At 65.2% G+C, this 57671-nt stretch carries 49 protein-coding genes (1 of these 49 running past the window's edge); 32 read left to right on the top strand and 17 right to left on the bottom strand.

Annotation, left to right across the window (positions count from 1 at the left end):
• From ACBJ59_RS58050 to ACBJ59_RS58040, 3 genes are all read right to left on the bottom strand, one after another.
• On the bottom strand, positions 1–68 hold the 5' end (the start) of the coding sequence (locus ACBJ59_RS58050) for a DNA phosphorothioation-associated putative methyltransferase (RefSeq protein WP_375118551.1). Its footprint begins 1369 nt before the window's first position; only the first 68 of its 1437 coding nucleotides appear in the window; it begins with the start codon at positions 66–68; its stop codon lies beyond the left edge, outside the window.
• Between the two features lie 625 nt (positions 69–693).
• Positions 694–1167: an NUDIX hydrolase gene (locus ACBJ59_RS58045; RefSeq protein ID WP_375118550.1), complete on the bottom strand. Its 474-nt coding sequence runs from the start codon at positions 1165–1167 to the stop codon at positions 694–696.
• A 33-nt stretch (positions 1168–1200) separates the two neighbouring features.
• On the bottom strand, positions 1201–1452 hold the full coding sequence (locus ACBJ59_RS58040; protein ID WP_375118549.1) for a GntR family transcriptional regulator: 252 nt from the start codon (positions 1450–1452) through the stop codon (positions 1201–1203).
• A gap of 343 nt (positions 1453–1795) precedes the next feature.
• Here ACBJ59_RS58040 and ACBJ59_RS58035 point away from each other — a divergent pair, with 343 nt between their 5' ends.
• Positions 1796–2089 (top strand): hypothetical protein, encoded by a 294-nt coding sequence (locus ACBJ59_RS58035; protein ID WP_375118548.1) that lies wholly within the window; start codon positions 1796–1798, stop codon positions 2087–2089.
• On the opposite strand, the gene ACBJ59_RS58030 is transcribed toward ACBJ59_RS58035, so the two are convergent.
• The 3 genes from ACBJ59_RS58030 to ACBJ59_RS58020 all read right to left on the bottom strand — a co-directional run bounded on the left by ACBJ59_RS58030 (position 2077) and on the right by ACBJ59_RS58020 (position 4280).
• Positions 2077–2643 carry a guanylate kinase gene (locus ACBJ59_RS58030; RefSeq protein WP_375118547.1) on the bottom strand — a complete coding sequence of 189 codons (567 nt, stop codon included), beginning with the start codon at positions 2641–2643 and terminating at the stop codon, positions 2077–2079. The genes ACBJ59_RS58035 and ACBJ59_RS58030 overlap by 13 nt on opposite strands.
• A complete protein-coding gene (locus ACBJ59_RS58025) occupies positions 2640–3668 on the bottom strand; it encodes an AAA family ATPase (protein WP_375118546.1) in 1029 nt (342 codons plus the stop codon). Before ACBJ59_RS58025 ends, ACBJ59_RS58030 begins: the two co-directional genes overlap by 4 nt.
• A 246-nt stretch (positions 3669–3914) precedes the next feature.
• A complete protein-coding gene (locus tag ACBJ59_RS58020; protein WP_375118545.1) occupies positions 3915–4280 on the bottom strand; it encodes a winged helix-turn-helix domain-containing protein in 366 nt (121 codons plus the stop codon).
• Between the two features lie 148 nt (positions 4281–4428).
• Between ACBJ59_RS58020 and ACBJ59_RS58015 the strand changes: the two genes are divergently transcribed.
• From ACBJ59_RS58015 to ACBJ59_RS57965, 11 genes are all read left to right on the top strand, one after another.
• Positions 4429–4758, top strand: coding sequence for a hypothetical protein (locus tag ACBJ59_RS58015; protein ID WP_375118544.1), 330 nt, complete (start codon positions 4429–4431; stop codon positions 4756–4758).
• Positions 4751–6085, top strand: a complete 1335-nt coding sequence (locus tag ACBJ59_RS58010; RefSeq protein WP_375118543.1) for an FtsK/SpoIIIE domain-containing protein — start codon at positions 4751–4753, stop codon at positions 6083–6085. Before ACBJ59_RS58015 ends, ACBJ59_RS58010 begins: the two co-directional genes overlap by 8 nt.
• A 21-nt stretch (positions 6086–6106) precedes the next feature.
• Positions 6107–6811: a DUF2637 domain-containing protein gene (locus tag ACBJ59_RS58005; protein ID WP_375118542.1), complete on the top strand. Its 705-nt coding sequence runs from the start codon at positions 6107–6109 to the stop codon at positions 6809–6811.
• Positions 6812–6820: 9 nt separating this feature from the next.
• Entirely contained in the window at positions 6821–7150 is a 330-nt protein-coding gene (locus ACBJ59_RS58000; protein WP_375118541.1) for a hypothetical protein, read from the top strand.
• Between the two features lie 10 nt (positions 7151–7160).
• On the top strand, positions 7161–7322 hold the full coding sequence (locus ACBJ59_RS57995) for a hypothetical protein (RefSeq protein ID WP_375118540.1): 162 nt from the start codon (positions 7161–7163) through the stop codon (positions 7320–7322).
• A 249-nt stretch (positions 7323–7571) separates the two neighbouring features.
• A complete protein-coding gene (locus ACBJ59_RS57990; RefSeq protein ID WP_375118539.1) occupies positions 7572–8903 on the top strand; it encodes a replication initiator in 1332 nt (443 codons plus the stop codon).
• Complete coding sequence (locus tag ACBJ59_RS57985; RefSeq protein WP_375118538.1) at positions 8900–9091, top strand: helix-turn-helix transcriptional regulator; 192 nt, start codon at positions 8900–8902, stop codon at positions 9089–9091. The genes ACBJ59_RS57990 and ACBJ59_RS57985 overlap by 4 nt, the downstream gene beginning before the upstream one ends.
• The gene (locus tag ACBJ59_RS57980; protein WP_375118537.1) at positions 9088–10452 is read left to right on the top strand and encodes a tyrosine-type recombinase/integrase; all 1365 of its coding nucleotides are present in this window, start codon (positions 9088–9090) and stop codon (positions 10450–10452) included. Before ACBJ59_RS57985 ends, ACBJ59_RS57980 begins: the two co-directional genes overlap by 4 nt.
• Positions 10453–10806: 354 nt before the next feature.
• On the top strand, positions 10807–11001 hold the full coding sequence (locus tag ACBJ59_RS57975) for a hypothetical protein (RefSeq protein WP_375118536.1): 195 nt from the start codon (positions 10807–10809) through the stop codon (positions 10999–11001).
• A gap of 434 nt (positions 11002–11435) precedes the next feature.
• Positions 11436–13193: a hypothetical protein gene (locus tag ACBJ59_RS57970; RefSeq protein WP_375118535.1), complete on the top strand. Its 1758-nt coding sequence runs from the start codon at positions 11436–11438 to the stop codon at positions 13191–13193.
• Positions 13194–13195: 2 nt separating this feature from the next.
• Entirely contained in the window at positions 13196–13489 is a 294-nt protein-coding gene (locus ACBJ59_RS57965) for a hypothetical protein (RefSeq protein WP_375118534.1), read from the top strand.
• A gap of 8 nt (positions 13490–13497) precedes the next feature.
• On the opposite strand, the gene ACBJ59_RS57960 is transcribed toward ACBJ59_RS57965, so the two are convergent.
• From ACBJ59_RS57960 to ACBJ59_RS57940, 5 genes are all read right to left on the bottom strand, one after another.
• Complete coding sequence (locus ACBJ59_RS57960; protein WP_375118533.1) at positions 13498–13902, bottom strand: hypothetical protein; 405 nt, start codon at positions 13900–13902, stop codon at positions 13498–13500.
• A 198-nt stretch (positions 13903–14100) separates the two neighbouring features.
• Positions 14101–14751, bottom strand: a complete 651-nt coding sequence (locus tag ACBJ59_RS57955) for an HAD family hydrolase (RefSeq protein ID WP_375118532.1) — start codon at positions 14749–14751, stop codon at positions 14101–14103.
• A 720-nt stretch (positions 14752–15471) separates the two neighbouring features.
• The gene (locus ACBJ59_RS57950; protein WP_375118531.1) at positions 15472–17040 is read right to left on the bottom strand and encodes an SMI1/KNR4 family protein; all 1569 of its coding nucleotides are present in this window, start codon (positions 17038–17040) and stop codon (positions 15472–15474) included.
• A gap of 79 nt (positions 17041–17119) precedes the next feature.
• The gene (locus ACBJ59_RS57945; RefSeq protein WP_375118530.1) at positions 17120–18049 is read right to left on the bottom strand and encodes a hypothetical protein; all 930 of its coding nucleotides are present in this window, start codon (positions 18047–18049) and stop codon (positions 17120–17122) included.
• A 565-nt stretch (positions 18050–18614) separates the two neighbouring features.
• Positions 18615–18884, bottom strand: a complete 270-nt coding sequence (locus ACBJ59_RS57940; protein ID WP_375118529.1) for a hypothetical protein — start codon at positions 18882–18884, stop codon at positions 18615–18617.
• 466 nt (positions 18885–19350) lie between these two features.
• Here ACBJ59_RS57940 and ACBJ59_RS57935 point away from each other — a divergent pair, with 466 nt between their 5' ends.
• Entirely contained in the window at positions 19351–20139 is a 789-nt protein-coding gene (locus tag ACBJ59_RS57935; protein WP_375118528.1) for a hypothetical protein, read from the top strand.
• Between the two features lie 230 nt (positions 20140–20369).
• Here the strand turns inward: ACBJ59_RS57935 and ACBJ59_RS57930 are convergent, their stop codons facing one another.
• Entirely contained in the window at positions 20370–20612 is a 243-nt protein-coding gene (locus ACBJ59_RS57930) for an endonuclease VII domain-containing protein (protein WP_375118583.1), read from the bottom strand.
• Between the two features lie 275 nt (positions 20613–20887).
• Between ACBJ59_RS57930 and ACBJ59_RS57925 the strand changes: the two genes are divergently transcribed.
• Positions 20888–21844: a transposase gene (locus ACBJ59_RS57925; protein WP_375118582.1), complete on the top strand. Its 957-nt coding sequence runs from the start codon at positions 20888–20890 to the stop codon at positions 21842–21844.
• A gap of 52 nt (positions 21845–21896) precedes the next feature.
• Here ACBJ59_RS57925 and ACBJ59_RS57920 read toward each other — a convergent pair whose 3' ends face one another.
• Entirely contained in the window at positions 21897–22238 is a 342-nt protein-coding gene (locus ACBJ59_RS57920) for a hypothetical protein (RefSeq protein WP_375118527.1), read from the bottom strand.
• A gap of 172 nt (positions 22239–22410) precedes the next feature.
• Here ACBJ59_RS57920 and ACBJ59_RS57915 point away from each other — a divergent pair, with 172 nt between their 5' ends.
• Positions 22411–23157 carry a DUF2690 domain-containing protein gene (locus tag ACBJ59_RS57915; RefSeq protein ID WP_375118526.1) on the top strand — a complete coding sequence of 249 codons (747 nt, stop codon included), beginning with the start codon at positions 22411–22413 and terminating at the stop codon, positions 23155–23157.
• 326 nt (positions 23158–23483) lie between these two features.
• Here the strand turns inward: ACBJ59_RS57915 and ACBJ59_RS57910 are convergent, their stop codons facing one another.
• Positions 23484–24218 (bottom strand): NUDIX domain-containing protein, encoded by a 735-nt coding sequence (locus tag ACBJ59_RS57910; protein WP_375118525.1) that lies wholly within the window; start codon positions 24216–24218, stop codon positions 23484–23486.
• Between the two features lie 85 nt (positions 24219–24303).
• Here ACBJ59_RS57910 and ACBJ59_RS57905 point away from each other — a divergent pair, with 85 nt between their 5' ends.
• From ACBJ59_RS57905 to ACBJ59_RS57870, 8 genes are all read left to right on the top strand, one after another.
• A complete protein-coding gene (locus tag ACBJ59_RS57905) occupies positions 24304–26058 on the top strand; it encodes a hypothetical protein (protein WP_375118524.1) in 1755 nt (584 codons plus the stop codon).
• Positions 26055–26942 (top strand): hypothetical protein, encoded by an 888-nt coding sequence (locus tag ACBJ59_RS57900; RefSeq protein WP_375118523.1) that lies wholly within the window; start codon positions 26055–26057, stop codon positions 26940–26942. Before ACBJ59_RS57905 ends, ACBJ59_RS57900 begins: the two co-directional genes overlap by 4 nt.
• On the top strand, positions 26939–27682 hold the full coding sequence (locus tag ACBJ59_RS57895) for a hypothetical protein (RefSeq protein WP_375118522.1): 744 nt from the start codon (positions 26939–26941) through the stop codon (positions 27680–27682). Before ACBJ59_RS57900 ends, ACBJ59_RS57895 begins: the two co-directional genes overlap by 4 nt.
• A gap of 691 nt (positions 27683–28373) precedes the next feature.
• Positions 28374–28610, top strand: coding sequence for a hypothetical protein (locus tag ACBJ59_RS57890; protein ID WP_375118521.1), 237 nt, complete (start codon positions 28374–28376; stop codon positions 28608–28610).
• A 529-nt stretch (positions 28611–29139) separates the two neighbouring features.
• Positions 29140–30618 (top strand): branched-chain amino acid ABC transporter substrate-binding protein, encoded by a 1479-nt coding sequence (locus ACBJ59_RS57885; protein ID WP_375118520.1) that lies wholly within the window; start codon positions 29140–29142, stop codon positions 30616–30618.
• A gap of 515 nt (positions 30619–31133) precedes the next feature.
• The gene (locus ACBJ59_RS57880) at positions 31134–31547 is read left to right on the top strand and encodes a hypothetical protein (protein ID WP_375118519.1); all 414 of its coding nucleotides are present in this window, start codon (positions 31134–31136) and stop codon (positions 31545–31547) included.
• Positions 31547–32011 (top strand): hypothetical protein, encoded by a 465-nt coding sequence (locus tag ACBJ59_RS57875; RefSeq protein WP_375118518.1) that lies wholly within the window; start codon positions 31547–31549, stop codon positions 32009–32011. The genes ACBJ59_RS57880 and ACBJ59_RS57875 overlap by 1 nt, the downstream gene beginning before the upstream one ends.
• Before the next feature lie 411 nt (positions 32012–32422).
• The gene (locus ACBJ59_RS57870) at positions 32423–34597 is read left to right on the top strand and encodes a DUF262 domain-containing protein (protein WP_375118517.1); all 2175 of its coding nucleotides are present in this window, start codon (positions 32423–32425) and stop codon (positions 34595–34597) included.
• 68 nt (positions 34598–34665) lie between these two features.
• Here ACBJ59_RS57870 and ACBJ59_RS57865 read toward each other — a convergent pair whose 3' ends face one another.
• Positions 34666–35088, bottom strand: a complete 423-nt coding sequence (locus tag ACBJ59_RS57865) for a hypothetical protein (RefSeq protein WP_375118581.1) — start codon at positions 35086–35088, stop codon at positions 34666–34668.
• A gap of 121 nt (positions 35089–35209) precedes the next feature.
• On the opposite strand from ACBJ59_RS57865, the gene ACBJ59_RS57860 reads away from it, so the two are divergent.
• From ACBJ59_RS57860 to ACBJ59_RS57850, 3 genes are all read left to right on the top strand, one after another.
• Complete coding sequence (locus tag ACBJ59_RS57860) at positions 35210–37354, top strand: hypothetical protein (RefSeq protein ID WP_375118516.1); 2145 nt, start codon at positions 35210–35212, stop codon at positions 37352–37354.
• Between the two features lie 145 nt (positions 37355–37499).
• Complete coding sequence (locus ACBJ59_RS57855; RefSeq protein WP_375118515.1) at positions 37500–37781, top strand: hypothetical protein; 282 nt, start codon at positions 37500–37502, stop codon at positions 37779–37781.
• Complete coding sequence (locus ACBJ59_RS57850) at positions 37768–38424, top strand: hypothetical protein (protein WP_375118514.1); 657 nt, start codon at positions 37768–37770, stop codon at positions 38422–38424. Before ACBJ59_RS57855 ends, ACBJ59_RS57850 begins: the two co-directional genes overlap by 14 nt.
• 142 nt (positions 38425–38566) lie before the next feature.
• Here the strand turns inward: ACBJ59_RS57850 and ACBJ59_RS57845 are convergent, their stop codons facing one another.
• Both ACBJ59_RS57845 and ACBJ59_RS57840 read right to left on the bottom strand, forming a co-directional pair.
• A complete protein-coding gene (locus ACBJ59_RS57845; RefSeq protein WP_375118513.1) occupies positions 38567–38947 on the bottom strand; it encodes a hypothetical protein in 381 nt (126 codons plus the stop codon).
• An 878-nt stretch (positions 38948–39825) separates the two neighbouring features.
• A complete protein-coding gene (locus tag ACBJ59_RS57840) occupies positions 39826–41178 on the bottom strand; it encodes an esterase/lipase family protein (protein ID WP_375118512.1) in 1353 nt (450 codons plus the stop codon).
• 74 nt (positions 41179–41252) lie between these two features.
• Between ACBJ59_RS57840 and ACBJ59_RS57835 the strand changes: the two genes are divergently transcribed.
• The 6 genes from ACBJ59_RS57835 to ACBJ59_RS57810 all read left to right on the top strand — a co-directional run bounded on the left by ACBJ59_RS57835 (position 41253) and on the right by ACBJ59_RS57810 (position 56505).
• Positions 41253–45209 carry a hypothetical protein gene (locus ACBJ59_RS57835; RefSeq protein WP_375118511.1) on the top strand — a complete coding sequence of 1319 codons (3957 nt, stop codon included), beginning with the start codon at positions 41253–41255 and terminating at the stop codon, positions 45207–45209.
• Between the two features lie 849 nt (positions 45210–46058).
• Positions 46059–46379, top strand: coding sequence for a hypothetical protein (locus tag ACBJ59_RS57830; RefSeq protein WP_375118510.1), 321 nt, complete (start codon positions 46059–46061; stop codon positions 46377–46379).
• Positions 46380–46919: 540 nt separating this feature from the next.
• A complete protein-coding gene (locus ACBJ59_RS57825) occupies positions 46920–48191 on the top strand; it encodes a DNRLRE domain-containing protein (RefSeq protein WP_375118509.1) in 1272 nt (423 codons plus the stop codon).
• A 30-nt stretch (positions 48192–48221) separates the two neighbouring features.
• Positions 48222–54734, top strand: a complete 6513-nt coding sequence (locus tag ACBJ59_RS57820) for a DNRLRE domain-containing protein (protein ID WP_375118508.1) — start codon at positions 48222–48224, stop codon at positions 54732–54734.
• A complete protein-coding gene (locus ACBJ59_RS57815) occupies positions 54731–55810 on the top strand; it encodes a polymorphic toxin-type HINT domain-containing protein (protein WP_375118507.1) in 1080 nt (359 codons plus the stop codon). The genes ACBJ59_RS57820 and ACBJ59_RS57815 overlap by 4 nt, the downstream gene beginning before the upstream one ends.
• Positions 55811–56022: 212 nt before the next feature.
• A complete protein-coding gene (locus tag ACBJ59_RS57810) occupies positions 56023–56505 on the top strand; it encodes an SMI1/KNR4 family protein (protein ID WP_375118506.1) in 483 nt (160 codons plus the stop codon).
• The last annotated feature ends 1166 nt before the right edge of the window (positions 56506–57671 follow it).

The following is a 57671-nucleotide window of genomic DNA, read 5'->3' as shown; positions in this document are numbered from 1 at the left end:
GGAACGGACAACGCATCTCGGGTGATAGCGGTCAGTCTACGTTTAATGCTCCGTGTTTCCGGAATCACATAATCACGCCCTCGTGCAATCCCCTCACGGCTGAAGGTGACAGCGATCTCGGCAGGGAAGTGCTCCGAACAGCCTCTATGTCGTGACGCATGTTTGTATGGCCTCGTGAGGCTGTGTTGTTGTATTTCCGTGCCGTAGGACCTCGATCTCAACGGTCATGAGTAGGACCCTATCTACGGGAGATCTGCTTCGAGCTGCTCTTCAGACAAAGCGGTGGCGGGCGCTGCTGAGGGGGCAACCACGTTGTTCGATGGCAAGCGGACCCGGAGCGCAGGGCCGTCAGGCCCGAGCACCGGAAGCCGCGCGGCAGCCGATCGCCCGACCATATCTGGCGAGAACCGAAGTGAGCGATCGTCACGGCGTAAATTGACGACTACTGTCGACTATGCGCGTGCGGGCGGTGGCGGCCGGGACCGGCCGGAGAGCCGCAGCCCGGCCTGCCAACCGCCCGAGCGCGGTGGGCCGCCGCAGGCGGACCACCCTTGAAACCGTAGAGAAAGTTCTCATCCATCGGTCCCGACACGGTCCTGGACGTGGATCTTCGTGTCAGCGTATGTCCCTGATCTACGGCCATACCGCGCTGCTCGCTGCTGTCATGCGCTTGCTGCCTGCCGGGAAACGAGTTCAGCCGATGTGCGGGCGGTTGTCCTGGAGGAAGTGGCTGATCCTCATACGCATGGAGCGGTGCATCTGGCAGTTGTCGAGCTCGTCCTGCGGCACCCAGCGCACTTCCCGAGATTCGCTGCTCGGAGTCGGCCGGCCGCTGACGGCCTGGGCGGTGAGGACGATGGAGAACTCCTGTCGAACCTCGCCGTTGCTGGTGTAGAGGATGACGTGCTTGGGATCGCTGTAGGTGCCCACGATGCCAGTGATCTCGCACGTGATCCCCGTCTCCTCCCGCGTCTCCCGAACGGCGGCCGCAGGGATGGACTCGCCCAGGTCGATCGCTCCGCCGGGGAGTGCCCAGTTGTCGTTGTCGGTACGGCAGATCAGGAGTAGGTCGCCGGCCTCGTTGGTGACGACGACATTGACGGAGGGCACGAGGCTGTTCGGCGCGGGTGCGTTCGGGTCGTCGTAGTAATCGATCCGCCGGTTCACATTCGGGAGCCTACTCGGGACGCGCTGTGCTGTTCAGCTTTCGGCGGGCTCGGCTTCGGGTGGTGGGCTGACGAAGCTACCGAGGTTCGGCACGGTGTAGATCAGGCCTTCTTCGCGTAGTTGGCGGATCGCCTTACGGATCGTGTCGCGGGCTACGCCGAACTCCTGGACGAGGCGAACTTCCGAGACAAGGTACTTTGGCGGGTATTCGCCATCGCTGATGCGTGCGCGGAGCACGTCGGCGATCTGCTGCCAGCGAGGGCGATCCGGCTCGAAGTCAATCACAAGAGCTAAGGGTAGAAAGGGGGCGCCACGGGTCTTCACTCGCCTATATGGACCTATCGGTACCCCTAGAGGCCCCGTGGGGTCTATAGGGGTAGACAGGCTCTCTCCTTGGCTTTTACGCTGCCCGTATGGCAACAACGAGTTACGAGCTCGACGCGCTTCGCGCTCGGTTCCCCGCCTGGTCGTTCTTCTGTAGCGACGCCGGAGTGTTCTACGCGACTCGCCGCGGTGTCCAGCTCCGGAACATCGACATCGACAGAGGACTGCACCAGACAGTGAGTGCGTGCGACATGGACAAGTTCGTTTCACTGGTTGAAGACGAGGCGCGGAAGGTGGTGAGGTCGTGAGGCTCCCGCCTTCGCACTTCGAGTATCACAGCCTGCACGTGGCCGCCCCATTCGCGCAGTCCGCCCGGGTGGACTGGGCTCGGCCTCTGTCCCCTACCGAGCGAGTGCGGGTACGCGAGCATAGTTGCGTGTGCACGTACCCGATGTTCGAGTTCTGCACGCTGGGTGGCTTGTGGTTCGTGCGGCAGCTCATCTCCGAGGACCCCAAGGAGATCTGGGAGAGTCCGCGCATTCGCGCGCGGCCGGCACGGGAACTGTGGCTGCAGATCATGACCGGTCAGGCCCGCTGATCGCCCGGCATCATCTGCTGTTCATAGAACGCGGCGGCCGTCCGCTGAGCTATCTCCTCGGGCGTGGCTTGGTCACTCCGGATCCGGCGGGCGAACAGCCCGTCGCCGTTGACGGACAAGTCGGCGAGGGCCTCGTCCCACGCCCGAAGGCGCTTAGTGGTGTCGTGGTCCCCACGCTCGCGGGAGCGCCGCTCGCAAACCTCGCGTGGGGTCCAGAGCAGGACGACAAACCACGGGCTGACCTGCACCAGCTGGCGGATGCCTGAGATGTCGCCCAGGTGGACGACCGGCACCCGTCCGGCGGCGTTGAGCCGGTCGACCTGCTCGCGGTCGATGGCATACGTGTTGCCGTAGCGGTGGGATTCGACCAGTAGCCGCCCCGCTGCCCGCAGTGCGGCAAGCTCCTCGGCGCTCACGAAGTCGTATTCGGTGCCGCGCCGGTTCCCCGACTTGAGTTTGCGCACCAGCGTGAACCGCGGGTCGAGCTGGGCGAGGGCGGTGGTGACGGTGGTCTTGCCGCTGGCCGGTGGACCGTACAGCACGATGCCCATCATGTGAGGATCCGTTTCAGGGTTTCGCGGGTCTGGTCGGCCAGGCTGATCGCAGCGCCCAGCCGGTTGTCCACGGTGATGTGTGCCGTGGATGGGCTGCTCTCGGTGTTGAGGCCGCTGACGTACTTGTCCCAGTTGTCGAGCTTCCAGGAGTCGCGGGGGGCTCCGCGGAACTCGATGTACTCCCGCATGGATTCGGGGTCGCATCGCACCCATACCACTGCCACGTCGATGCCCTTGGCTGCGCACCGGTTGGTCAGGCGGGACACCCAGTCAGGTTCGGCCAATTCGGCGATGAACGGGGCCGACAGGATCGCCGAGGTTCCGACCTTGAGGTTGTCGAACGCGGTTTCCATCAGGCATCGGTACTCCAGGGGGCGGACCTCGCGAAGGTAGAGATCGGTGTGCCGGTCATGGGGATCGCCGCCGAGGGAGATGAGCAGGCGTTCGGCCATGGCGCGGGTCAGGGAGTCCTTGTCCAGGAAGGCCCAGCCGGTGACGTCGGACAGGAAACGGGAGAATTCTGTCTTGCCGGACCCGGCGTAGCCGCCGACGAGGGTGAGTATGGGCTTCGGGCTGCCCTGCCCGTGGCGGCGTCGCCAGGCATCCACAACGCGGTTGAGAAGCGCGTTCTGTTCGGCGTTGGATGGGGCGCCTGAGACCTTGAGCAGCGTTTCTTCGATCACCTGCGCGGCGGCGTTGTCAGTGGCGGGATCGGTGGGTTGAGGCAAATCCGAGATGGAATTTTCCACTTCGGCTATTTCACCGGGAAGCGGCAGACGGAAACCCAGCGCGGGTTCATTTGCCTGGTATAGGAGGCAGTACGCTCTCCGGTAGTGAGGTCCGGGATACACCGATCCCTGTTCATGTGCCCAAAGTGTCTGGAAATTAGCGGCCGGCGCGGTGAGGCCGTGGCGTGCGGCCACCCGCCGTAGCTGATCACCTGCGGCTTCGAGGGTGAGTCCGTGTGCTTCGCGGTGCTGTCGGAGGACCAGCGGTTGCCATCCAGGGCGGTGAATTGTCTTCATCGCATCCTTTTGCGCACTTCAAGGGGCGTGCAATGTGTAAGCGCATGTGTAACCGCCGTGCAGGCAGCAATGAAGAAGCTTAGCTAACGCTCCGTGATACTCACCAGCGCCGATACGCGATGAACTAACGGCATCCCCGCCGGGATAACGACTGATCAGAAAGGGGGTGCCGGGTGACCGAAAATCAGCAGATCATCAACGAACTTCAGGCCATTCGGTCTGAAATGGAGGAGTTGGCCTGCCGGGTCAGCGAGATCGCTTCGGCCCTTGGAACACGGCCTTCTCCAGATCCGCGATCCGCTCGCCAAGAGTCGCCAGGGTGCTCCGCATCTGAGCAAGCTGCTCCATGACCTCCGACGAGGCCGGCTCCTCGACCGATGCTGCCGCGTCCTCGCGGACGAACACGCCCTTGCCCTGCTGGCCGACGATCAGGCCCTCGGTGCGAAGAACGCTGATCGCTGCTTTGACCACGCTGGCGGACACGTCGTAACGCTGGCACAACTGGGCAGTCGAGGGCAGCGCAGCGCCGGACGCAAGTGAGCCCGTCCTGATCTGCGAACGAAGGTCGTCGGCTATCTGGAGGTAGCCGGGGCGACCGGTCTTCTCGACCATCCGAGGCCTTCCGTGAGGGTGGCGTGCCCCTCCAGTTCAGCACAGCCCGTACGACATGCCAACCAAGTCTTCGTGGAAGCCCTTGACAACTTAGAATTCCAAGCGTTCTATGTATTCTAAGAGTCCGAACGAACGAAGGAACCACACCATGCGAACCGTCCCCATCCCTGTGGACACCGGCAAGCTCGTCATCACCTGCGTGAAGGCCCCGCGCCCTCGCGTGCTCAACCGCGACACCGGCGAGATCAAGACCGACAAGAACGGCAACACCGTCTACGAGGTCACCGTCTCGGTGGAGGACGAGTCGGGCCGGATCGAGCTCGTCAAGATCGGCATCGCCGGAGAACCGCCCATCAAGGCTGGCGATGCCGTCAACGCGGTCGGTCTGCTCGGCTACGTCTGGGAGATCGCCGGAAAGTGGGGCATCAGCTATCGCGCCGCCGCGCTGCTCCCGCAGCAGGAGGCCGCGAGTGTCTGACCAGTTCCTCACGACGCTCGGAGTCCTGGCCGCAGTCGCGGCCGGGCTGTGGGCCTGGCGCCACTGGCATTACCGGACCTTCTGGCTCGTGATCGGTTTCCCGCTGACCGCGATCAGTGTGCGCGCCTCGTGGCGCAAGGTCGCCCTCGGTTGCGGCCTGACCAAGAAGCGGCAGCGCTTCTGGTTCACCACAGTCCCCGGCCTGGTCGCCTCGACCGGCGTTGTCCGTGTCCGGCGCAAGTGGCAGCGCATTGCCGTGGACACCAAGCCGTTCATGTGGCTGCCCATGCCGACCCGCTACGGCTGGCGGGTCACCCTGCACACCTTGGAAGGGCAGATTCCCGCCGACTACGCCGACGTCGCCGAACGGCTGGCGCACTCGTGGGGCGTGCACGCCGTGCGCGTCTCGTCTGACAAACCGGGGCGGATACGGCTGGCCGCCACCGTCCGTGACCCGCTGGTCAAGGTCGACGAACTTCCACTCTCTACTGAACTCCTCAAGGTCACCGTGGGACGGCTGGAGACAGGTGGACTGTGGGTCGTCGATTTCAAGACCGTCCCGCATTGGATCAACGCGGGGGCCACGCAGTCCGGCAAGTCCAACCTCGCCAACGCGCTCATCGTCGGTCTGGCACCGCAGCCGGTGGCGTTGGTCGGCTTCGACCTCAAGGGCGGCGTGGAGTTCACTCCGTACGCGCCGCGCCTGTCCGCGCTGGCCACCACCCGGGCCGAGTGCGGCGGACTGCTGGATGACCTGGTGGCGCTCATGACCGACCGGATGGGTGTGTGCCGGATGGCCTCGGCGCGCAACATCTGGCAACTCCCACCCGGCATGCGTCCGGTACCGGTCGTGGTCCTGGTGGACGAGCTGGCCGAGCTGTACCTGATGGCCGACAAGTCGGAGAAGGAGGAGATCGCCAGGACCTCTACCGCGCTCCTGCGGGTGGCGCAACTCGGGCGGGCGTTCGGTATCTATCTATTCTGCTGCGGCCAGCGCATCGGCTCCGACCTCGGCCCCGGCGTTACGGCTCTCCGAGCGCAGTGCTCGGGACGCATCTGCCACCGCGTCAACGACCCCGAGACCGCCACCATGACCCTCGGCGATCTCGACCCGGCGGCGCTCGACTCCGCTCGCGCCATCGCCGCCGAGACACCAGGCGTCGCCATCGTCGCCTCACAAGACGGTCAGTGGTACCGCGCCCGCTCCTTCTATGTCAGCGAGCAGGCTGCCGAAAACGCTGCCCGCACCTACGCCGACCTCGCACCGTCCTGGGACGAGGTCATGGCGGCCCAGCCTCACCAGATCTCCGACTCACAGACCGCCTGACCGGTCGAGAGGAGGAACGATATGCGCCGCTTCGCCGCCTGGCTGCTCGACACCGGACCCGTCCTCGTCCTGGCCGCCATCGCGGGGGCCGGTTCCTTCACGCACATCCGCGACACGGCCACCGAGAACGGCCAGGACGGCTGGATGGCCTGGGCCATCGCCATCTGCATCGACCTGACCTGCGTCATGGCCGCCCGTGAGCGCCAGCGGGACAGGAAGACCGGCAAAGCGCCGCGTGGCCTCGTCTCCTGGCCCGTCCTCGTCCTGACCGGCGGCATCGTCCTGTCCCTGGCCGCCAACCTGCAGCAAGCCGACCCGACCGTCTGGGGCTGGATCACCGCAGCCACCCCGGCCGGCGCCTTCCTCGTCGCGGTGTCGATGCTCGAACGTCGCGCCACCGTAGCCCGCACCGAACCGTCCACAGACGTCCCGCAGACGTCCTCGTCCTGGGCGACAGCGTCCCCGTCCGTCCCGGACAGGACGCAGTCCGTCCCGCAATCGGACCGTCCCGCCCTCGTCCCCGCAGACGAGAACGAGGACGGCCAGGACGACGGACCCACACCCGACCCGCAACTGATCGACTACGCCCGCCGCGTTGCCAGCGAACACCACGCCAATCACGGCAAACCCATCACGCGCGACCTACTCCGCGCCCGCCTGGGCGTGTCCAACCAACTCGCCTCGGACCTGCTCCGCACCCTGCGGACCACACCAGAAACCTTCTGAAGGAGCACCATGCACGATCACCGCAGAGCCCTCATCAACGGCCTAATCAACCTGGCCATCTTCCTGGAAGCCCATCCCGACGTCCCCGTCTCGTCCAGCCTCACGCTCCACCACTTCCCGGACCACGACAACGACGACGACCTACGTGCCGAGATCGACCAGATCGCCGCTCGTGTCGGCTCTGACATCGACTTCGAGGACTCCCCGTACGGCCACTACGCGACCTCGGTCTTCTTCGGACCGGTCGAGTACCGCGCCGTGGCGATCCTCGCCGCCGCCCGTGCCCGCCACGACGCCGATAACAGCTACCGCGGCTGCATCGCGCCCGACGCCAACTAGGAGAACCACCATGCGCATCCGCCTAGAAGGAAACCGCGCGGAGATCATGCTCGGCATGATCCACCTGCGCGAAGTCTTCACCGTCACCGCGATGTCCCGGGCGTTCCCCGACCGCGCCCACCCGCGCAAGTACCGCGTCTACATCCGCGTCATACCGCGCGACAACAGGTGATCACCATGGACGCCATGCTTGCTCACTACCGCTGCTGCACCTGCAACGGCACCGGCCTCACCGACGACCAGACCTGCGCCGACTGCGACGGCAGCGGCATCGACAACCACGGCGCATAGCCGTAGCGCCCCCCGCCTGGCCACACATCCGCCAAGACGTCCGCCAGGCCGGGGGCCATCCACACCAGCGTCACTGGATAGGACGGAACCCATCTTGCCCCACCTTGCCCACAGCCATGCCGTCGCCGGAATGATCGACCGGCTCCACCAAGCGGACTACGACCGCTGGGCCTGCCAGATCAAGCGCACCGGCGGCTGCCGCCAGCCCATCCACCTGCGCGGCAAGGTCGAACACTACGACCAGGCCACCGGACAACTCCTCCACCGCTACACCACCCGCACCGAACCCAACGGCGTCCTTCGCGTGCCGTGCAAGACCCGCCGCGCCTCACGCTGCCCAGCCTGCGCCGAGGTCTACCGCGCCGACACCTACCAACTCGTCCGCGCCGGCCTCATCGGCGGCAAGGGCGTGCCCGAGACGGTCAGCGCCCACCCGTGTCTGTTCGTCACGCTCACCGCGCCATCGTTTGGAGCGGTCCATGTTCGGCGGGAGAAGAACGGCAAGGTCCTGCCCTGCCACGCCCGCCGTGACGCCGAGACGTGCTCACACGGACACGTCATGTCCTGCACCGCCCGGCACAGCGCCGACGATCCACGCCTCGGGGAGCCGCTCTGCACCGACTGCTACGACTACGACGGCTCGGTCCTGTTCAACGCGATCAGCCCGGAGCTGTGGCGGCGCTTCACGCTCGCCCTGCGCCGCCGCTTCGCCAGGCTCAACGGCCTGACCGTCAAGGCCCTGCGCGAGCAAGTGATGATCTCCTTCGCCAAGGTCGCCGAATACCAGCGCCGCGGCGTCGTCCATTTCCACGCGGTGATCCGCCTCGACGGCCCTGACGGCCCCTCCTCGCCGCCACCGGTCTGGGCGAACGCCGATGCACTGGCGGAAGCTGCCCAGCACGCGGCGGTAGTCGTCACTGCAGAGATCAAGCCGCTCAACCGAACTTTCCGCTGGGGGACACAACTCGACGTCCGCCGCATCACCATGAACGGCGACCTCACCGAGCAGGCCGTCGCCGCCTACATCGCCAAATACGCCACCAAAGCCGCTGAATGCGTCGGCACCCTGGACCGACGCATCCAACCTCTCGACAACCTCGATGCTCTGCCCGTCCGCGAGCACGCCCGCCGTCTGATCGCGGCCTGTATGCGCCTGGGCAACCGCTCCGGCCTGGCCGACCTCGGGCTCAGCCGCTGGGCTCACATGCTCGGCTTCCGTGGTCACTTCTCCACAAAGAGCCGCCGCTACTCCACCACTCTCGGCGAACTCCGTGCCGCGCGTGAGGAACACATGCGCGCCGAAGAGATCACCACCGGACGGCTCCCGCTCTTCGATGAGGACACCGTCCTCGTCATCGGCCACTGGGAGTACGCCGGTCAGGGGCTCTCCATCGGAGAACAGGTCCTCGCGGCTGCGCTCACCGGTACCCGTCTGACAACGGCCGGTGGTGATGGCCGATGAGTAGGCGAGATGAGCTGCTGACTGTCCCGCAGGTGCTCGCCGAGCTGGGCGGCGTGTCCCGCCGCACCTTCTACCGCTGGCGCGAACTGGGCCGTGCGCCTGCCTGCGTCCAGTTGCCCAACCACGAGCTCCGCGTCTGGCGGAGCGATCTCATGATCTGGCTGGACTCGCGACGGGAGACGGTGTGAACACCACGTACGACGTGAAGCTCGGCGCGATCCAGCACCGCCTGGACCGCGACACGCCTACGTTCATCGCCCGTTGGCGCGTGGGAGGGAAGCCGAAATCCAAGAGCTTCCGGACCAAGGGCCTGGCCAATGCCTTCATGTCCGACCTGCGGCAGGCGGCGAAGATGGGGGAGGAGTTCGACATCGTCACCGGATTGCCGGTGTCGATGCTGGCGCGTGCGTCCACTGGCCCGACGTTCTTCGAGTTCGCTCAGGCGTACGTGCTCCGCCGCTGGAGCACCTCGGCGCCCCGCACCCGGGAGACGGACGCCTACGCGCTCCTGTCGCTGGTCCCTGCCCTGGTGGCTGACGCGCCGCGGCGTCCCACGGCCGAGGAACTGCGGGAAGTCCTGAGGACCTACGCGCTCATTCCGGAGAAGCGGCGCCCTGCCCTGACCGCGGCCCAAACCGCGGCATTGGGCTGGCTGGAGCGGGCGTCTCTTCCGCTGTCCGAGCTGAAGGAGCCGCATGTCCTCCGTACGGGGCTCGCCGCCATTTCGGTCACCTTCGCCGGAACTCCAGCCGGAGCGAACACGGTACGGCGCAAGCGCACCATCCTCCATCACCTGCTGGAGCATGCAGTGGAGGAAAAGGTGTTCGGCAGCAATCCACTGGACGGGATCAAATGGACGGCTCCGAAGGCGGTCACGGTCGTCGATCCGCGTACCGTGGTCAACCCGGTCCAAGCGCGGCAACTGCTCGACGCCGTGCCCAAGGTGGGCCGCAAGCGCGGACCTCGCCTCAAGGCGCTGTTCGCCTGCATCTATTACGCGGCGTTGCGGCCGGAAGAGGCGGCGGACCTGCGGCTGACGAACTGCACGCTGCCCAAGACAGGGTGGGGCCTGATCGTCCTGGAGAAGGCGCGACCGCAGGCGACGAAGCGCTGGACCGACTCCGGCCAGACTCACGAGTCGCGCAGTCTGAAGCACCGCGCGGACAAGGAAACGCGTGAGATCCCAATCCCGCCCGTCCTGGTGGCAATGCTCCGCGAACACATCGCCGATTTCGGCACGGCCAAGGACGGGAGGATCTTCAGCACGAGAACTGGCGGCACCTACTCCAGTTCCGCGCACTCGTACGTCTGGCAGGAAGCCCGCAAGCTCGCGCTCACTCCGGCTCAGGTCGCATCGTCGCTGGCTGTCCGGCCGTACGACCTCCGTCATGCGGCGGTGTCGCTCTGGTTGAACGCCGGCGTCCCGGCTCCTGAAGTCGCCAAGAGGGCTGGACACAGCGTCGACGTCCTGCTGCGGGTCTATGCCAAGTGCATGGACGGCCAGCAGGAGCAGATCAACGGCAAGATCAACGACGCCCTGGACACATAGCCCGCATTAATCCGCTTCCGGCCCCGCTCGTCCCGGGGCCGGTTCGTCTTGCACCGCTGTCTTTGCCGAGTCATTCCCCCTCAATGTGGGGGTCCTGCGGCACGCTGGCAGGCACGGGCGGCCAATAGGGAGGATCATGCACGAAGACCAGAACCACCGCACCCCCTCGCCCGAAGAACTACGCCCGCTGCGGCGCCCGCCGTACGGCCTGCCGCTCCGAGACCGGCGTCGGCCTGGCGCCGAGTCTGACTCCTTCGGTTGGCGGAGGTACTCGACTCCCACTCCACCAGAGCGATCACCGCAGCGAGATAGACGTTGGCTGGCTCGGCCGGCGCTTGTCGCCGGTCTCCTCGGGTGCGTTGCCTTCAGCATCTGGTCAAGTTCCTGGGGAACGGACAGCGCCGCGTCACGATCGAACGCCGCTTTGACGCCGACATCCGCCCCGAGCGTCGCCGGGCGCTCGGTCGCGCCCACTCCATCTCCGACGCCTTCGCCACGAGCGCTACCCTCGACAACGCCCCGGCCAACTCCCAACTCGTCGAAGAGTAAGGGGAAAGCGCCAAGGCCCCACCGTCGATCAGCTCTCCCGGCTGTGCGGAGCCAGCGTCATCGAAATGAGCTGCTGGCTCCGCCCGCGAAGACCGTGGTTCCCGCGGACCGCGCGAGGAAGACCAGAAACAACGATCCACGAGTCAGAGACAGCAAGCCAGCGGTGCCGTGGATCGCCGCGCAGTGTGACGCACGCTTCCCGCCTTCCCGTCCCGAGTTTCGAATCCGTAACTGGGCCTGTCACTCCATCCTCGGATAGCGCTCGAGAGCAAGGGAGAGCGCAATGGGCCTTGCTGCGATGTCCGCCCTGAAATCCGGCAATTTCTGCCACAGTGCGTGTAATTCCGGTTGCTTATAGGGATGTGTGAGGCATTTACCGGGATTAGCTGTTGTGCTTGACTCCTCCTTTGTAGCCACACCCTCTGGGAGGGTCTATGGGGGAGTTCGTCGGGATCGACCCCAGCCGGGCGGAACAGCTCATGCGCGAGATGGAGGGCGGCAAGGACGTCCTGGGACGCACGCGGCACGGGCTGGAGGCGGCCATCGCCGAGGCGGGCGCGTCGTGGACCGGCCCCGCAGGAGTGACGGCCATGCACCGGTCCTGGGCGTTCTTTGACGAGACGCAGCGTGATCTCAAGTGGCGGATGGACACGCTCAAGCAGATGGTTCCGAGTTCCGGAAATGGCCTGCTGAGCGTGTTCTTACCCTTCGACAGCGAAGCCGAGGCCGCGCGTCAGGGGAAAGCCGATGCGAAAGCCATCACGGATGCACTCAAGCAGCATGAGGTCGAGAGCTCGGTAGAGACCTGGCGGATGGTGACCGAGGCGACAGGGGCGACGAAGGAGAAGCTGAACGATCCCGCGTACGCCGCCGCCTTGCTGAAAGCCCTGGGGCCGGACAAATTCCGTGCACTGTTCATGCACTGGATGAAAGACAAAGGTCCGGCCATGGACAGAGGGCTTCCGCCGGCTGTGCTTCAGCAGGGCCGGGAGAGTCTGGGACCACTGGCCGAGGCGTACGCCAACGCGGAACGCGCCGGGCGGCTGGGGGAGGAGTGGCGCGGCAAGTTCATGGAATCCACTCAGCCCGGCGTACTGACCGCACTGATCGCGATGTCCAAGCCGTCGAGCAGACTCCTTAATCAGGTGGCGCTGCGTGTGCTCGGCCGCCCACTGGGGGCAGACCTCCCGACCAGCCCCAATTGGAATCTGAACGCTCTGGTGGAGGCGTACAACGCCGACCCACAGGCATTGCAAACGCTCCTGGCTGACAACAAGGACGCCGCAGGCTGGCTCCTGCATCCCCAGCGCGCCCGGATGAGCGGCGTTGACGGCCTCGAAGCGAAGCTCGCGGGAGCGCTGGACAAGGCGTTGAACCCAAACGCCGGAACAGCCGATGTCCGCGATCGAGCCTGGTTCAACATCATTCGGGGAATGGGCGCCGAGAACAGCCCGTGGATCGGCGGTTCGTGGGGCACGATCAAGGATTCTCCGATCAGTGAAACCTTGGCCAAGAACGTGGCCCCCTATCTCGACCAACTCGCCCGCGGACAATCCAAGCGCGACTCCCCAGAGCTGAAGTCGACCTTCCCCACGTCGCCATGGGACACCCTCGCCCCCGATGACGCTTCCCGGTTCATGGGCAGCTTGATGCAGGACAAGGACGCCGCGAACATCCTGATGAAAGCGTCACAGGACTACACGCTGGGCCTGGACATCGGCCGGTTCCGCCCCTTCGGAGACGAGGCCACCCAGGACCAATACACCTCCCGCGCGGCACTTGCCGGAGGTGCGGCGAATCTGATGCTGAGCGGCTCGACCCATGCCGAGTGGACCGACGACGAATACGCCGACTGGCTCGCAGGGGTCGCGCTGCTGCCCGTCTCGTGGCTCTCCAACAAGTACTGGCCCATCCAGGACGCCAACGTGGCCACCGCCCGTGACGCCGGGATGGACGAGGCCAAGGACGGCCTCAAGGGCGTGATCACGGATTACTTCGACAAGAAGACTCCGGCCACGGCGGAGTCCGTCGCGGACGGCATCGTCCAACAACAGGCCGATTGGGTGAATGAATCGCTGGCCCGGCACGGACAGAAGCCGTTGACTGACTCTCAACGTAATGAGGTGCGTATGGCGTTCCGCGGGCGACTCTATGACGCACTTGTCACGGCGCTGAAACAACGAGGAGGGTGAGTATGACGATCCCGAGCCAAAGCCAGCTACTTCGGCAGGCTGCTGATAAGGAACTGCTCGCCGCCAGCCTCATACGATATGCCGAAGCGCTGAATGGTGTCTTCGCCGGCATGCTGACAAGGCCCGAGAGTGTTGACACGTTCTGGAAGGGGCCGGCCGCAGGCCGATTCGCCACTCACGCCTTGCAACTGCAACGCGAGATCAGCCAGCTCAAAGATAGCTGTACAACCACTGCTGATCGTCTTCGTAAGCAAGCTCAGCTTGCACGTGCGGAGGCGGCGCAGATGCCCAGCTGAGCCCGAGGTTATCTGTTGCGTTCGTAGCAGCTGGTCTTACCGACGATCAAAATGTTCGGCTTCTGTGCATTGCGTACGGTGATCAGGAACGTGATCCCGGTCGTCGGGTGTTGCAGCACGGCCATGCCTAGGTTCTCGTCGCGAAGATCGAGGTCATCCACAATCTTTTCGTACCCTTGCAACCGTAGCCAGCTCGATATCAGAGCGGCTGCGCTACCTGGTGAGTGCACATATGGCGGCCCTTTGAGGTCACCTTGGGCTCGGAAGAATCGCTGAACTTGACCCTTTAGGCAACCTGCTTCGCTGTCCTGGGTGGCCTTTTCGGTCGCGGTCGCCGACCCCGTAGTGGTTAACGCCTGTGAGGCGACTAGTTTGTCGCCGACCGTGATGAGCTGTTTCGAGGCCTCGTCCATCGTGGGCTTGTCAGTGCTCCCCGTGCAACCAGCCACAACCGCGAGAGAGACGAGCACCGCGGCAACAACGGGCAGTCGGCGATCATTTAGGCGCACGCCCTGGACACTACCTAAGCGTCACGCCCTCGTACACCTTGTATGCCTGCTACGTACTAAACGCCTATTTGGCTGCGAGCCTGGAGGGCGGCCAAGCTGGTATCAGCGCGCATCACGCATGATGGCGATTGCTTCTACGGCATCGGCTACCACATGGTCGGCTCGGTGCTTGCGTCCTGACCACGTTCCACGATCGATCCAGATCGTACGAAGTCCGGCCGTCTGCCCGCCTTGGATGTCGGCGATAAGGTTGTCGCCGACCATCCATCCACCCTCGGCCAGGCTGGTTCCGCACCGCTGAGCGGCGATCTCGAACAGGCCGCTCTCAGGCTTCCGGATGTCCTCGACCCCTGAAACGGCGTAGCCGTCGACTGCATCGGCCAGACCAGTACGGCGGAGCTTGCCGAGTTGGTTGTCCGCCATGCCGTTCGTGACAATCCCTACCCGCCACCCGGCGCCCCGCAGTTCGGCTAAGCCCGCTAAAACACCTGGGTAGCACTGGACGAGGTGAGGCATGCGTCGGCGGTAACCGGCCCATAGTTCCTCGACCGACTCCGCCAGCGTGAAGCGTTCGCGGACCCTACTAAAGAACACGTCGCGATGTGGGTGCGTATCCTGATCTTGGGAGGCAAGCCACGCGAGCCCCTCGGAGTCCAAGCGGTGTCGCTCTGCGAACTCCTCGGCCCATCGGCGGAAGGCGGCATCGAGGTCGATAAGCGTTCGATCAAGGTCAAAGAGGGCGAGGCGCTGCACGCCGCCGATCTTAGAGACGAGCGGCTCGATAGCGACAGCCTGCCCTCCGAATCGTGGCGCTGACCTCGGGGAATGCCTTCAAGATCATCCCCCACATGTCCCCAGAACGCTGTCCTACGGCTGCATTCGGCTGCCCTCGGCGGCCTACCGTGGGTCCGGAAAGCAAAAGACCTGCGGTAGAGAAACCGCAGGTCAGAGGCCAAAATGCCTGGTAGAGATGAGTGCCCCCGGCAGGATTCGAACCTGCGGCACCCGCTTTAGGAGACCAGGAGCTGTTTGGAGTCCGATATGTCTTGTAATGGGGGATGAGTAGCTGCCGGTCGATGAGCGTCGACTCGTCAACAATGGCCTTCTGCCATGCATCGGTTGACTGCTGTTTGGCCTGTTCAGGGCGATATATGCGGCGGGAGAAGCGAAAGGCGTTACCGCTCTTCAAATGCGGGTCTCCCCACCAGCCACCACCAAGGCACCGACGCGCACGCCGACCGCTACTCCGGCTACCAGGCGCTCTGGTCGTGTGACCGGTTCATAGGCTGCCACCTCCACGCTCGTTACCCACAAGGGAGTGGCGTGGAACACTGCCCTGCTGGCGTCGTTGGTCGATGGTCCTGGTGAGAGCGGCTGAGCGCTCAGGTCGCTCAGGTCGCACCCAGCGCGCCTCATAGCCATGGCCTGGGGGCCATCCAGTCCGATCTGGGAGTCGGGAAGACGGTTCCGCCCTCAAGTCCACATCATGGGCCCGTCATCCGACGGATCCAGCGCGGTGAGCGGCTTGCCCAGCCTGCCCGTCAGATCGGCGATCACCAACTCGGTGAGGGTGCCGGGAAAGGTGTGCCGGTCGAATTCGATATCCCAGACCATCGTCCACCGGTCGGGGTCCGGATCACTGGTGTCCCACCAGATGAAGTCGCGGCCCTCGGTGTCCGCGCACCACAGCAGCCCTCCTGGAGCGGGATGCACGGCCATCGCCTTGTCTGCGTTCCGGTCGAGATACCCGGCTCGCTGTTCGTGCTGCTCCTGCAGCTCCTCCGGATGCACGATTGAGATGCCGTTGATTCCGATCATCCCGTACCTCTCGAACAACCGTTTGTAGTCGCTCGGCAGCCGTAAGCCGAGCGACCGCTCGATCCCGGCCCAGTCACAGGTGTCGGAACTGGCCGGTTGCTCTCCGATGATCGTCGCCAGCTGCGCCAGCGTGTCCCGCGCTCCTCCCTCCGCGGGTACGGCGGCTTCGACGCCCGGCGGGAACAGCACGCGCGGACGCGGCACCGCCGGCAGCGACAGCACCGGCAGATCCAGCCGTCCGTCCAGCCACCGGTCCAGAAACTCCGAGGCGCTGTACGGCAGCCGCTGCCACCCCACACCGTCCGCGTCGAGCAGCACCACCGGCCACTCGGCCGTCTTGTCGCTGACGGGAAGCCACCAGCACGTCTCGCCCCCGTCGAACATCCCCCACAACCGCAGCCCGCCCGGCTCGGGCGCGATCGGCGACGGGACGACCCGTTGCCCCGCGGCCCGCCGCGTACGCAGCCGCGCGCTCACCACGGCTTCCTCCGCACCCAGGTCGAAGCCCGCCGGCGCGCCTGGAGCGAGCAGCCGCAGCACGCCCGCCAGCCTGCCCACGCCGTGCTCGCCGACCAGCGCGGCATAGTCCTCGGGCACCCCCGTGGCCGCCGCGACCCTCGCCGCCTGCCCTACGACCTCGACCGCGAGCGGTACTCCCGGGAAGGAGGTCCTCTCTGGTACGTCCTTCAGCGCGAGCGGGGCGAACCTCCAGGCGTACGGAGGTGACACCGCGGGCAGGGCCTCTCCCAGGCCAAGGCCGTCGCGTACCCGCGCGGCGAGCACCTCTGTCATGGGCGCGTCCACCAGCTGCCACCGCTCATCCCGCCACTGCTGGACGAAGACCCTGGTCGGCCACTGGTTCGGGTCAGCGGACACCGAGGTATCCCAGAAGTAGTACTCGCTGCCGCGCGACTCACCCCACACCAGCAGCCCGCCCGGTTCGGGATGAAAGGCGAACGGGTGAGATGGCGGATCCGTGCCGCGGATGCTGCGCTGCAGCCCCTGCCGGTCGTCGAGCTGCCGGAAATAGCCGCCGCGCCCGGAGCGATGGGGCACCACGACCCAGATCCACTCCCCGGCCAGCACGGGCCCGTACCTCTCCGCGAACGCCTTGTAGTCGTCGGGAAGCCGGAGACCGAGCCACCGCTCGACGCCGGGCCAGTCGATGGGGAAGGGATCAGAGGGCGGCGGGCCGATGACGGCAGCCAGGGTGGCAAGATCCATATCTGGATTGTGCTGCACCACATGCCCGCCTTTCGACCCGCCTACAGTGAGATGCCTTCCTAGCCACGTTCCCGATGTCTCACGCCGCGGCAAGCTGCTTGAGGAGTTTCGCGACGTCGTCCCACTTGGCTACGGCATCAGGCGCGGGAAAGAACGGATAGGCCGGGGTCAGCGGCTTGTTCGTCAGTGTGCGCAAGGTCGCGAGGCAGGCTTCCGCGAGTTCGTTGAGTCCGCGCCCGCGAAGCGGATCAAGGTTGACGCACAGGGCCCGATTCTTCGGGTAGAGCTGCGCGATACGCAGGTCGTTCCGGCCCGAGACGATGACGCCTGCGGCGGTGTGGGTCAGGATCAGATCTTCCTCGTCGGCCCACTGCTCGAGCAGGGTCCAAAGGGTGCGGACGTCTTCGTTCGCCTGGTCGCGAAGTTCGCTCAGGCTCGGCCGCGCGACGACGGACTTGGCGGAGGCGGCCGCGGTGCGTCCGTACACGGCCGGGACGAGGGTGCGCCATCCGTGATTTTCCGCGACGTACTGCTTGACCTCTACCGCGAGAACCTCCGCGGGGTTCATCTGCTCGTTGAGGAACTCCACGATGCGGCGGAGATCGTCGGGGATGGCGTCGGCGACGAAGACCAACCTGATCTTGCCTGCTCGCAGGTTGTCACCGACCTTGGCGAAGACGGACTCCACGGTGACTGTGTCGTCCTCGCAGAGCTGAGCGACCATCTCTTGGGGATCCCGGCCGGACTCGCGTTGGGTCTGCTCGAACTGTGCCTGAAGGTTGAGCACGGGCCAATAGAGGACTCCGTTGGCGGCGTAGTCGAGCATCTGGCCGACGACCTCGCGGCGGATGCGGCTGTCGCTGGCCCGCTTGACCTCGACCAGGGTAGGGATCCCGTCCTGGTCGACGAAGAGGTGATCGAGGCTCCAGCGTCCGCCGCCTCCGTCGCGGTCGGGGACACCGGCCTCCCTCCGTACCAACAGCCAGCGGCGAGGATCGCCTGGCGTCATCTGCCCGCCCGCCAGGAGGTCCGGGTGAGTGGCGAGCAGTTCCTGAAGAACCTCTTCGGCCCGTAGGGTGCCAGACGCATCGCGAGGAGGCGACCGGACTCGTCGATGTGGAACATTCCGTCGCTGTTCATGGCCGTCCTCCAGCCAGTCGGTGCGGGGGTTGGTCGATGGTGCTCTCAGCGGTCTGGGTACGTCGGAGAGCCGGGCGGAAGCACGAGTTTCGGAAGATCGCGGGCGAGTACGTTGAAGTAGCGCTGCGTCGACCACGACGCCCGATCGCCGATGACGTAGAGGCGCTCCTTGGCGCGGCTGACCGCCAAGGCCACCGACCCCAAGACGGGCAAGACGACCTCACGACCCGTCGTCAACGTCATCACCGGTGAAGGCCAGAAGAACCTCGTCCAGGTCACCGTCGGCACCGACGGTGAGCCCGGCCACGCCACTGGCGTCGTGGTCGCCACCGACGGCCACCCGTTCTGGATCGAGGCCCGTAAGGCATGGATCGCGGCGGAGGTACTCGTCCCCGGCATGTGGCTGCGCACGGCAGCGGGCACCTGGGTCAAGATCACCGCGATCGAGAAGTGGACGGGATCAGCCGGTTGCCGTCGGCGTCGTAGAGGTAGGTGCTGGTCTTGGTCCCGTCGGTGACCTTCTCCAGGCGGCCTTCGGTGTCCCAGGTGGGTGTCTGGGTCGTGGTGCCGATCTTGCGGGTGGTGGTGTTGCCGACGGCGTCGTAGCCGAAACTGTCGGTACGCGCGCCTGCTGCGCCGGTCTGGGTGACCGACGTGAACCGGTGCTGACCCTGGCCAGCAGCCGGATAGGTGTAGGTGCGCACGGTGTCGGCCGCGCCGGCGACGCCGTGCTGGGTCTCCCTTCGTGCGGTTGCCGGTGGCGTCGTAGGTGTAGGAGTGCCAATACGGCTGGATGCCGCCGATCACGCTGGAAGCGGGGGCGGCTGTGCAGTCGATGTCGCCCTCGGTCCAGGCCTCGGTCAGGCGACGCAGTAGTCGTAGCCGAAACACTGGGGTCGGTGCCCAACTTGGACACGTCCGCGATGGAAGTGATGTTGCCGACCGGGTCCTAACGGTAGGTAGCCGAGCGCTCCACGCCGGTCTGGTTCTCGCGTTCCACGCGGGAGTTGGACAGGCGCTGGGTGCCGTGCTCGTAGGAGTAGGTGAACCAGGCGTGCTTGCCCGCTGCGGTGTCGACCTCGTACTGGCCTACCTTGCCGGTCAGGCCGTAGGCGGTGGCCGTCAGGTAGGTGTTCAGGTTGGAGGTGAGGGTGGTGGGCCGGCTGCGAGATGGTGATCAAATCCGCCGAGTTGGAGAACGTATCTAGCGTCGCCAGAGAAGTTCACGCGATAGTCAGGGGGGTGAACTGGGCTCAGGTTATCCCCGCCCTGCTAGGTACGCTCATCGGCGGTCTCATCGGCGGCTCCGTCTCGATCATCACGACTAGATGGACACTGCGGCATCAGCGGGAACTCGAACGTGAGCGACAGCAGGGTTCACGTGAACGTGATGCCGTGCTGAGCGCCCGACGGACCATTACCGAGCTCATCGAGTTGAGACCCAAGCCAAGCGAGGCTGTCGAACTCAGAGATCACCAAGCGATCTTGCGCAACCATCCTCGCCCTTCCGAGGGCGAATGGCCGCCGCGAGAGGAGGACGAGCAATGGGAGAAGAAACGAGACGCTCTGCTACTGCAGCTCCAGATGGCCATCGATGAGTTCTCAGACCCGACAGTCCAGAAGAGACTGGACGACATTCATACCGTGCTGCACTTCGCGGACTTTTGGTGGCAGTACATCGGCAGAGTCGAGTCCTCTACCCGACACTCCGTTGCGCACCACGCCCGGGAAGTCCTGGGGCGGATCAGCCGAGGCGAGCCGGTCGGAGAACCGTCAGCGACGCTCCTACACGCCCTCGGCGAAGTTCAGGAGCAAATTCATATGCAAGAAGAGATGCGGGAGATGCAGCGGGAAGATCGAGAGTGCCGACAACAGGCGGAGCTGAAGGACCTGGAGGCGAAGCTGAAAGGCATTGGGTGGCTACCGCCAGACAATGACGGTAACTGTCATACTGTTTGAGACTTTTCAGGTGACTTGTTCTGTATCGAAGCTGGGTTCCTCCTTGGCAGGTTCGTTGATCCAGACGGCTTGGGGCAGGCTGGGCAGGGGGGCTTGCGTCGGAACCGGCCGGGGTTGGCGTCGTACTGTACGAGCTCGCCCGAGGATGAAAAGCGTTCAGTGGTTTCTGAGGAGTTCCCGATCCGGGAGATCAAGGGAGTCGCCGGGCAGGCCTTACCTCGGAAACGCTATCAAGCGGGATTGCTCCTCAGATAATTAGCAGCCCGCTCGAATGACTCAGGATTGTCCTTGAGTGCTCCAAGCGCGAAGTTGCAAGCCCTGCACAGGATGCCCCGAACACGGTCGGACGTGTGGCAGTGGTCGACGTGCACCTCACCATCCGCAAGGTCTTCCAGGGCCACGAGGCAGATTGCGCACTTATGGTCCTGGGACTTGTTCAGGTCCAGGTACTGAGCCTCGGACAGGCCGAACACTCGCGCCACGTGTGTGAGCCGCCTGCACAGCCGGCAGTGCCGGTTACCCGTTTTGGGATCGATGTACAGGCTCGGTCCGTCGTAGGCGTGCCCCCGGCTGCAGTACTCCTTTTCGCCATTCGCCTGTCCGCGCACGAGAGTGTCGGGGTCTAGGCCCAGGTGTCGTTTTTGGCTAGCCCAGGCGCACTGCTTGCACCGCCTGCGGCCTGACGAAGGATCGATGTAGGTGTTCTCGGTGGTGAACGGGTGTCCGTTCACGCACGGCGCCGGTCAGTCTGGGGATCAACCTGCAGGCGTGGTGTGTGTACCTGATGGTGGTGCACGCGATCCCGGTGCACCGCTGCGTTGAACTGATCTCCTCGCTGGCCGGGGCGAGTCCGTCGCCGGGGTTCGTGCACGGCATGATCGCCCGCGCCGCGAACGCGGTCGCGGGCGCCAACCTGCGTATCCGGACCCTGCTCACGCTGGCCTACGCGGTGTGCTGCGATGAAACGCCGATCCGGGTCGGACCGAAGAAGGCCAAGAAGTACCTGCTGGTCGCCTGCACGCAGCTGTACACCTGGTACCTGCTCGGGGACCGCACCATGGATACCTTCAAGAGGTTCATCATCGCCGACCTGACCGGCGTCATGGTGCACGACCGCTACCAGAACTACGACTCGGCCGAACTCGGCGAGCATCCGCATCAGCTGTGCTGCTCACATCTTCTGCGTGATCTTGAAGACTGCGCCGAGACCTACCCCGGCGCCGCCTGGCCCGCACAGATCCAGACCGCGCTACGAGGGCTCATCCACGCCACCAACCTCGCCCGCGAACAGGGCAGAGATGCCATAGCGGCGGGCACCAAGGCCATGTGGATCAACAGCTTCCGCCACGGGGTGCGGGTCGGCCTATCCGAGGTGCGCCGCCTCCCGGGACCGGCCAAGACCATCACCCAGCCGATCGGCCGTGTCCTGCTGGAAGTACTACGCGACCGCGAGGCCGACATCCTGCGCTTCGCTCATGATCTACGGGTTCCTCCTACCAGCAACCAGGCCGAACGCGACGTCCGCCCGGCCAAGACTCAGCAGAAGATCTCCGGCAGGTTGCGCTCGGAGGTCACCACCGAGCACCGCTACGCCATCCGCGGCTACATCTCCACCGCCACCAAACACGGCACCGACGTACTGACGACGATCCGAAACGCACTCCTCGGCCGCGCCTGGATCCCACCCGACCCGACACCAGCCTGATTCCGGCCACGATCCGCGACGACTCGCGCCTGAAGACGATCACACACCGCGATCATGCAACGCCGGAATGCGCTGGACGTGAATGCGTACCACGCAGCCTGATCCCGAGCATGCTCAGCGCCCCGGCGTGATCGCGACGCGGTGCTGGCGCGAGCGCGACGATCGCCGCGTCCAAGTTTCTGAGCCTGGTCTCCGTCAACTGTGACGTCTTGCTGCCGCCGAGGGCGCTCGACAGGTTGCCTGGCGCGATTTTCGCAGCTCGCGCAGCCACCCGATTGGCGATCCCATGGGTTTCGAGCCGTGCGAGCTGCGCCGACGTGGCGTATCTGATCAACTGTTCCACGTCGGTGATGTCGGGGACATCCTGAGGTATGCGCTCTCTGGGCTCCGGCATTATCCAAAAATAACAACATGCGCTCTCGTCGTGGTCAATGCCAGATGAAAATTTAACATTTATGCATAGCTGCAGCCGTGGGAGTGTGATTGAGGATCATCCTTGAGCAGATGGTGGTGCTATGCCGAAACGACCTCTTATGTGGTTGGGCGTCGCTCTCACAGCTGTCGCTGTGATCGGGCTTGCCGTTTACTTCTCCGTGGTCGGTCTGGACCATGCCGACAAACTGGGAAGCGTCATCGGAGCGCTCGTCGGGGTTGTAGGGCTGGTCTTCACGATCTACGGGATCATGGACTCCTCGGGCCAGGGCGCGAACCAGACTGGGGGTTCCTGGGCTCAGCCGACGCAGGGGGAGATCCGCACTGACGTTCGCGGGACCAAGCACAATGTCACCGTCATCACTCGAACCCCTGATTCAGCCGCTCCCGTGATCGTGATCATCATTATGGTGCTGGCCGTAATGTTCATCGGGACCAGCGCCTGGATGCTGATTGTGCCGAGGGAGGTGTCCCCAACCCCCATGGCCTCGCCTTCGCCCCAGCCCACAGACGGGGCCGACCCAAAGGAAGCAAAGTGCGACAAGGACGTTCAGAACGTCAGCACTGTGCCCGCCGAGACTGGTGGGAAGTACTATGGGCGACTCATGTTGCGGTATTCGCCGAAATGCCGGGGCGCATGGCCGCAGTTCGTGACCACCAAACAGGTGCCGACCGGGGTCAATCTCCGGTTGGAGACTCATCGTTCGATCGACGGCAAGCTCGCCCGCTTCGACTTCCCGTACACACCCAAGCCTCAGGTCTATACAACATTCGGCAATTTGCTGCAGACGGGGAAGGGATGCGTTTGGGCTTCGGTGGTGATCGCTACCCCTCAGGAAACCCTCGTCACCGCTCGAACGCCCTGCGTCCTGCTCTCGTGATGTCACCCGCCCTGCACGTGTATGAGTAGTTCTACGACGAGCCTCTCGCCCATCCGGCCCTTACTTAGGCGGTTCCGCAGCGCGCAGTCCCGATTCCGGTCACCGTCGGGTGGCCGGAGACGGGCCTCACCTCCCAGCTCCCAGCTCCCACAGAGTAGGGAGTGTCAACTTAACGGCTGATCTTGATGGGTGAAGTGGTCAGTTGTCCCGGGGCGGGCCCATTCCGAAGGTTGCGCGTCTTGCTGATCAGCGCTGTAGCGATCATTGCCTCAGATAAGTGAGATGAGCGACAAAGACCTCCTTATGATCGATGCGACAGTCTCGCCTTAGCGGAGGGCGGGCGTGGTCGTGTGCGTACGGGCCACGTGTCCCTCGCGGAGCAGCGGCGGATGCAGGAGATGGGCGGCGCCGCGGCGGTAGAGCGTGGCGGGACGGCCCGGCTCCGCGAGCCGCTGTTCCCCCGTCGCCTCCAGGAACCGGTCGGCACGCGTGACCTTGCGCCGGAAGTTGCTCGGGTCGAGCTTCAACCCCCATACCGTCTCGTAGACCCTGCGTAGGTCGGAGACGGTGAACGGTTCAGGGCAGAACGCCGTCGCCACGGTCGTGTACTCCAGTTGCGACCGGGCCCGCTCCAGCGCGTCACGCAGGATGTTCAGATGGTCGAAGGCTAGCGAGCCGGGCTTACTCAGGATCGATGGCACCGGCACCCACACGGCGTCGGAGGCGTCCGTGCCCGCCGTGGGAATGGGCAGGTCGGGGCCAAGGGCGAGGAACGCCACGGTGATCACGCGGCCGCGGGGGTCGCGGCCTGGCTCGCTGTATGCGCGTAGTTGTTCGAGGTGCAGCCGTGCCGCGTCCAGGCCGGTCTCCTCCTTGAGTTCGCGCTGGGCGGCGTGCTCCAGGGTCTCGCCCGGGCGCAGGTAGCCGCCCGGGAGGGCCCGCCGGCCCCTGTACGGCTCGTTCCCGCGCTCCACCAGGAGAGCGCTCAGCGCCCCGTCTCGGATGGTGAGGATCACGAGGTCGACGGTGACGTCAACCCCCTGCTGGTGCTCGCGTGACACGACTCTCTCCTTTTAGGTCATTCTAACCTTATATTCACCGACTTAAGGTCATACTTACCTGAATTCGTCCTTAGGCGGGGATGGCATGAGCGACGATGCGCATTTACCTGGCCGGCAACCTGCTCATCCGAGGGGCAAGGCCACCCGGCAGCTCTGTGCCGGCGTCTATTTTGACCGGGAGTTCCGTGACTCCGTGATCTTGCGGGTGCTGCTCGATCCCGCGCACCGGGTCGCCCCTTCCTACGGCTTCGACCTGGTGCCCGTGATCGGGCATGCCAAGCGCGCCCTGATGATGGAGATCTGCCAGTGGCTGGGATTCCTGTCGGTGTTCGTGGGGGCGTGGCTGGCCCTTCCCGCGCTGGCCATTACGGTGGGCTGCTTTCTGCTGCTCTGGCTGGCCCTGCGGCACCTAATTCGTACGCTTCCCATGGTGGGACGGCTGCGGGCGCTGGAGGCCATCGACGACTTCATGCACCGCGTCCAATACCGCAGGCAGAAGCGCGAACTGGAGGAACTGCGGCGCGAAGTGAAGCTGGTTGCCGTGGCCTGCCTCGTGCTCCTCGTCACACCCTTCCTTGCAGCGGCGCTGCAGTACCGGTCCGTCGAGAACGTGCTCCGCACGGCCACCATGCTCCTCGCCGCGCTGGCCCTGTTCGCCTTCACCGGCGCCGTGAGCCGGCGACTCGGCGCCAACCGCATGTGGGTGTCCGAATCGCTGGGAACCGGGCGGCTGAGTCAGCGCATGAAACGCATCCGCGAGCAGCAGGCGTCCGAGTACGCGATCTACCGTCGGCCCGTGACGAAGACCGAGGACGACGACGAGGACGACACCCCGCTACGCCTGACAAGGTTATTCGACGACGACCCGCAGGACATCTTTGTCGGCGCGGGCGAGCTCGTACACAAGTGGCTGCCGCCGCTGACCGTGCCTCTGCTCCCGGAGCCAAAGGCCTCAGAAGGTCAGGAGAGTGAGAAGGACGAGGGGGAGGTGGACGACTTCGAGCCGGACGCCTTGATCGACGTCTTGCAGAAGGCCATCGAGGAGGTCGGGGGCGGAGGCCAGCCGACCTCGCTGCCTGGCCTCAGCATCGGGGACCGCATCTACGTCGAGGAGATGGTCCTGTCCAACGACCGAGGCCGTCTACGCCGCCCTCTCGACCAGGACGAGCGCAGGAAGAGCATCAATACCCCTTACGATCCTTTCCACCATTTCCTGGAGATCTCCACCTCGCCGACGGGAGAGGTGGTCGTGACGGTGTTCGTCCGTGTCACCATCAAGGCCAGGACGCTCTGCCTCGACTTCGCGGCCTGCGCCTTGACCCGGCTCCCCCGTGACTACGAGATCCTCGACCACTTCGGCCAGCGGGGATGGGGGTCCGTGGTGAGGGAGGGCCTTCACGCGATCTGGCGCCTGCCGGACGAGATTCTCGCTATGCGGCGGCTCGTCGGTCTGCCGCGGCTGCTCCTGGGCTGGCTGCTGGCGCGCGTCGACTGGACGGTCCTGCCGCACCGAGGCTCGGCCGTCGGGACGGCGCACCGGGTGCGCGAGGATCGCGCCACCCCATGGGAGGACGCCGAGCACGACCGCGCCGAGATCCTCGGCCTGATGAAGATCATCGAGCAGCGACTGTTATGGGCGACTGAGAAGTTCCTGAAGGATCACGGCGTGGACACGTCCGACTTCAAGAAGAGGGCTCAGTTGATCATCAGCGCGAACGTGCTCAACATGGGCGGCCGGATGGACATCCGCGACTCGGCCATCGGCCCGAACGCCTCCCGTACCAACCAGTCCCGGACCAGCCAGCAGCAGGAACCCGATGACCAAGGGGATGGTGAATGATCGTGACCCAGCAGCGCGTCGACGGCATTCTCAATTACGGCGGCACCATGACCGTGCGCGACTCGGCAGTGGGCAGCAACGCCAAGGTGGCGCGGACCGCTTCCTCGCCGCACAGCGGAGCGGCGGAGCGCGCCCAGGTGGGGGTGGTCACCATCCTCCCACTCGAAACCCAGGCCGTGCGGCTCGCCCTCGACCTGCGCAACGAACGCATCGGCGACCTGACGTTCTACCGGGCGGTCGTGGACGGGGTATCGGTGGCCGCCATCATGGCCCTGGAGCAGGGGCAACGCTCCGCCATGGCCGCCTACAACCACCTGGTCGGCGTCTTCGACCCCGAGATCGCCGTGCTGGTAGGAATCGGCGGGGGCATCCACGAGTCCGTGGCCATCGGCGACGTGGTCCTGGCCACGGAGATGGTCTACTACGACCGGCGCAAGGTCACGCCCTCGGGCACCCCCCGCCGCGGTGAGACCCGACCGGCGCCCGCAGCCGTCGGGCACGCGGTCAACGCCTTCCTCACCGATCTCGACCCACCCGGCGCCCTGACGATCGAGGACCCCGAGGGAACGTCGCGCTCGATGGCCATACACGCGGGCCCCATCGGATCAGGGGAGGCGGTCATCGCGGACGAGGACGCCGCGGAGATCGCGTTCCTGGCCTCGTTCAACGACAAGATCCTCGCCGTGGACATGGAGGCGGGCGGGCTCGGGCAAGCCTGCCACGAACGGTCCGCCGCCTCGGGGCGACAGCACCGGTGGATGGTGGTGCGCGGCATCTCCGATCGCGCCGACCAGAACAAGTCCGACGCACCCCAGAGGGTCGCGGCCTGGCATGCCGCCCAGGTCTTGCGCCGGCTCCTCCCGTACCTCGAAAACAAGCGATGAACGACTTCACCCAGGGTGTCATCAGCTCGATGGCGGCGACTGCGCTCTCCGTCGCGGTGGGGTGGATCCTGTCCGCGCGTGCTCGTGAGTGGGCCGTCGCCGCGCTGTCCCGCTATTCCGGATTGGGGGTGCGCAAGCTGCACCGCCAGCAGCGGCGGGCGGCGGACGAGCTGGCCGCCGACCTCGCCAGGGCGCGATGGGTCGGGGTGCTGACCGGGCGCGGGAACGAGCTCACCCGGGACGCCTTCGCGCCCATTTGGTCGGGTGCTGTACGGCCCCTCGACGCGGTCCGGGTGCTGCTTCCCGATCCCCGGCCGGGCTCCTGGCTGGTCAGGCGCGAGGAGTCGCTGCTGCGGTTCGACCGGGGGCTGCGGCCGGGCATGCTGCTGGAGCAGGTGCGTAACAACGCCGAGTACGTGCGCGAGGTGGCGCTGCACCTGGATGTCGTCGAGTTGCGCTTCTACGATCTGCCGAATCTGTATCGCATCATCCTGACCGACGAGGTCGCGTACATCACCCTGTACGGCGACACGGAACACGGCCGCAATTCGCCGTGCGTGGTCGCGCGGCGGCCGGGGCTGCTCTACGAGCTCGCACTCTGCATCTTCACCAGCACCTGGGAGGCTAGCGGCCGCGGACGGGAGGAGGAGAGAGACGATGACGGCCAGGAGAAGAGCGTGTCGCCGCCGAGAAGGTCGGCCCGGGGGAGACCCCCGTCCATGGCTGGCATGACGACATAGTGGACTATCCCGAATGTGGCATTGCAACAGCAACGACCTGGGGAAATACCGTCAAGATCATCCCAACCATATCCCCGGAGCACGGTACTACGGCTGCGTACAGGCGCTCTCGACTGCCTATCAAAGTCCACCAAGCAAAAGACCTGCGGCTGATAAACCGCAGGTCAGAGGGCGAAAAGCCTGGTGGAGAAGTGTGTCCCCGGCGGGCACACGCTGCCTCAAGCTGCCCAACGGCGATCTCCGCATCCGCCGTGCTGACCTGGACCGCTGGCTCGACGCGATGGAGGAGGCCGCCTGATGAAGGACTCACGTACGACGTGCGCGTCTACAAGACCGAGATCTACATGGGAACGACGACCACGACCTACTACGTGCGGTGGACGGTAGGCGGCAAGCTCTGGCGCAAGCCCTTCCGAATCGCGGCCCAACCGATACCTACCGCGGTGAGCTCCAGCCGCTGCCCGCAGGGGAGAGGCGTTCAGCCGCGCCGCTGGCGAACCCGTCTCCTGGGGCCGAAGAAACCGGGCGGACATGACCTGGTACGACTTCGTCTGCAAATTCGTGGACATGAAGTGGAAGCCAGCCGCGCCCGAAGTACCGTCAGGACATCGCCCGCGCCCTCACCACCGCCACGCCCGCCATGTACAACACGACGCGTGGCAAGCCGGAAGACCGTGCACTCCGCACTGCGATGCACCGTTGGGCCTGCAACAGCAAGCAACGCGAGGAGTTCGCCTCGCCTCTGGCGGCGCGGCCGTATGACCTACGCCACGCGTGCGTCTCGACCTGGCTCAACGCCGGAGTGCCCGCGCCCCAGGTCGCCGAGTGGGCAGGTCACAGCGTGGACGTGTTCTTGCGTGTCTACGCCAAGTGCATCGTCGGCCAGGACGAGGCAGCCAGGCGCCGGATCTCCGATGCTCTGATGTGACGATCAGGCCAGTGTTCGAAAGGGGCGCCCTTCGACCGAAGAGCGCCCTTTCGGCGATCGACTTACTCGTGACCCTGGAAAATGTGGACCACCTCGGCCGCCCGCGAGGGGGACACGACCACCCCGTGCATGCACGTGCCCAAGAAGAACGCTGACACAACGGAAAACGCTTCCCTTGATCTGGGAGGTGGAGTTCGTTGAAACGATAATCGCCACCGATACCTGGCGTGAACGTCCGATTCGTGATCGAAAATTGCCAGCGCCGACTACCGTCGAAGGGGATATAAGTGTCGGCCATCGTGATCACCGCGGACTGATCCATGGATACATGCAGGTCGTGTGAGGTGCATGAGCCATTTACACCCGCCGGACTCTCGTTGCTTGCCCGTTTTAATCTTTAGATATTGATTGGTCAAGTAAATCCCGCAGGGACACATACGTCCCGTTTGGGCTATTTGAAATGCATGATACCGGTAGGTTCTTGGCGCCAGCGCGCGTGCGTGATTCTCGCCCCACATACACTTGCAACATGGAACTGGCTGGGCTGGCCCTTACGCTGCTCGGAACCGTAGCTGGCGTCGTGAGCGCATACTTCGGCTGGGTTCCGATAAGGGATGCCTGGGCGAGGCGTCGCACCTCGCGAAGTGCGGCTGGCGCCGCCGCTCATGTCGAGGTGCTGCCCGGCAAGATAACCCCGGCAAGGCTCATCAAGAATCGGCGGTCCCGGATACGCATAACGTCGACGGCGGTCAGTTCCCTGCTACTATTTTCTGCTGGATTCGCAGTTAATCACTTCTGGCCCAAGGCGAGTATCTCCGGCGCTCAAGGCTGCCGTGATCGTCAAACTGGAAACCGAGTCGTCATTGGTGTCGATCTGCCGTTTGCCGGCGAATCACAGCAAACCTCCGACGACACGGTTAGGGCGATGGAGCTATATCTGGAGGACATCGACTACGAGATTGCTGGATGCAAGATCGCTCTGAAGCGGTACAATAACGCGGCCGGCGGCGCGAAGCGATGGGATAAGAGGAACTGTTACGAGAATGCCCAAGAGCATGTGGCCACCGCTGACGAAATAGCTGTCGTGGGACCCTATAACTCGGGCTGCGCCGAGGCGCAAATCGGGGTTTTGAACAGAGATGGCTCCGGTCCCATGCTGATGATCTCGCATTCAAATACTTACCCGGGTTTAACGAAATCCTGGGAGCCTGACGAACCCGAGAAGTATTATCCGCAGGGCAAGCGTAACTATGCACGGATTGTAACAACTGACGATTACCAAGGTAAGGCAGGTGTCCGACTAGCGAAGGAAATCGGTGCGCGGAGCTGTTATGTTCTCGATGACGGCGAAACGTATGGCAGTGGCGTTGCCGACCGGTTTGTGGAGACAGCCCAGGCAAATGGCTTGGAGATTGCCGGTAGCGACTCGTGGGATTCGTCCGATAAAAGTTACGCTGCGCTGTTCCAACAGATCAGGGCTGCGGATCCCGATTGTATCTATCTGGGTGGAATATTTGACCGCAACGGCAAACAGCTCATTCGCGACAAGGTCAACTATCTTGGATTGAATTCCATCATCAAATTAATTGCTGCTGATGGGTTCAGTGGATATGCTGACTTGCAGCAAATGTCTGAGTCCGAGGGGATGTACCTTACTTTTGCCGGTATGGACCTCTCCAGGATACACGCAACGTCTGCGAAGGCGTCTAAATTGATGGCTGATTTCGAGAAAAGATATGGTCGGCAGCCAAGTGGCACCTATGTCCTTTATGGAGTTCAGGCACTTCAGGTCGTATTGGCGGCAATAGAACGGTCTGATGCCACTAGAAGAGGCGTGAGGGATGCATTCTTTGCCGAACCGGGCATTGCTATCAAGAAAGCCGATTCGATCATCGGCAGGTCGCTCAGTTTTGACACATCAACTGGGGATGTAAACCAGAAGGATATTACGGTTCTCCAAATGCGCAACGGCAGTGAAGAATATGTCAAGATCATCGACGGGTCGTAGTGCAGATCGACAGAACTTCACAAGCCTCGTCCACACATCTTCCCTGTTTACGTCGAACCGGGCGGGCGCGAAGATGGCGTGTCCCTCCCATCGAACCTGTTCCAGGTGGCCGTGGTCAGGCCGTCCATAACAAAATCGCACACTGTTGCCGGGATTAATGGGAAATGTCCGGTTTCTGGTTGGTTGAGAAGTGCTCTAGAGGCTGGCTGGGCGAAGCCAGCGGTACCTCCGCTGGCGACCTGGGCTCGCTCGGTAGGCCTGGCACATGTGAGGGTGGCGTGACCTTGGGCCAGCCCGGGGCGCCGGCCGGGACGAGTGACAGGCGGCCACATTTGGCGGGACGAAGAAACTGACGCTTCCCGCGACGTCGCTGGCGCGGGTTCAAGGCCCGGGCTCACTTGAGACCTGGTTCAAGGCTTTACTGCTGTGCGTGCCTGATGTATGACGGAGTGTGAGCGTGTACGCACCCACGCTTCAGCAATTCACCGGCTTTGACCGAGAGGTGCGTGATCCCGATGAGCATCAGTACCGACACCAGCACACCCGCCGAGGATCTACGAGTTCAGTCAACGATCCCTGCTCAGCGCCCGTCCACGGAGGCACCGCCGAGCCCCCAGGACGCGGCGACGGCGACTGCGCAGATCGATCTGGCGGCTCTGCGTGAATCCCTGAGCCCTGCTCAGCGCAAGGGTCTCGCATGCGTTCAATGCGGCAGGGACGACGGGCTCCTCGAACCCGCGGGCACCCTGCTCGACGTCAAGGTCGTGGAGTGTTACGCGCATCAGCGCGCCCGTCGTGAAGCCGCCAATCCGGCCGAATGGCTCGCGCTGAGCGCCTGCCCATCGTGGTGCGACCGCGAGCACGCTCGTCCGATCATCCAGAAGACCGCCAGCACGGAAGCTATTGCCTGGACACCGCTCTTCAGGTGATGCCATACGACAACTACGGGACTCCGGAGAATCCGCAGTACAAACCCGTCGTCTCCATGATCAACCTCGTCCAGCACTACCGGGAGGCGGAGCCGCGCGTCTGCTTAGGAGACACCGGAGATCACTGCAATTACTACATGACGCTCGACGAAGCACAGGAGATCGCACTCAACCTCCTCATGCTGGTCGTGGCCGGCCGCGACCGGGCAGAAATCGCCGATTCGCAACCACCAGAGAGCATGACGCCGGGTTGCCACCCGTGGTGCGCTCAGCACCGCCCCGACGACATCTGTGACAGCGGCGTCATCGAAGGAGCATGGCTCACCCACGACGAGGGCGACGGCGCTCTGATCTGGTTCCACGGATACGGAGATGACGGAATGAGCGTTCAGCACGCTGAGCGGCTTGTACGCGCGATCCTCAACCTCGCCGTATTGGCCCGCAGCACTCGGCCGGCCGCATAGCGCCCTTGCTGCGGAGCAAACGCGCCACGGGCCATTCGCCACGGCCGAGAGAGCCGGCGGTGTCCGCTGACCGCAGCGGACACCGCCGAATGCGGCCCGTGTCTCCGTCGACGAGCGGGGCCGTGGTGGCGACGGCGATCTCTCGGACTTGCCGGAAGTCGAAAGCCGTGTCCGTCGGAACGATATGTTCAGCGCCGTGTGCAGTGGCGGACTTCAGGCTGATGGGCATCGCGCCGCCCGTTGGTACGCACAAGATCTTCCAGGCGTCGCTCGACACGCAAATGGGTGCTGACCCGCTCACTGCCGGTACCTCTCCACAAGGTCCTATTCGGCTCTCCTTTGCCCCGCAAAGCTGCCGGTTCGCTGTTCAATGAGGCTCTGCGACCTTTGCCGCGAGCCGAGGTGATCGTTTTGGCGTACAAGGGAATCATCGCCAGCCAGATGTCGCTCAAGAGGCTGTTCAATGAGTCCTTCTACTCCATTGATTACTACCAGCGCGAATACGTATGGGGTGAGGACGAGGTCCGTGCTCTGATCACCGACCTTCGCCAAGGCTTCGGACCGGTCGATGCGCGCGGCACTCATGTGCGGCCTGGCGTGGAGTCACAGTACTTTCTCGGCCCCTTCGTCTACTACGAGAGCGCCAGAGGCCAGCGCTCGTTGGTAGACGGGCAGCAGCGATTCACGACGCTGCTGCTGATGCTCATGCGGCTGCGGTCCATGGGCATCCAGTACGAGGAAACCAGACACGTCGAGATACTCACCCCACTGATTCGATCCCAGCAACGATCGCAAGCACGCTACCGGGTCGATCTGTGGGATGCCGACAGGGTGTTGAAGGCGATCTTCGAGGACCGGAACTACGAGATCGGCCAGGGGGATTCCCTGTCGGTGCGCAACATCTGGCGGCGGAGCCGCGACGTGGAGTCGCTGCTGGCGGACATCTCGTCCACCTCGTACGCGTCCTTCGTGGACTGGTTGCTCGAAGACGTGATCTTGGCGGGGATCCGGGCGACGGACAGCAGCAACGCGTTCCGGATTTTCGAGTCGATGAACGATCGCGGCGCCCGCCTCACGTCGGTGGACCTGGTCAAGAGCTACCTCCTGTCGCACGTCCGCGACAACGTGGACAAGCTCAACCAGCAGTGGCGGCATATGCTGGCGGAACTGGCCGCGGTCCAGGACGACCGCCTCGTGGCCAGCCAATTCCTCAAAGCCGTTCTACAGGGCAGGTACGCGCGACTCGGCGACGACCATGACGACATGCGGGAAATCGACGCCGCGCTGAATCTCTGGGTGCGCAAGAATGACAAGCTCCTCGGCCTTCTCGGCAGGACGGACAAGTTTCACGACTTCGTCGACGAGCTGCTGCAGCTTGCTGTGCGCTACCGCACCTTTCTGGAGGCCACCCGCGTCTACCACAAGGAGCTGGCGGAGCTCTACTTCAACGAACGCAATGGACTCGGCTTGCAAATGGTCGCCATTTTCGCAGCTGTACGGCCCGAGGACGGCCCAGAGACCGCCAAGGGGAAGGCGCGCCGAGTGGCCGCTTTCCTCGATCGCTGGTACGTGCTGCGCGTGCTGACGGACCTGCCCGTCCAGCAGCGGGACATCCAGAAGGTGGTGGAATCGCTGCTGCCGGCGCTGCGTCGCTGCCGCACGGTTGAGGACGTCTCCGCCGTGCTCGCCGAACAGATCGCCGGCGAAGAGTACGAGCCCGTCAACCTGGACGGGTTCGGCCTCCGAGGCACCAACCGCTCTGCGATCAAATATCTTCTGGCGCGGCTGACGGACTTCGTTCAGGACGGGTGTGGTCAGCTGGGCGATGCCGGTGACTACCTCGATGAGGTCAACCAGATCGAGCACCTGTACGCGAACAAGCCGGATCGGCACCGCGGTGAGGAGCCCGATCTGATGAAATTCCGCTCCCTGCGCAATCGGTTCGGGGTGCTGGTTCTGTTGCCCGCGTCGGACAACGCGAGCCTGGGGGCCATGCCGCTGTCGGAGAAAGTGACACGCTATGGCAGGCAGAACGTGCTGGTCGGGGTCCTATCCCGGGACTATCGCGAGAACTTCCCCGACCTGCATGTGTTCGCAAAGAAGCATGATCTCCTGTCTTTCCTGCGGCCCATAAAGGAGGGGGCCACGATGGCCCAGGTCATCGAACTGAGGCAGGAGCTGTATCTGCGGCTGTGCGCACGGATCTGGTCGCTGGACCGCATAGGCGTCGACGTCTCCGCCATCCCGGAGTACCGAGATCCGTTCGTGCACGTGGAACGGGAAGAGTTGGTGAGTCTGCCGAAACTACAGACCGATGTCGCCAAGATGGTCCGCGCCGGCGTCATCGCGCCGGGCACGCGTATCGTCTTGAACTATCGGAGTGTGGATCATTGGGCGGAGATTCGCGCGGACGGTAGGCTCCGGCTGGAAGCCACAGGTGAAGTCTTCTCGAAGGTGGACGAGGCGGCGGGCTTTGTCCGGAACGCGAAGACGGGGAACGGGATGAAGCAGTGGCAGATCCGCTCTTCCGACGGTCGGTCGTTGAGTCTGCGTGACCTCAAGGAAGCCCGTCAGAGCAGTCGCTGAACCGCCGGAGATGAATCTGTTCGCCGTTACCGCATGGAGCCGGGTGGATGAAGCGGCATACCTGCTCGTCAGAGCTCGTCCTGGCAACTCAGTGAATCTGGTTGTTCCGTATGCGTGGCCCTGCTGGCCGAGACCAGTTGGAGCAGGTTTCTGGCAAGGTCCTCTGCCTCGTCGTGAGTCAGGACGTCCCCCGGGCAGTCGTCGGGTCCGGACAGACCGATGACGGGGGGCAAGTTCGCGGAATCCTGGCGCAGAGCGACCAGCACGGACGATGAGTAGCACTCGTTCCCCGCCCAGTACGGGTAATGCTTGAGCTCAACCGCGAGAACCTCGGACGAGTGCTCGACGTCGAACGGTGCCTTATGTTCCTCGCGGCACCAAGAGGGGCAAGGTGTGCGCTGAGTGCTGAGGATCGTGTTGTGCGCGTGACGTAGTGCCTGGGCCAGCGGCGCCAGCCAGACACCGTCCCCTGCGCTCAGAGATTTCGGCATTGTCCTGAAAGCGGGTAGGCCCAGTACTGAATCGCGGGGTGCCACGACGTCAGTGAGCGGGAGTGCTGCGCCCGTGGGACCGTCCGCCGGAATGTCGGTGGGCTGCGGCAGGATCTTCGCCATGTCAAATGAACTGGACCCGTTCGCCGGGCTGGGCGACGTCCGGTGGCGCCGTATGCGTCACGCCTACGGTTCCGCAGCGGAGGTTCCGGAATTGCTTCGCGGCCTGGCCGACCCTGACCCCGCCGTACGCGAGACGGCCCTGGACGGCATGTACGGCGCCGTGCACCACCAGGGCGACGTCTACCCGTGCACCCTGGCGGCGATCCCCTTCCTCCTTCGCATCGCAGCGGCCCCCGATCTGCCGGGCCGGGCGGAGGTGGTGGAGCTGCTGGCGAGCATCGCCTCGGCCGAGGGCCCCACCGAGCTGAGCGGGCCGTACAAGAAGGCCAATAGGGCCGTGATCGCCGCGTTCCCGCTGTGGGAGCGCCTGCTCGGCGACCCCGACCCGAAGGTGCGCGAGGCCGTGGCCGGGCTCCTGGCCGCCTGCGTTGACGGGGCGCGGGCCGCGGTGACGAGCCTGACCGGCCGCCTGGGGAGCGAGGGCGACCCGAGCGTGCGGGAGGCCATCGTGCGGACCGTGGCCGCGCTGGGCCGCCGCCAGGGCGGTGCGGCGGGTGGCGTTGAGGGCGGTGCGGAGGACGTACAGGGCGGCGCGGAGGGCGTACGCGACTGGCTGGGGCGGGTCTTGGCGACGGAGGCGGATCCGCAGGTCAGGCTGGTGGCGCTGGCGGAGCTGGCCTCGCTGGGCGGCGGTCCGACGGTTGAGGTCGGCGAGGCGCTCGAACTACTCACCGCCCTCTACGAGACCGGTACGCCCCCGGTCTCCCCGCCCGCGGACTTCGAGACCCCGACCCTGATCGGCGCGCTGCGGCGGGCACGTGAGGAACGCGACGTGGGCCGGCTCGCGCCACGGGCGGGCGAGCTCGTGCATGCCGTGTCCAAAGGCTTGGGCGACCGCGTGGACGATCGCGTACGCCTCCTGACGGCCCTGCTGCGCTCACCCGACTGGGAGTGCCAGGTGGACGCCATGGGTCCCGCGCACGTCCTGTTCGCGAACTGGCGCGGCGACTACGCCGGGCTCGTCTCCGTCCTCGGCGAACGCGTACTCGACGGGCGCGGAAGAGGGCGGCCGGGCGCCGTCGTGATGTCGAGGGCGGTCGGCGTACTGGATGATCTGGGCGAGCTGGCGGAGCCCGCCGCGGACGCCCTGGCGGAGGTCCTGGCCGCCACGGAGAGGCGCGTGGCGGACCATACGCGGCTGGAAGACGCGGAGCTGCCGTGGGTGATCGAATGGCCTGGCGACCAGCCGACGGTGAGCCCGGCGTTGCAAGCGCTGAGCCGCACGGGGGACGATCGCGCGCTGCCGATGCTGGCCTGGGCGCTGGAGCGCGAGCGCATGCCCAGGGACGTGGCCCAGCTCGTGGGCGGGTTCGGGCCGCGGGCCGCGCCCCTGCTGCCGCTGCTGCGCCGCCGCCTGCGCGACTTGCCTGCCGATGAGCCGCACGATCATCGCCACAAGAGCATCTCCTGGGCGCTGTCCAGGATCGGGCCAGGGGCCGCCGAGGCCCTGCCCGACCTGCTCGGCCAGCCGGTCACCGAGGGCTTACTGGCGGCGGTCGCGGCGATCGGGCCTGGGGCCTCCGCGTGCGCGCCGATTCTGCGGGAGACCGCGGCCTCGCCCGAGCGAGGCCCGGCCATCCGGGCGGCGAAGGCGTTGTGGCTGGTTACAGGGGACGTGGGCGCGGCCGTCGCCGTCGTGGACCGTTACCTCGGCGGGGACGACAAGTACGCCATCCGGGCAGCGGTGGACCTCCTCGGCGACCTGGCCCCTGCGATGGCGGAGCGGGAACGGGCCGCGCAGGCCAGGATCGCCCTGCTGCGGCGGCTGGCCAAGCGCAAGGACCAATACGGCTGGGTCCCGCTGGCGGCCGCCCGCGCCCTGTATCGGCTGACCGGCGACCCCGAGGTGGCGCTGCCGGTGGTGGCGCGCGTGTGGGAGCTCAACAGGCACACCCGGACGGAGGCGGCCGAGCTTTGCGCGGAACTCGGGCGGGCCGCGGTGGGGGCCCGGCCGCTCCTGGAAGCCGAGCTGGGGCGGGCGCGCAGGCACAATGCGTCCGACGACGGATACGGTAGCGCGCAGATCGTCGATGACGAGAAACTGCTCCACCGCTGCCGGGAAGCCCTCGACGCCATGAGCTGACCCGCCCCGGTGGCCGCCCATGCGTCCGCCCATGCCGATGCGCCTGCCGTGTGCCAGCCTGTGACCTTCAACCTCACGGTCGCGGACGTCCACACCTACAATGTGATCGTCGCCGGCGCCGGCGTTCCCGTCCACAAACGACATCATGTCCGAGTGGTGCGGCGTCCCGCCGCCCGGTCTCGATGCCACGGGCAAGATCCATAATCCCGGAATCCGGGATCTGCCCAGCCGGGTTCCGGACCGCTGGACGACGGAGGTCCTCCAGAACCTGGCGGACGACCTGCGCAAGAGCATCAAGAGACAGGAAGCGTCCATTCAGATGGGCGAGGACCCGGCCCGTCGCAGGAGAATCCACCAGGAGGAGCGGTTGCTCCGTCAGATCGAGAAGAAGCTGAGCGGAACCTGGGTTGGGCATGCTCCCCGGTGACAGGCTGATCGAAAAGATTCTTGATGACGAGACGAGTGCCCGGGCGCGGGACAAGGCCACGTCATACCTGCTGCAGGAGCTGGGCAAGGGATATCCGATCGCGAACCTTGCCAGGCTTCTGACCAGCGCGAACTCGGACGCGGTGCGGGCAGGCGCCTGGCTGCTCGCCGAGCAGGGCAGGGCCGGGATCGCGCTACGGGACCTCGTCGTCGCCCTGCTCGACCATCCGGTGGACGACGTGCGGTTCTGGGCGCTCGACTCGCTGACCGCCTGGGCCACCGTCGAAGATGGCGCCGCTGTCGCGGCGGCGATCGGCAAGGTGGTCGACGCGTCCCCGGCCGTACGTTGGAAGGCGCTGCACTTTCTCGCTGCGACCGGTCCTTCTGAGCTGGAGGCCGGAGCGGCGGCCCTGACGGACGACAGACTCCGGGCGCCGACCCTGTGGCTGGCCGGGCAGCGGTGGGACTCTTTCGATCGCGTCGACATCCTGGCCAGGCTGGGCAATGAGAATCGGCTGATCGTGGCTTTCGCCGCGGCCGCTGCCAAGCGGGTGCACTTTATGGATCGCTCGCTGCTGGAACACGCGGCACGAGTCACCGACGAAGAGAGCGCCGTCTACGCCCAGAGAGGACTCGAGTACTAGTTGGGCTGTGTGCACCGGCCCAGCCGGTGTCGCACGAAATCTGGATGGGCTTCGCCGACATCGATGGTGTTCTCATCAAGAGCGTTGGCGATGTGGAAACGACCGGTTTCGAAGACGAACTCCACGGCGAGGGTGCCGTCCGTCAGGTCATGACGTGATGATGGCCGCCACTCGAGCAGGGCGACCTCGCGGAGTTCCTGGTCAACGAACGGATCGAGGCGCTGTCGGACCACGCGGGCGTCTGCTGAAGGTACTCCCAGCCGCTGATCGCGGCCGTTGTGTCGATGGTGTTCCAGCCGATCGACAGCTCATCGAACTTCCAGTGGCAGATCTCCGCCTGGATGCCGTCGAAGTGCAAGACGACGGGGCAGTCAGCGAACCAGTCCCCGTCCTCGACGAAACGCACGAGCGCGAACCCCGTCAGACGCCGACCACCAAGCGCGGCCAGGCCTGGTCCATGTTCCTCGCGGACGGCTTCAAGTCCGACGAGAAAGGTCGGTTCGAAGCCGGAGATCCCCATCACGATAGGCGATTGTCCAGGTTCATCACGGCACCAGCCAGCCGATATCTACCGACAGGCCGTATGGCCCCGCCTGTCATCGGCTTCAAGATGAATGACCCGGTTGACGGGCCCTTCTACTGAGCCGGAATTGAAGGGAGAGCCAGACCTGCCAGGGCGGCGTCGAGATCGCGGGGAAGTCCCTGCAATGAGGAAGGGGCGCCGGTGTTCACCCCGGAGGAGTGACGCAGTGGCTCTCATATGGGCTGGTCGCAGCTTGCTGGGCTCTGGTGGCCACGGCTGTCCACGGAGCGGGGACGCGTACTTGGCAGGTGAGCGTGCACCTCCAGTGGGGGTTACGCACGTATTTGGCACGATCACCCGTGGCGTTCGTCTAATATCCGTGCGGTCGTGGCGGGTGCCGGCGCCCGGGATGGCGGAGAATTAGGACCTGAGCTGGGGAAACGTCATCAAGATCATCCCGCGTATATCCCCTGATCATGGTCTTACGGCTGCATGCGGGCACCGTCGGCTGCCTATCAGGGTCAGCAAGCAAAAGACCTGCGGCTGAGAAACCGCAGGTCAGGGGCTGAAAATGCCGATCTAGGTGAGTGCCCCCGGCAGGATTCGAACCTAATGACTGCGGCACCCGCTTTAGGAGAGCTCGAGCCGAACAGAGTCCGGTATTTCTACTAATGGGGCATATGTGGTTGATGCTCGGCGTGAATCGGCGCCTTAGCAAGGACCTCCCATCGTCCAGCGCTTGACGGGTGTTTGGCCTGGTGGACGCGGTACTCGCGGCGGGCGCCGCGCAAAGCGGTCCCGCTCCTCAGATGCGGGTGTGATTCCATGGTTGGTGCGCTGAAACCGGCGTAGTCTCGACTATTGCCGACAGGCAGTCCTCACCATTCAACCGCAGGGTCAACAACCGCAACCACATCACTGACAGGTTCGACCGGTACCTGGGTCAAACTCTTGACCGTCACGCGCCATACGCCAGTACGAGGCAGGATGACACCGGCCCGGTAGCGTCCGTCCCCGAGAGGACGAAGTCCGGGGCCGTGCCAGCTCTCACCCGACTCGTCGTGAACGCCGAATACGCCCAGAACAAGGCGATCATCTTCGGCTTCCACCTCGATCTCGGCCTTCTCACCCACAGCGACCAGATCCGGCAGATCCAGCGCGAGCACGTGTTCGGGTGCTTGATAGGCACGAACAGGACGAGCGGTGAGAATCGCGTGCAAGGCATGGTGGGTGGGAACGGCGCTGGCCAGGACGGCGTGCCGATCGCCGGAGTACCGCACGGCGAGGTCGTCGGTTTCCTCCGGCGGTACTGCGGCGAAACGCGGCACCGTGCCGTCGCCTCGCGGCGATTCGCCGTTCCACGTCGTCAGGGGGGCGACTCCGGCGGCGTCGTGTCGTACGCTCAGCACGGTCTTGTGCAGGTGACCGCCGAACAGATGTGTTGTATAGGGGCGAGGATCATGGTGCTGGATCGCCTCGGAAATCCTCCGGTGAAAGTCGACGCTGTGGCGCACGGCGTGCTTGCCGATTCCAGGCAGTCCCACGTCCGAGAGGGTACGAAGCCCGTCACCGGTGTCAACGCATCGGTACGTCGGCAAGAGCTCGTGCACTGAGGGAAACTCGCTCATCACTTCGCCGAGTCGGTCGAGGAACTCGCCGAACCTCCCCAGTCGGGCCCTCGCCTGAGGTGCCAGACCCAGGCTGAGTGCGACGGCGGCCTTGGCGGCCCCTTGGTGCGGCGTCCCGATGGTGACCAGTCGCCGAGCGGTGCTCCTGCCGCCCAGCACTTCCAGGTGGTATCGGGCGATGAGACCGCCCATGGAATGGCAGAGGTAGCTGACCCGGGCCTCTGGGACGGTTTCCCGCCATCGTGTGAGCTCCCGCTCGACCGTTTCCTTCAGCTGGACGGCATTGTCGGCGCATGACAGCCGCCAGTCGTAGGGGAACTCGACAAGGTTGCCCCGGCTGAAGTCCAGTGAACCGCGCAGATAACGCAGCAGGCCGCCGTACCCGTCGATTTTCCATAGACCGGGCATGAGGTGCACACCGTTGATCAGCCGGGCGGGCCGCAGCGGCTCATCGATCTGAAGCGTGGCGGCGAGACGGTGCGGTGGAAGCACGTGGCGCAGGGCCGCCAGGGAGTGGTTCCACACCGGGGCTCCGTCGCGCTCCAGCACGCTGCCGAGGATGCCCGGCAGCACGACCACGAGGTCGTCGACCCGATCAGACATATGGCTCGTCCTCCGTAGGACATCATGTCAGTGGAAAACGCGACGGAGTTGGGATTCTGATCAACGGAGCCGGTATGGCGGAGGTTCCCCCGGGCGAGACGACGTTCGTCATCGTGGGCATGGCGGTGTACGACCATCATGAGGATCTCGAGTTCGTGAAAACGGCCGTGCCCGAGTTGCGGGACGCCTTCACCGCATGCGGCTTCACCCACGAGCTTCCCGAACTCTCGCATGGCGGCACCTTTCGCGAGGTCAGCGGAGCTCTGACGGGATCGGCTCCCGGACGCGGACGGTCGCTGATCCTCTACTGGGCCGGGCACGGGACACGCGAGGCCACTGGCGACTATCTGCTGGCCCAGGACTCGCCCGCGAAGAACTTCACCGGGTTGGATGCCATGACCGCATCAACACTCGCGTCGGTCATGGCGCAGTGGCGCTTCGCGCACGCCCTGGTCGTCGTGGACGCCTGCTACGCCGGAGCCACGTCCGCCCAGCTCAACCGCAAACTCGAAGACACGTTTGAGCAGCAGGCCCCAGAAGTACGCGCCGCCGTCGAGGTCATCGCGGCCTGCGGACCTTTCGAGCGCATTCAGGACGGCCATTTCGCGGAGCGGTTCGTACGAGTGCTCAAGGAAGGGGGCACGGGACGTGGCTGGGACGCCGGCAGCCTCCACGTCTACGCGCACGAAGTGCTCCGGGCGGTCGAGGAACTCGGCCTGCAATCGCCGCGCCCGGTTTACCGCGCGTACGGGTATCCGGAGCCCATGTTCCCCAACCCTAAGGCGATCCCAGGTCTACCGCCCGCGGACGCCCTCACCCAGCGAGACCGCCAGAGACGCATCCTCGCCAGCGGGCTGCGCGACCATTTCCGACGGGCCGCGCGAAGCATCGAAGTGGATGAGACGGGCTGGTACTTCATCGGCAGGACGAGACTGCTCGGCGAGGTGGTGTCCTGGCTCGGCCAGGGCCGGCCGAGCGGCCTGAGCGTGCTCACCGGCTCTCCCGGGACGGGCAAGTCCGCGATCCTCGGCCGGATCGCCACGCTCTCCGATCCCCACTACCGCCGCCTTGCGGAGGAGGAGGGCGCGCTGGACGGCTCTGAGCCCGGCACTGTGCCCGTTGAAGGGCTGATCGACGTCGCGCTGCACGCGAAGAACAAGTCCCTCGCCGAATGTCGTGAACTTCTCGCCACGGGGCTCGACCTACCCGCTCCGCAAGGCGGCCAGCAGACCAGCCACGAGCTCATCCAGGCGATCCGAAGCCTGAACCGCCCCCTGCGGATCATCATCGACGCACTCGACGAGGCCCGCCCCGATGCGGTGCTCGCCATCGCCAGCGACCTCATCCTGCCTCTGGCGCAGGTGCCGAACCTGCGGGTGCTGGTCGGCACCCGCACGACCGGACCGGCCGACGGTCGACGCCCTCTCATCGACCTGCTGGCCCCCGTGAGCCGCCACGTCTGGGTGGTGGACGAGGACCCGGACGTGGAGCAGGACATTCACACCTACGTGACCCGGCGACTCATGGGTGCTCCCACCCCTCCCTACAGGGGCGATGCGGAGACAGCGCGGGCGGCTGCGACGGCTGTCGCCGCGGCCAGCGGCAAGATCTTTCTGTTCGCGCGGATCGTGACAGGAGTGCTGCTCCGCATGGAGCGGCCGCTGCGGCTCGCCGGCGAAGAGGCCGACCGCCTGCTCAGCGGGGCGGTACGAGACGTCTTCGAAGCGGACCTGGCCCGGTTCGGTGACCAGGAGGTGAGGGTACGGGAACTGCTCACGCCCCTGGCCTGGGCAGAGGGCGCGGGCCTGCCTCGCCATCCGGTCTGGACGGCGATGGCCGGCGCGATGTCACCAACCGGGGCGACCTACGAGGTGACGGACGTGGACTGGCTGCTCGACGTGGCCGGACAGTACGTCAGCCAGTCGAGCGAGGATGGACAGACTGTCTTCCGGCTGTACCACCAGGCTTTCGCCGACTATTTCCGTGAACGGGACGAGAGCGCCGTCCGCATCCAGCGGGTCATCACCCAGACGCTTCGCGACACTCTGCCGGCAGACCCCCGGCTACGCCACTGGGCCTCCGCCAACCCGTACCTCCTGCGTCACCTGTCCTCACATGCCGCCGCGGCGGGTCGGCTCGGAGATCTGACCCGTGAGCCGGGTTACCTCGCATACGCGGATCCGCTGCGGCTGCTGGAGGTGCTCGGCAAGGTCGACCCCGCCTCCTACCCGCAGACCCGCGTGTTCTGGCGGGCGGCACACCGGCTGCGGGATCCCGCGCAACGTGCCGCCGTCCTGCACCTGACAGCCCTGGATCATGAGCCCGACCTGGTACCAGACATCTTCCCGCCACCGGTGGGAGCTGTGCTGATGGCTCGGTGGACGCGGGTGGCACCCACCCCGTTCCACCGTACGCTGACCGGTCACGACGCGCCGGTGACCGCGGTGGGGGCCGGTGAGCTGCCCGGCGGCGACACCATCGTCGTCAGCGGTGACCAGGGCGGAGCGGTGCGTGTCTGGGACGCGGCCACCGGTATCCCTCGTACCACGCTCGCCGCCCACGACCACAGGGTCACGGCGGTCGCGGTCGGGGCTCTGGACGACGGAACGCCTTTCATCGCGTCCAGCGACCACACGCAGGTGAAGCTGTGGGAGGCGACGACGGGCGTTCCGCTCGGCTTCAGCATGACGTTCAAGCGGCCCATCCGGCACATCGAGATCAAGGACGACGAGGTCATCTGCGCGGGCAGCCGATGGGGACAGGCCTGGAACGTCACCGGCGGCACCGTCCGTAAGATGCCGCAGCCCTGCGCGGCCGGCTACAAGACAACCGCCGAAGGTGACTTCGAGGTCTCGACAGTCCACGGCGCGACCGTCTACACGATTCCCGAGGGCACGGGCCTGACGACGGCGATCCCGGCCACCTTGCCGGACGGCGCTCGCATTGTTGTCGCGGCGGGCACAAACGGAACAGTGCGGGTATGGGACGTCGAGACCAGGGCTCTGCGCGCCACCCTCACGGGCCACGACCACGTCGTACGCTCCGTCGCGGCAGGCAGATCGCCTTATGGCGACACCATGATCGTCAGCGGCGGCGACGATCGGACGGTACGCGTCTGGGACGCCTCGATGAGAACCGTGGAGACGCCGGCGCCGCGTCACAATCCCCTGGTGGTGGCGGCGGGCCCGAAGGTTGTCGCCAGCGGTGGCGACGACGGAACCGTATGCCTCCGGGACACGGACACCGGCCGACTGGTCTCCGTCCTGACTGGTCATGAGGGCAGGGTCTGGGGAGTGGCTCAGGGAGCCCTGCCGGACGGCACCGCCGTCATCGCCAGCGGTGGCGAGGACGGGACCGTGCGTCTTTGGGACACAGACACCGGCCGGCCGCGAACTGTTCTGCCCGGACACGAGGGCAGAGTGTGGGGAGTGACCGTCGCAGCCCTGCCCGACGGCGGCACCATCGTGGCCAGCGCGGGCGGCGACCGCACGGTCCGCACCTGGGGCGCGTCGAGCGGCGCCCCTCGGGCGACCCTCGTAGGACATCAGGACGAGGTGAACGAGGTCGCCGCGGCCACGCTGGCCGACGGTACGGCCATCCTCGTCAGTGCGAGCCGCGACCGAACGGTTCGTATTTGGGATGCCGTGACGGGTAGGCATCGCACCACCCTCGCTGGCCACAGCGGATGGATAGAAGCGGTGACGACCTGGAGAGCAGCGGACGGAACGATGCTGATCGCGAGCGCAAGCCGAGACGGCACCGCTCGTGTGTGGGATGCCACGACCGGCTCCCTCCGCCACACCTTCACCGGACACGAAGGCCCGGTCTGGGGCGTGGCGTTCGGTCACACGAGTGACGGTACGCCCGTCGTCGTCACCGGCGGCAGCGACACGAATCTGCGCGTGTGGGAGCTGAGCGGGAGCATGATCACGCAGCTACCGATGCCCTGTGTGATCACGAGTGTGGATATCCACGGATCTACTCTTACGGTAGGCACCAGCACAGGTGTAAGCACCTTCAGTCTCGCCTGAACATCGCAGCAACGGACTGTGTGTATCCACTGGATGTGCGGCGCAGGGTGGCCTGGAGGTGAGACTGCTCCAGGCCACCGGTCTTACGACTGCGTGCGGGCACTGTCGGCTGCCTATCAAGGTCCACAAAGTAAAGACCTGCGGTGAGAAACCGCAGGTCAGTTGCCTGAAATGCCTATCTAGGTGAGTGCCCCGGCAGGATTCGGACCTGCGTTCGTGCATAGCCCGGGTCCGGGGGGGAGCGATCTTGCGGCTCAGAAGTACTGCGAGGTCAGGTCGGTGGTGGGCCAGGAGGACACGGTCACCTTGTTCATGTCGTCGATTCCGCACAACGCCTTGCCGTCATCCGGCTGCTTGTGTCAACGACGGCACTCATCGGCAGCCTGGGCCACATCGCATGATGAGTTGACCAGCGTGATTGCTGAAGGTTGACCGCTCGACCCGAATTGCGAGGAGCCCTGCCGTCAGACCCACAACCAAACTCTCCCCTGTCCATGTAAGAGCCGAGCAGTGCGCGGCGACGCGGCAGAACGGAAGGCAGTCGCCTGCTACCCATCGGCCCGCTTGGCTTGGCCGGGTGGGGCGTGCGTGTCCTCGCTTCTCTCCGCCCTCTGCTCCTGGGCTGCCTGTCCCGGTGGTTCTCGGGTCTGTCCGGGTGGGGTGTGCTGGGCTGCCGTTTCCAGTTCCGGTGTGCTGGACGGCGGCGACTCCGGTGTCTCTTCAGCCTCGGCGGGGCTGGACGTTGCCGGCGCCGGGCGGTGGGATGCGGTTGGTGCGGCGGTCGGCGACGTCGCCCTGACTGGTGCCGTGCGGATGACGGCGGGCCGGGTGGGGCGCTGAGGGCTGGGGGTGGCCGTTGGGCGCTGGTTGCCGCGCTGGTGGTTCGGCGTGATCGTCGGGGCGGTGGCGGGGCGACGCGTTCGCGCCGTGCTCCTGCTGGGGGAGGCGGTGAGCTGGACGGGGACGGCGACGGCGGGTGGTGGGGCGGCGGCGTGGTTGTCGGGGGTGGGCAGTTCGTCGAGGGTGGGGGAGCTGGACGGGATGCCGGCCAGCAGAGCGGCGAGGGTGATGTTGAGGAGCCCGGCCAGGACAGTGGAGATCCGTAACGCCTGTCTCCGGCGGGATGGGTGCTGTGTGGTCGGGTGGTCCGGCCGGGTCATCGTGGCCTGAGAGTCGCTGCGGCCATGCGAGGGTCCTCCAGAGGGGTGCGGCGGGGCGGCCTTATCGATCTAGACACGGATGCTGACGGTGGTCAAGAGCTGTTGACAGAGAAGGTCCGACGGGTGACGTTTTCGCAGGTGAATGAGATGGGAGACGCCCAAGGGCGTCGAGTCTGCGGTTGCTGTGAGTTGGCTGGGAATCGAGGCGCAGCAGTGGTCGGCGGTGTTGATCACGACCAGGGGCTTTCACTGCGCGTAATATCTGGCCGGAGCCAATCAGGCGGTCTTCGTGTGGTGGATCTCCGCAGCGGGAGCCCCTCCTAGCGGAGGATTCAACAGTGTGTTCGCAAAATGAGGTAAGCCACGTTCCGTAACTCTTGACCAAATGTCCGGATATGTGGCGTGATGCGGGTGTTTTGCTCCGAGGGCTTTACGTCCTCCTTATCTGCGGTCCTTGTGGCCGCATGCTTCGTGGAGTGTGCCCGTGTCGCAATTACCTCTCGACCGACCCCGACCGGTCCGATCTCGTCATCACACACGGTTACGCAGGTTGATCAGCGTAGTGGTGGCCGCCACCCTCCTGATCACGATGACCCCCGCGCCGCCCGCCGCCGCGCGGACCGGCACCCAGATCGCGCCGGAGCCAAGCCTCGTCTCCCGTGTGTCGAGCTGGCTGGCCGCCCAGGTGACCGGCTGGTTCGCCGAAGAGCCGAAGGGCGAGGTACGCCTGTCCGGCCAAAAGATCACGTTGCCGGGACGTGACACCAACCCGGTCGCATCCAGGCAGGCCGATCCGCCGGGTAAGCGGATCAAGGAACTCACTGGCAAGCGGTGGCGGTTCGGCACCGTGTACGAGCTGGACGACGGCCGCTCGCAGGCGGAGATCTCCACCCGCCCGGTGTACTACCAGGACGGGGAAGGCGCCTGGCAGCCCATCGACACCACGGTCGGCGCCGCCGAGGACGACGGGTTCGTGCACGGCAACGACAAGACCGGCTTCGAGACTCGGTTCGGCGACAGGACCGACAAGCTGGTCCGGATCACCGCCGGCAAGCGGCACGTCACGCTCGGCCTGGCCGGGGACAGCCGGCAGATCACCCCGCAGGTAGACGGCTCGACGGTCACCTACCCGCAGGTCTGGGACGGCGCGGACCTGATCTACACCGTCACTGCCTCCGGCGTGAGCGAGCACATCCGGCTGACCAAGCCGCCGGCCGCGGGCACCACGTTCGCGTTCACCGTCAAGACCGGCGGCGGACTGAACGCCGGGCAGAACCGCGACGGGTCGATCACCTTTACCGGTGACGACAGTGACGCGGTGTTCACCATTCCCCGCCCGTACATGATCGACTCCGAGCCGGACGCCGCCTCGCCGTACGGCCGAAGGACAGGCGCCATCACGCAGGAACTTGCCGGGCAGCAGGGCGCGGAGACCACGGTCACGCTCAAGCCGGACGCGGCCTGGCTGGCTGCACCGGAACGCAAGTACCCAGTGCTGATCGACCCCACCATCAAGATCAACGATTGGCGGGCCGACGTCTACGACACCTACATCAGTAACGCCTCAGCGACGGCCAACTATGCCGACTCCTGGAAGCTGCCGGTCGGTAAGACGGCGGCTGGGTTGAACCGGGCGCTGCTGTACTTCGGCACTGTTGCGGATCCGGACATTCTGCCGTTCGGCACCCACATCGACCAAGCCAAGCTGGAGATGTACTTCGACCAGTCCTTGGGCGAGACGGCGGCCGTGACGCTGGCGGCGCACGAGATCACCGACGAGTCCTGGGTGTGGGACCTGCAGGGGGTGAGCTGGAACAGCTAGCCGTCCTTCGCCGCGACCGCGGCATCCACGGTGACGCGCAACGTCGGGGAGTTGTCACGCTGGCACTCCTTCGACGTGACCGCGATGGCCAATTCCTGGTACTCCACCGGCTCCGTGCCGATCGCCGGCGTCCTGATCAAGGTGGTCAACGAGGCCAGGACCGCCCCGGTGGGCGGGGTGTCCTACCACGCGATGGACGACTTCACCGGCGTCAACCCGCTCACCGTTGATCCGGCCGCGCACCCGCGGCTGCTGGTGACCTTCGGCGAGCCGTCGGTGACGTTGCACCAGCCCACGCTGGCCACCTCGGTGGGCGCATCGTTGTCGTGGAGTGCCTACGCTGATCCCACTCCGGACGACGCCTCCGATGACCTGGTGGAGTACCGGCTGCGCCACCAGTGCCCGTCGGCCTGTGACCGCAGCTCCAACAACAGCGACGGGGACTACGACGATCTGGTGGTGACGCTGCCGCCGGATGTCACCTCCTACGTGGATACCAGCAGTGGCGCGGAGCCGGACGCCGCCGCCGATCCGGGCTACACCCACAGAGCCGACTACTGGGTGGAGGCGGTGCTGAAGAACGGCAAGGTGGTGCCCTCCCAGCATGTGCGGGTGTTCCTGCCCAAGCCCGGCTACGTCACCCGAACCCTGTATGCCTCGGCGGACACCACGCTGGCCTCGGGCGAACCCGGCGCCGGGCACGATGTGGTGGGCCAGCAGCAGCGGCTGCAGGTCGGTAACACCGCCACCACGCTCGGCAACACCCGTACGGTGGTGAGGTTCGACGACTACACCGGCCAGATCCCGGCCGACGCGCAGATCGCCGACGCCCGCCTATCGCTGTGGCAGGCCACCGCCACCGGCACCGGCGCCTCCTTCACCGCGCACACCCTCACCAAGGCCTTCGACGAGGCCGCGACCTGGAACACCCCCTGGACGACGCCCGGCGGCGACTTCACCGCCACCCCGCTGGACACCGTCACCACCCTGACCGACACCGCCGGCTGGCGGCAGTGGAACGTCACCGACGCGGCCAAGAGCTGGACCGCCACCCCGTCCGCGGGCCACGGTCTGCTGGTCAAGGTCGGCAACGAAGCCGGCACCGCCAAGCAGTCGGCCCAGTTCCTGGCCGACGAGACCGGTGAGCCGCTGCTGCGGCCCAAGCTGGCCGTTACCTATGCCGAACCGGCCGCGGTGACGTCGTTCTACGCCCCGGATACTCCGGACCGCCTCGACGTCGGCGAGAGCGCAGTCGTCTCGGTGATGGTGAAGAACACCACCACCGAAACCTGGCCCGCCGCGACCACCAAGCTGTCCTACCACTGGAAGCTGCCTGACGGCACCGACGTCTCCACTCCCGAAACCCAGCTCAGGACCGATCTGCCGTACGACCTGGAACCGGGAGACGCCGTCACGGTGGACGCCCAGGTCAAGGCTCCGGCGTCGGTCGGCAACCTGGCCGAGGGCGCCCAGCTGGTGTGGGACGTCCAGGACACGACCACCAACAACTGGAAGTCGGCCACCCACCACCTGCCACAGTTGCCGCAGCAGATCCGCGTCGACTCACCCACCAGCGACCTGCTCGGTCTGGAGAAGTTCTACGCCTACACCGGCAAGAACACCGGAGCGGGCGGCACCGCGCTGACGAACCTGTACGCCGGCAACGTGGTGTGGGGCTACAACGCCTTCTCCAACCCCTCACGGGGCGTGCAGACGTTCGCCCGGATGACCTACAACAGCCTGGACACGTCGGCGGCATCGCTCGGCTACGGCTGGTCCCTGCAGACCTCGACGCTGGCCAAGCTCGGCTCCCAACTGCAGTTCCACCCACCCGGCAAGATGTGGCCGGACCAGATCCGGCTCACCGACGGGGACGGCACCACCCACGTCTGGTTACTGGACACCCATGGGCTGCCCACCAGCATGTGCCGGCCCAACACCTGCGACTACATACACCCACGCGGTGTGCACCTGTACCTGCAGCGCGTCGCCGAATCCCCCGACCAGCCCGACGCCTTCTCCCGTGATCCGGCCCGCCAATGGGTGTTCACCAAGCCCGACCGCACCCAGTTCTTCTTCGATGATGAGGGCTTCCAGTCTGCGATCGTCGACAAGAACGGCAACACCATGTCGTTCACCTACGAACGGCGCCACTCCAACAACAAGCCGACCAAGTTCCTGCAGTACATCACCGACGCCGCCGGCCGCAGGACACTGAGCTTCGACTACCACGTCAAGGGCCAGGACTACACCTACATCAACGACACCACCTGGCAGCCAGTCAACGATACGAAGCTGACCAACCCGCACATCATCGACACCGTCGAGTCGATCACCGACATCGCCGGCCGCAAGGTCACCTTCGCCTACACCGACAAGGGCCTGATGGCCCGCATGATCGACGGGGCCGGTGACGACGAGGCGAAAACGTTCGGCTTCGAGTACGACGCCACCCAGGGCAACAAGAACGTCAAACTCGTCAGGGTCCTCGACCCCCGCTCCAACGCCGAGGACACGCCGCAGCCGGACAAGTATGCCACCAGGCTGGACTACTACGACGCGGTCGAAGACCCCAAGAACCTGTGGAAGGTCCAGACCCTCACCGACCGGCTGAACGGGCCGACCGGCTTCGCCTACGTCGACCCGGACGGCCCGCAGCAAGGCGTGATATACGCCACGGTGACCGACCCGCGCGGCCACCCGGCGAACTACGTGCTGGACGCCCTCGGCCGCCCTGACGTGATCACCAACGCCAAGGACGAACTCACCGATCTCGATTGGGACGGCGACCACAACGTCATCTCGCTGAAAGAGGCCAACGGCGCGCTCACCACATGGGAGTACGACCAGAAGACCGGCTACCCGCTGAAGATCACCGATGCCGAGGCCAACGACAACGGCGGCATCGCCCCCACCACGCTTCACTATGAGGGGCCGGACAACTTCAAGGGATTCGTCGCCGACCTGGTGTCCAAGACCAGCCCGATGGGCAACCGGCCGGAAGCCGGCACCAACCCCAAGCACCACACCTGGCAGTTCGGCTACGACGAGCGCGGCAACCTGACGGCCGTCACCGATCCGCTCGGCGTGCTGAGCGCCGACCCGGACGACTACACCACCCGCTACACCTACGACGATCTCGGTCAGCTGCAGACGTCCGTGGACGCCCGGGGCAACACCACCACGTTCGGCGACTACCACCCGACCGGCTACCCCGAGAAGATCACCGACGCCAAGAACAACGTCACCACCACCGCCTACGACGTACGCGGCAACGTGCTGTCGGTCACCGACGCCCTCGGCAAGACCACCACGCAGACCTACGACCTGTTCAAACGCCCGCTGGAGTCGAAGGTCCCCAAGGACCAGGACGCCTCCCCGCCGGTGTTGATCGTCACCCCGGCGCCGGTCTACGACCGCAACGACAACGTGGTCGAGATGACCGCTCCCAACGGGGCCGTCTCCACCGCCGTCTACGACTACGCCGACCAGTTGCTCAGCTCCTTCCTGCCCAAGGACATCCCCGGCGGGGACGAGCGCAAGGCCACCTTCACCTGGGACCCGGCCGGCAACCTGAAGACCCAGACCGAGCCCAAGGGCCACCTGCCCGGCGCGAACCCTGCCGAGTACACCACCACCTACGAGTACGACGAGATCAACCAGCTGACCGACGTCCTCGCCACCGACGTCGCCAACAACAACCGCCAAAACAAGATCACCTACGAGTACGACAACGTCGGCAACACCGTCAAAGTCATCGACCCGCGCAAGAACGCCACCCCCGACACCGCCGACCGCACCGCGCTCTACACCTACGACCTCAACCACCGCGTCCGCACGGCCACCGACGCCGCCGGCTTCGTCACCGAGGTCCGCTACGACCTCGACGGCCGCGTCATCGAGCAGGAGGACCAGGACGACAACATCACCCGCACCGACTACAACGAGCGCGACGAGGTCATCCGCATCAGCGTCCCGCACGCCGACACGGCCGACGGCGTCAAGCATGTCGTCACCGAGTTCGCCTACGACCAGGTCGGCAACCGGGCCAAGGTCATCACCCCGCGCGGCGTGGAAACCCCGGACGATCCGGCCGACTTCGTCTCCGAAACCCGCTACGACGAGCTGAACCGGCCGATCGAGGAGATCTACCCGTACGACCCCGACGACCCGGTCTACAACAAGCCCGACAGCGTCTTCTACGCCTACGACGCGGTCTCCCGGCTGAAGGAGATCTCCCACCCGCCCTCCCACGGGCAGACCATCCGCAACGTCTCGAAGATGACCTACTGGGACAACGGCTGGTCCAAGACCACCACCGACCCGTGGGACATCAAGACCACCTACCAGTACAACGAGCTCGGCCTGCAGACCAACCGCACCGTCACTTCGGCGGGCGGCTCCTCCCAGCGGGCGCTGGACTGGTCGTACTACCCCGACGGCAAGCTCAAGACCCACTCCGACGACGGCGTCCCTCTCGGTCTGGACGTGGTCCTGTCCGACAACTCCGACACCGGTCAGACCGTCACCACCGGCACCTGGACCCTCGCCGGCAGCGGGAGCTCCTCGAACATCGTCGGCCCGCAGACCGTGGTGGAAGGCTTCGTCGGCTACGACTACGCCACCGCTCCCGCCGGTACCGGCCAGTCCGCCTTCACCTGGAACCTCACCACACCCTCAGACGGCACGTACAAGGTGCAGGTCCGCTACCCGACCGGCGCGACGGCCACCAACGCCAAATACAAGGTCAAGCACCGGGGCGGCGAAGCGACCGTCACCCTCGACCAGACCCATCAGGCGGGCACCTGGGTCGACCTCGGCACCTACGCCTTCACCGCCGGCATCGGCCACACCATCACCCTGACCGACGAGGCCAACGGCACCGTCGCGGCCGACGCGGTCAAGCTGGTTCGCGACAACAGCGGCCAGACCGACACCGAGAAAAAGGACTTCACCTACACCTACGACGTCAACGCCAACGTCACCAAGATCGAGGACCGGTCACCGACCGCCAAGATCGACGTCTGGGACGTCGCCTACACCAACCTCAACCAGATCGAACAGATCAAGGAGTACCTTGACGGCGCGCTGAAGAACACCACCGGCTACCAGTACAACGAGAACAGCGCCGTGGTGGAGCGCACCCACGACAAGACCGTCGCCACCTACGGCTACGACGTCCGTGACCTGGTCAACGAGGTCGTCAACAAGAAGTCGGCCACCGATCCGGCACCGAAGACGACCACCTACACCTACACCTCACGTGGTGAACGCGCGACCGAGACCAAGGCCAACGGCAACACCGTCACCTACGACTACTTCCTGTCCGGCGTCCTGCGCCACAGCCTGGAGAAGAAGCCGAACAGCACGGTCGTTGCCGAGCACACCATCGGGTACCAGGGCAACCTGCACCGCGCCAGCGACCATGCCAAGATCCAGAACGCCGAGAACCCCGGCGCCTACCTGGAACACGACTACGCCTACACCTACGACCCCCGCGACCGCATAGCCAAGACGGTGAAGACCCCGGTCGGCGGCGGCCCGGTCGAGAACGAGATCTACCGGCACGACGCCAACAGCAACGTGTGGGAGGAGGAGGTCCTCGGCAAGACGACCACCTTCACCTACGACCGCAACCGCCTGATGACGTCGGTCTCCAACGGGCAGGCTTCCACCTTCACCTACGACCCCTACGGCCGGTTGCGCACCATCCAGTCCGCCGGCAAGACGTTGGAGAAGTACACCTACGACGGCTTCGACCACGTCACCCGGCACGAGAAACTCGGCGGCGACGGCGCCACCAGCACGGTCACCAAGTACACCTACGACCCACTGGACCGCACGACGTCCAAGACCGAGAAGGAAGGCACCGCGAGCGCCAAGACCACCACCTTCTCCTACCTCGGACTGTCCGCCGAGGTGCTGGACGAGGAAGTGGCCGGCAAGCTCACCAAGTCCTTCCAGTACAGCCCGTGGGGCCAGCGGCTGTCCCAGGTGAAGGTCAACGCCGACAGTTCAGAAGAGTCGTCGTACTACGGCTACAACCCGCACTCCGACGTCGAGCAGATCACCCAGGAGAACGGCGACACCCGCGCCACCTACGGCTACACCGCCTACGGCCGTAACGACGACAAACTCTTCACCGGCGTCGACAAACCCGACCCCGCTGACCCCACCGCCAAGGAGGAGTACAACCCCTACCGCTTCAACAGCAAGCGCTGGGACAACTCCACCGGCATGTATGACATGGGTTCCGCGACTACAACCCGAACCTTAACCGCTTCCTCAACCTCGATTCCTACAACGGCGCCCTTGAGGACCTCTCCCTCTCCCTCGACCCCTGGACCAGCAACCGCTACGCCTTTACCGGCGGCAACCCCATCACCAACATTGAACACGACGGTCACGAGCCGCGTCCGTGGCACAACCCTGAGTACAAGCCGTCTGATTGCTGGGACAACGCCAGCGTCGAATGTAACCCGGGCTCCGCTGGCAAGACGATTCCCGTCACTAACGCCCACCCGGAATACAACCCCGCGATGAAGGACGACAACAAGGACGGCCAAATCGATGAGTGGGAGGCATCTCGCGCCGGAATAGCTCTGGACGGGGACACGAGAAACGGGCGGCCTCCTGGCGCGAAGGAGCTCGAAGCCCTCAGCTATCTGCCTGTCGTCGGCACCCCGGCCGACATCCTGCTCGCGCTCAAGGCCATGAATGAGGGCAATACCGAGGAAGCAGCATGGGCCCTGGCCGGCATGGTGCCCATTGCCGGCGACTCCGGAAAATTCATCGGCAAACTGATACGTTGCAAGAACAGCTTCACGCCCGATACCGAAGTGCTCATGGCCGACGGCACCCGCAAGCGGATCGAAGACATTGAGATCGGTGATGAAGTTCTCGCTACCGATCCAGAAACCGGCAAGACGGAAGCCAAGCAGGTCGTCGACCTCATCGTGGGCGACGGCGAAAAGAACCTGGTGCAAGTCACCATCGACACCGACGGAAAGCGGGGCCGTGACACCGGCGTCATCATAGCGACCGATAACCACCCCTTCTGGGCACCGGGGCTGCGCAAGTGGGTCGACGCCGAGAAGCTCGCGCCCGGCATGTGGTTGCGCACCTCCGCCGGCTCCCTGGTCCAGGTGGAGGCGATCAAGCAGTGGACTGCACGGCAACGCGTTCACAACCTGACGGTCGCAGACATCCACACGTACCATGTGTTCGCAGGCGAAGCGTCCGTGCTCGTGCACAACTGCGGGGGCTCCGTAAATGGCCATACCACGGCATGTCCGTGTGCTGCAGGCGGACAGCCCGTTGGGCCGATCAATGCTCATCTCGCTGGCAAGAATCACCCGGTCACCGGGGTGCCGTTTGACGCCCAAGGATTCCCGGATTTCAGCGCCTGGAGAGACCCGCACACACCAGATGTCTTCATCACCTTGACCGGTGACAGGAAGAAGGATTTCGCGGCAGCAGACAAGGCGGCCGGTATTACGGCGGCATATCGAAGGGGAAGGTGGACCTGGAATCATCATCAAAATTGCGGAGTGATGCAGCTAGTCGATATGTCGGTTCACAGCAAAACCGGACATACCGGCGGGTTTGCAATATGCTAGACGAGTAAGTCCGAAGTGTAGAGTGCGCAAAGGAGGGGCTCGTTGATCGTTTGTGCGCGTAGAGTCAACGAGGCCCTCCTGGCCGCACGTAATGGCCGAAGTGATCTGATCTGATACAATGGTATGACCAACGTGCCGATTAACCGATCGCTGATCGCCTATGATTATTGACGGGTAATCGCATCCTCTCGTCTAGAGCGGAATCTGGATTCGTGATCTTCGACGACGCTTATGAATCTGAGTATGTTGGCCCGCCGGTGGATGCCGAAATGATTCGACGGGCCGAGGATGTGCTTCAAGTTCGACTACCGAAGAGCTATGTCGATCTGATGCTGGTGCAGAATGGCGGCGTACTGCGGAACCGTTGTTTCCCCACCGAGTTTGCTACGTCGTGGGCGCCGGACCATGTGTGCGTCGATGTGATCTGGGGGATCGGAGGTACAAGTGGAGTGGATGTCATGTCGCCCAGCATGATCGCTGAATGGCAATATCCCGAGATCGGCGTCGTCTTCGGGTTGACACCATCCGCCGGGCACGACACGGTGATGCTTGATTATTCTGAATGCGGACCACTGGGTGCGCCTTCCGTATCGTACGTCGATGAAGACAGAGTGCCGAGACGCCTCGCGAGTTCATTCGCGGAATTCATACGCGGCCTTATTTCGTGTCGAACATACGGCGATGACACGGATTGAGCATCCAACCGGGTCTTTAAGGATCTTGAGCGATGGCCGTCGGCGGTGAGTTGATTTTGCTGGTGGGGCTAATTTTGCCTTCAGGCATGCCGAGGGCTCGGCTGGATTGCCGGATTTGACCCTTGGTTTCCCTGACGGGCCGGCGGGTCGGGCCTTTCTGCTGGTCGGGATAGGGATGGGTCGCTTGTCATGGGTGCAGGGCGGCGCCGAGGGCGCGGATTTTCTGGCGTTGTTCATGGCGGTTCAGGATAGGGACGTAGTGTCGAAGCGCACGGTCACGTCCTCGTCTACGGTGTCGCCTCCGCCGCCGCTGAGGCCAGGCGAGTCACCGCACTTCACCCGGGTTCTGCAGTTGGTAGTCACACGTGGGCCCGAAATCGAGGGTTGACCTGGAGGAACGCGTGCAGGGCCGGAGAGGGGTCGTGTGCCTACGCCCACCGCGGCCGGGTGCTGGACCGGCATCGACATCACCAAGGAGTCGCAGGGACGCGCCTCACCGCCTGTGAGTTCCTGCACGCGACGTTCGGCCGAGTTCCTCGTCGCCAGGCTGACCCTCCGCGAGCTGGCCGACCTGGCCGCCGCGCCCGCGGCGCACAGCAGGCATTCCATTGACGAAGGTTTCGTCCGGGCGCTGTTGTCCTTCGCGCCCTTGACCAACCCGTGGGCAGATCGTCGAATTTCTCACCTTACTCGCCGGGCAGTTCACCGATGATCAACGCCGATCGCTCCGGGGCCTTCTGCTCACCATCTTCCACGGAGCTCTCGAGTCCCCTATGGACACGGGCCATGATAGCTACCAGCCTGCTCCGTTCACCTCGCCGGCACGTCATGCCGCCTATTCCGGCAATGTGTTGTTATTGATCGCGATGATCGGGGGTCCGGTGACCGGCCGGGAGTTGTTCCCCCGTGCCCCCTACCCGGCCTCCACATGGCGGCGCCGTGCGTTGCTTTGGAGATCGCAGTTCAGTGCCGAAGCCTGGAGAAATTTGGCTGCCATCCTTTCCTTGGGGCGCACCTGGCCTCGATGACTCACGCCTTGACCTCGATGACTCACGCCTTGATCGTCCTGAGTAATGGGTTCGGTGTGGCGGAGGTTTCCGCCTGATCATCCTGTTCGTTCGCTCGGTGTGCCGTAGTGTGCCGCCCGAGGCGCTCGGATGGGCGGC

Source organism: Nonomuraea sp. MTCD27, assembly GCF_041950495.1.
Classification (GTDB): domain Bacteria; phylum Actinomycetota; class Actinomycetes; order Streptosporangiales; family Streptosporangiaceae; genus Nonomuraea.
The sequence above is the reverse complement of the archived record's forward strand: the minus strand, read 5'-3'. Positions and strand labels throughout refer to the sequence as shown.

Bases quoted from the DNA above. Each gene is read 5' to 3' on its own strand.
- ACBJ59_RS57950 (WP_375118531.1), bottom strand. From the start codon at position 17,040: ATGGATCTTGCCACCCTGGCTGCCGTCATCGGCCCGCCGCCCTCTGAT.
- ACBJ59_RS58020 (WP_375118545.1), bottom strand. From the start codon at position 4,280: ATGGTCGAGAAGACCGGTCGCCCCGGCTACCTCCAGATAGCCGACGAC.
- ACBJ59_RS57880 (WP_375118519.1), top strand. From the start codon at position 31,134: ATGAGCATCAGTACCGACACCAGCACACCCGCCGAGGATCTACGAGTT.
- ACBJ59_RS57935 (WP_375118528.1), top strand. From the start codon at position 19,351: ATGGTGATCAAATCCGCCGAGTTGGAGAACGTATCTAGCGTCGCCAGA.
- ACBJ59_RS57900 (WP_375118523.1), top strand. From the start codon at position 26,055: ATGATCGTGACCCAGCAGCGCGTCGACGGCATTCTCAATTACGGCGGC.
- ACBJ59_RS57920 (WP_375118527.1), bottom strand. From the start codon at position 22,238: ATGCCGGAGCCCAGAGAGCGCATACCTCAGGATGTCCCCGACATCACC.
- ACBJ59_RS57985 (WP_375118538.1), top strand. From the start codon at position 8,900: ATGAGTAGGCGAGATGAGCTGCTGACTGTCCCGCAGGTGCTCGCCGAG.
- ACBJ59_RS57965 (WP_375118534.1), top strand. From the start codon at position 13,196: ATGACGATCCCGAGCCAAAGCCAGCTACTTCGGCAGGCTGCTGATAAG.
- ACBJ59_RS58000 (WP_375118541.1), top strand. From the start codon at position 6,821: ATGCACGATCACCGCAGAGCCCTCATCAACGGCCTAATCAACCTGGCC.
- ACBJ59_RS57815 (WP_375118507.1), top strand. From the start codon at position 54,731: ATGAAGGACGACAACAAGGACGGCCAAATCGATGAGTGGGAGGCATCT.
- ACBJ59_RS57885 (WP_375118520.1), top strand. From the start codon at position 29,140: ATGGAACTGGCTGGGCTGGCCCTTACGCTGCTCGGAACCGTAGCTGGC.
- ACBJ59_RS58030 (WP_375118547.1), bottom strand. From the start codon at position 2,643: ATGATGGGCATCGTGCTGTACGGTCCACCGGCCAGCGGCAAGACCACC.
- ACBJ59_RS57895 (WP_375118522.1), top strand. From the start codon at position 26,939: ATGAACGACTTCACCCAGGGTGTCATCAGCTCGATGGCGGCGACTGCG.
- ACBJ59_RS57995 (WP_375118540.1), top strand. From the start codon at position 7,161: ATGCGCATCCGCCTAGAAGGAAACCGCGCGGAGATCATGCTCGGCATG.
- ACBJ59_RS57840 (WP_375118512.1), bottom strand. From the start codon at position 41,178: ATGTCTGATCGGGTCGACGACCTCGTGGTCGTGCTGCCGGGCATCCTC.
- ACBJ59_RS58005 (WP_375118542.1), top strand. From the start codon at position 6,107: ATGCGCCGCTTCGCCGCCTGGCTGCTCGACACCGGACCCGTCCTCGTC.
- ACBJ59_RS57990 (WP_375118539.1), top strand. From the start codon at position 7,572: ATGATCGACCGGCTCCACCAAGCGGACTACGACCGCTGGGCCTGCCAG.
- ACBJ59_RS57945 (WP_375118530.1), bottom strand. From the start codon at position 18,049: ATGACGCCAGGCGATCCTCGCCGCTGGCTGTTGGTACGGAGGGAGGCC.
- ACBJ59_RS57970 (WP_375118535.1), top strand. From the start codon at position 11,436: ATGGGGGAGTTCGTCGGGATCGACCCCAGCCGGGCGGAACAGCTCATG.
- ACBJ59_RS57860 (WP_375118516.1), top strand. From the start codon at position 35,210: ATGTCAAATGAACTGGACCCGTTCGCCGGGCTGGGCGACGTCCGGTGG.
- ACBJ59_RS57850 (WP_375118514.1), top strand. From the start codon at position 37,768: ATGCTCCCCGGTGACAGGCTGATCGAAAAGATTCTTGATGACGAGACG.
- ACBJ59_RS57835 (WP_375118511.1), top strand. From the start codon at position 41,253: ATGGCGGAGGTTCCCCCGGGCGAGACGACGTTCGTCATCGTGGGCATG.
- ACBJ59_RS58025 (WP_375118546.1), bottom strand. From the start codon at position 3,668: ATGAAGACAATTCACCGCCCTGGATGGCAACCGCTGGTCCTCCGACAG.
- ACBJ59_RS57890 (WP_375118521.1), top strand. From the start codon at position 28,374: ATGCACCGTTGGGCCTGCAACAGCAAGCAACGCGAGGAGTTCGCCTCG.
- ACBJ59_RS57865 (WP_375118581.1), bottom strand. From the start codon at position 35,088: ATGCCGAAATCTCTGAGCGCAGGGGACGGTGTCTGGCTGGCGCCGCTG.
- ACBJ59_RS57855 (WP_375118515.1), top strand. From the start codon at position 37,500: ATGTCCGAGTGGTGCGGCGTCCCGCCGCCCGGTCTCGATGCCACGGGC.
- ACBJ59_RS57875 (WP_375118518.1), top strand. From the start codon at position 31,547: ATGCCATACGACAACTACGGGACTCCGGAGAATCCGCAGTACAAACCC.
- ACBJ59_RS57905 (WP_375118524.1), top strand. From the start codon at position 24,304: ATGAGCGACGATGCGCATTTACCTGGCCGGCAACCTGCTCATCCGAGG.
- ACBJ59_RS57960 (WP_375118533.1), bottom strand. From the start codon at position 13,902: ATGGACGAGGCCTCGAAACAGCTCATCACGGTCGGCGACAAACTAGTC.
- ACBJ59_RS58015 (WP_375118544.1), top strand. From the start codon at position 4,429: ATGCGAACCGTCCCCATCCCTGTGGACACCGGCAAGCTCGTCATCACC.